The 51,801-nt window shown below is 42.0% G+C and carries 42 protein-coding genes and 3 pseudogenes (1 of these 45 cut by a window edge); 22 read left to right on the top strand and 23 right to left on the bottom strand.

Annotated elements, in window-relative coordinates; genetic code table 11:
• Positions 1 to 276: 276 nt before the first annotated feature.
• Together QO189_RS11745 and QO189_RS11740 are read right to left on the bottom strand one after the other, a co-directional pair.
• On the bottom strand, positions 277 to 2,448 hold the full coding sequence (locus QO189_RS11745; protein ID WP_371532845.1) for a protein-disulfide reductase DsbD domain-containing protein: 2,172 nt from the start codon (positions 2,446 to 2,448) through the stop codon (positions 277 to 279).
• 113 nt (positions 2,449 to 2,561) lie between these two features.
• Positions 2,562 to 3,443 carry an IS982 family transposase gene (locus tag QO189_RS11740; RefSeq protein ID WP_371532844.1) on the bottom strand — a complete coding sequence of 294 codons (882 nt, stop codon included), beginning with the start codon at positions 3,441 to 3,443 and terminating at the stop codon, positions 2,562 to 2,564.
• A gap of 218 nt (positions 3,444 to 3,661) precedes the next feature.
• On the opposite strand from QO189_RS11740, the pseudogene QO189_RS11735 reads away from it, so the two are divergent.
• Positions 3,662 to 4,886: pseudogene (locus QO189_RS11735) on the top strand (IS3 family transposase).
• A 140-nt stretch (positions 4,887 to 5,026) separates the two neighbouring features.
• Here QO189_RS11735 and lnt read toward each other — a convergent pair.
• Positions 5,027 to 6,595 carry an apolipoprotein N-acyltransferase gene (lnt, locus tag QO189_RS11730; RefSeq protein WP_371532843.1) on the bottom strand — a complete coding sequence of 523 codons (1,569 nt, stop codon included), beginning with the start codon at positions 6,593 to 6,595 and terminating at the stop codon, positions 5,027 to 5,029.
• A gap of 239 nt (positions 6,596 to 6,834) precedes the next feature.
• On the opposite strand from lnt, the gene QO189_RS11725 reads away from it, so the two are divergent.
• Positions 6,835 to 7,479, top strand: a complete 645-nt coding sequence (locus QO189_RS11725; RefSeq protein WP_082787298.1) for a DUF411 domain-containing protein — start codon at positions 6,835 to 6,837, stop codon at positions 7,477 to 7,479.
• A gap of 796 nt (positions 7,480 to 8,275) precedes the next feature.
• Positions 8,276 to 8,998 (top strand): CHAP domain-containing protein, encoded by a 723-nt coding sequence (locus tag QO189_RS11720; RefSeq protein ID WP_201620403.1) that lies wholly within the window; start codon positions 8,276 to 8,278, stop codon positions 8,996 to 8,998.
• A 146-nt stretch (positions 8,999 to 9,144) separates the two neighbouring features.
• Here the strand turns inward: QO189_RS11720 and cadR are convergent, their stop codons facing one another.
• On the bottom strand, positions 9,145 to 9,555 hold the full coding sequence (cadR, locus tag QO189_RS11715; RefSeq protein ID WP_007394845.1) for a Cd(II)/Pb(II)-responsive transcriptional regulator: 411 nt from the start codon (positions 9,553 to 9,555) through the stop codon (positions 9,145 to 9,147).
• Between the two features lie 142 nt (positions 9,556 to 9,697).
• Here cadR and QO189_RS11710 point away from each other — a divergent pair, with 142 nt between their 5' ends.
• The 8 genes from QO189_RS11710 to QO189_RS11675 all read left to right on the top strand — a co-directional run bounded on the left by QO189_RS11710 (position 9,698) and on the right by QO189_RS11675 (position 19,306).
• On the top strand, positions 9,698 to 11,899 hold the full coding sequence (locus QO189_RS11710) for a heavy metal translocating P-type ATPase (RefSeq protein ID WP_102083145.1): 2,202 nt from the start codon (positions 9,698 to 9,700) through the stop codon (positions 11,897 to 11,899).
• Between the two features lie 121 nt (positions 11,900 to 12,020).
• Positions 12,021 to 14,069 (top strand): heme lyase CcmF/NrfE family subunit, encoded by a 2,049-nt coding sequence (locus tag QO189_RS11705; protein WP_114701930.1) that lies wholly within the window; start codon positions 12,021 to 12,023, stop codon positions 14,067 to 14,069.
• Complete coding sequence (locus QO189_RS11700; protein WP_114701929.1) at positions 14,070 to 14,732, top strand: DsbE family thiol:disulfide interchange protein; 663 nt, start codon at positions 14,070 to 14,072, stop codon at positions 14,730 to 14,732. It abuts the gene before it with no gap.
• A gap of 83 nt (positions 14,733 to 14,815) precedes the next feature.
• The gene (locus tag QO189_RS11695) at positions 14,816 to 15,298 is read left to right on the top strand and encodes a cytochrome c-type biogenesis protein (protein ID WP_371532842.1); all 483 of its coding nucleotides are present in this window, start codon (positions 14,816 to 14,818) and stop codon (positions 15,296 to 15,298) included.
• Entirely contained in the window at positions 15,295 to 16,575 is a 1,281-nt protein-coding gene (ccmI, locus tag QO189_RS11690) for a c-type cytochrome biogenesis protein CcmI (protein WP_371532841.1), read from the top strand. Before QO189_RS11695 ends, ccmI begins: the two co-directional genes overlap by 4 nt.
• Positions 16,576 to 16,716: 141 nt before the next feature.
• On the top strand, positions 16,717 to 17,424 hold the full coding sequence (gene lspA / locus QO189_RS11685; protein ID WP_075107731.1) for a signal peptidase II: 708 nt from the start codon (positions 16,717 to 16,719) through the stop codon (positions 17,422 to 17,424).
• 468 nt (positions 17,425 to 17,892) lie between these two features.
• The gene (locus QO189_RS11680; protein WP_077452021.1) at positions 17,893 to 18,186 is read left to right on the top strand and encodes a DUF3817 domain-containing protein; all 294 of its coding nucleotides are present in this window, start codon (positions 17,893 to 17,895) and stop codon (positions 18,184 to 18,186) included.
• A 529-nt stretch (positions 18,187 to 18,715) separates the two neighbouring features.
• Complete coding sequence (locus tag QO189_RS11675; protein ID WP_371532840.1) at positions 18,716 to 19,306, top strand: recombinase family protein; 591 nt, start codon at positions 18,716 to 18,718, stop codon at positions 19,304 to 19,306.
• A 76-nt stretch (positions 19,307 to 19,382) separates the two neighbouring features.
• Here QO189_RS11675 and QO189_RS11670 read toward each other — a convergent pair whose 3' ends face one another.
• Positions 19,383 to 19,631: an antitoxin VbhA family protein gene (locus tag QO189_RS11670; protein WP_371532839.1), complete on the bottom strand. Its 249-nt coding sequence runs from the start codon at positions 19,629 to 19,631 to the stop codon at positions 19,383 to 19,385.
• Between the two features lie 128 nt (positions 19,632 to 19,759).
• On the bottom strand, positions 19,760 to 21,052 hold the full coding sequence (locus tag QO189_RS11665) for a hypothetical protein (RefSeq protein ID WP_371532838.1): 1,293 nt from the start codon (positions 21,050 to 21,052) through the stop codon (positions 19,760 to 19,762).
• An 84-nt stretch (positions 21,053 to 21,136) separates the two neighbouring features.
• Between QO189_RS11665 and QO189_RS11660 the strand changes: the two genes are divergently transcribed.
• The 4 genes from QO189_RS11660 (at position 21,137) to QO189_RS11645 (ending at position 24,461) form a co-directional block, all read left to right on the top strand.
• Positions 21,137 to 21,346, top strand: coding sequence for a helix-turn-helix domain-containing protein (locus tag QO189_RS11660; protein ID WP_371532837.1), 210 nt, complete (start codon positions 21,137 to 21,139; stop codon positions 21,344 to 21,346).
• Positions 21,347 to 21,674: 328 nt separating this feature from the next.
• On the top strand, positions 21,675 to 22,154 hold the full coding sequence (locus QO189_RS11655) for a hypothetical protein (RefSeq protein WP_371532836.1): 480 nt from the start codon (positions 21,675 to 21,677) through the stop codon (positions 22,152 to 22,154).
• Positions 22,151 to 23,395 (top strand): ImmA/IrrE family metallo-endopeptidase, encoded by a 1,245-nt coding sequence (locus QO189_RS11650; protein WP_371532835.1) that lies wholly within the window; start codon positions 22,151 to 22,153, stop codon positions 23,393 to 23,395. Before QO189_RS11655 ends, QO189_RS11650 begins: the two co-directional genes overlap by 4 nt.
• Positions 23,382 to 24,461 (top strand): beta family protein, encoded by a 1,080-nt coding sequence (locus QO189_RS11645; RefSeq protein ID WP_371532834.1) that lies wholly within the window; start codon positions 23,382 to 23,384, stop codon positions 24,459 to 24,461. The genes QO189_RS11650 and QO189_RS11645 overlap by 14 nt, the downstream gene beginning before the upstream one ends.
• Here QO189_RS11645 and QO189_RS11640 read toward each other — a convergent pair.
• A complete protein-coding gene (locus tag QO189_RS11640; protein WP_371532833.1) occupies positions 24,400 to 25,020 on the bottom strand; it encodes a sce7726 family protein in 621 nt (206 codons plus the stop codon). The two genes, QO189_RS11645 and QO189_RS11640, sit on opposite strands and share 62 nt — an antisense overlap.
• A 414-nt stretch (positions 25,021 to 25,434) precedes the next feature.
• Here QO189_RS11640 and hsdR point away from each other — a divergent pair, with 414 nt between their 5' ends.
• The 5 genes and pseudogenes from hsdR to QO189_RS11615 all read left to right on the top strand — a co-directional run bounded on the left by hsdR (position 25,435) and on the right by QO189_RS11615 (position 32,660).
• On the top strand, positions 25,435 to 27,867 hold the full coding sequence (hsdR, locus tag QO189_RS11635; RefSeq protein WP_371532851.1) for an EcoAI/FtnUII family type I restriction enzme subunit R: 2,433 nt from the start codon (positions 25,435 to 25,437) through the stop codon (positions 27,865 to 27,867).
• Positions 27,868 to 27,957: 90 nt separating this feature from the next.
• Positions 27,958 to 29,379 (top strand): annotated as a pseudogene (locus tag QO189_RS11630) (N-6 DNA methylase); the annotation flags it as partial.
• Positions 29,380 to 29,660: 281 nt separating this feature from the next.
• Positions 29,661 to 31,487: a restriction endonuclease subunit S gene (locus QO189_RS11625; RefSeq protein ID WP_371532832.1), complete on the top strand. Its 1,827-nt coding sequence runs from the start codon at positions 29,661 to 29,663 to the stop codon at positions 31,485 to 31,487.
• A 218-nt stretch (positions 31,488 to 31,705) separates the two neighbouring features.
• Positions 31,706 to 31,990 (top strand): annotated as a pseudogene (thyA, locus tag QO189_RS11620) (thymidylate synthase); the annotation flags it as partial.
• A gap of 79 nt (positions 31,991 to 32,069) precedes the next feature.
• Entirely contained in the window at positions 32,070 to 32,660 is a 591-nt protein-coding gene (locus QO189_RS11615; protein ID WP_371532831.1) for a dihydrofolate reductase, read from the top strand.
• 104 nt (positions 32,661 to 32,764) lie between these two features.
• Here the strand turns inward: QO189_RS11615 and uvrC are convergent, their stop codons facing one another.
• Both uvrC and QO189_RS11605 read right to left on the bottom strand, forming a co-directional pair.
• Positions 32,765 to 34,609 (bottom strand): excinuclease ABC subunit UvrC, encoded by a 1,845-nt coding sequence (gene uvrC, locus QO189_RS11610; protein ID WP_371532830.1) that lies wholly within the window; start codon positions 34,607 to 34,609, stop codon positions 32,765 to 32,767.
• A 152-nt stretch (positions 34,610 to 34,761) separates the two neighbouring features.
• Positions 34,762 to 36,288, bottom strand: a complete 1,527-nt coding sequence (locus QO189_RS11605) for a DUF3360 family protein (RefSeq protein WP_371532829.1) — start codon at positions 36,286 to 36,288, stop codon at positions 34,762 to 34,764.
• 511 nt (positions 36,289 to 36,799) lie between these two features.
• On the opposite strand from QO189_RS11605, the gene QO189_RS11600 reads away from it, so the two are divergent.
• A complete protein-coding gene (locus QO189_RS11600) occupies positions 36,800 to 37,357 on the top strand; it encodes a DUF4442 domain-containing protein (RefSeq protein ID WP_201601563.1) in 558 nt (185 codons plus the stop codon).
• A gap of 254 nt (positions 37,358 to 37,611) precedes the next feature.
• On the opposite strand, the gene rplS is transcribed toward QO189_RS11600, so the two are convergent.
• The 4 genes from rplS to rpsP all read right to left on the bottom strand — a co-directional run bounded on the left by rplS (position 37,612) and on the right by rpsP (position 40,045).
• Complete coding sequence (rplS, locus tag QO189_RS11595) at positions 37,612 to 38,031, bottom strand: 50S ribosomal protein L19 (RefSeq protein WP_102093129.1); 420 nt, start codon at positions 38,029 to 38,031, stop codon at positions 37,612 to 37,614.
• Positions 38,032 to 38,236: 205 nt separating this feature from the next.
• Positions 38,237 to 39,001, bottom strand: a complete 765-nt coding sequence (gene trmD / locus QO189_RS11590; protein WP_371532828.1) for a tRNA (guanosine(37)-N1)-methyltransferase TrmD — start codon at positions 38,999 to 39,001, stop codon at positions 38,237 to 38,239.
• A 76-nt stretch (positions 39,002 to 39,077) separates the two neighbouring features.
• Positions 39,078 to 39,611 carry a ribosome maturation factor RimM gene (gene rimM, locus QO189_RS11585; RefSeq protein ID WP_371532826.1) on the bottom strand — a complete coding sequence of 178 codons (534 nt, stop codon included), beginning with the start codon at positions 39,609 to 39,611 and terminating at the stop codon, positions 39,078 to 39,080.
• A gap of 164 nt (positions 39,612 to 39,775) precedes the next feature.
• Complete coding sequence (gene rpsP / locus QO189_RS11580) at positions 39,776 to 40,045, bottom strand: 30S ribosomal protein S16 (RefSeq protein ID WP_021812802.1); 270 nt, start codon at positions 40,043 to 40,045, stop codon at positions 39,776 to 39,778.
• Between the two features lie 437 nt (positions 40,046 to 40,482).
• Here rpsP and QO189_RS11575 point away from each other — a divergent pair, with 437 nt between their 5' ends.
• Positions 40,483 to 41,967, top strand: coding sequence for an ATP-binding protein (locus QO189_RS11575; protein WP_371532825.1), 1,485 nt, complete (start codon positions 40,483 to 40,485; stop codon positions 41,965 to 41,967).
• 33 nt (positions 41,968 to 42,000) lie between these two features.
• Here QO189_RS11575 and QO189_RS11570 read toward each other — a convergent pair whose 3' ends face one another.
• The 10 genes from QO189_RS11570 to atpE form a co-directional block, all read right to left on the bottom strand.
• Positions 42,001 to 42,180, bottom strand: coding sequence for a hypothetical protein (locus tag QO189_RS11570; RefSeq protein WP_238038631.1), 180 nt, complete (start codon positions 42,178 to 42,180; stop codon positions 42,001 to 42,003).
• 132 nt (positions 42,181 to 42,312) lie between these two features.
• Complete coding sequence (locus QO189_RS11565; protein ID WP_201601548.1) at positions 42,313 to 44,001, bottom strand: ATP-binding protein; 1,689 nt, start codon at positions 43,999 to 44,001, stop codon at positions 42,313 to 42,315.
• A 315-nt stretch (positions 44,002 to 44,316) separates the two neighbouring features.
• Positions 44,317 to 45,033 (bottom strand): response regulator, encoded by a 717-nt coding sequence (locus QO189_RS11560; RefSeq protein ID WP_058023509.1) that lies wholly within the window; start codon positions 45,031 to 45,033, stop codon positions 44,317 to 44,319.
• A gap of 621 nt (positions 45,034 to 45,654) precedes the next feature.
• Complete coding sequence (locus QO189_RS11555) at positions 45,655 to 46,071, bottom strand: F0F1 ATP synthase subunit epsilon (RefSeq protein ID WP_201601543.1); 417 nt, start codon at positions 46,069 to 46,071, stop codon at positions 45,655 to 45,657.
• A gap of 114 nt (positions 46,072 to 46,185) precedes the next feature.
• A complete protein-coding gene (gene atpD / locus QO189_RS11550) occupies positions 46,186 to 47,619 on the bottom strand; it encodes a F0F1 ATP synthase subunit beta (RefSeq protein WP_201601540.1) in 1,434 nt (477 codons plus the stop codon).
• A gap of 38 nt (positions 47,620 to 47,657) precedes the next feature.
• A complete protein-coding gene (atpG, locus tag QO189_RS11545; protein ID WP_371532823.1) occupies positions 47,658 to 48,539 on the bottom strand; it encodes a F0F1 ATP synthase subunit gamma in 882 nt (293 codons plus the stop codon).
• Between the two features lie 209 nt (positions 48,540 to 48,748).
• Positions 48,749 to 50,293, bottom strand: coding sequence for a F0F1 ATP synthase subunit alpha (gene atpA / locus QO189_RS11540; RefSeq protein ID WP_371532822.1), 1,545 nt, complete (start codon positions 50,291 to 50,293; stop codon positions 48,749 to 48,751).
• A 93-nt stretch (positions 50,294 to 50,386) separates the two neighbouring features.
• A complete protein-coding gene (locus QO189_RS11535; RefSeq protein WP_371532821.1) occupies positions 50,387 to 51,010 on the bottom strand; it encodes a F0F1 ATP synthase subunit delta in 624 nt (207 codons plus the stop codon).
• 13 nt (positions 51,011 to 51,023) lie between these two features.
• Complete coding sequence (locus tag QO189_RS11530; RefSeq protein WP_058023503.1) at positions 51,024 to 51,494, bottom strand: F0F1 ATP synthase subunit B; 471 nt, start codon at positions 51,492 to 51,494, stop codon at positions 51,024 to 51,026.
• Positions 51,495 to 51,611: 117 nt separating this feature from the next.
• Positions 51,612 to 51,801, bottom strand: partial view of a F0F1 ATP synthase subunit C gene (gene atpE, locus QO189_RS11525; protein ID WP_010197960.1) — the 3' portion only. Its footprint extends 59 nt past the window's final position; the window shows 190 of its 249 coding nt (coding positions 60-249); the start codon falls outside the window, past its right edge — the gene reads right to left on this strand; it ends in the stop codon at positions 51,612 to 51,614.

Here is a 51,801-nt window from a genome sequence, read left to right as displayed (position 1 = left end):
AACGGATGAGTCGTTTGCTGCTAATATCTATTTAGCAGCGACGATTATCCATTTACGGTAATTGTCAACACACCCTAGCGTTATTGCGAGCAAATACTGATGTAAATAATAAGGTAAGTAGCAAAGTAAGTAGTAATAAATAATGCTAAACCAAGGATTTAGCGTCTATGTTAAAAAGGCTATTTAGTAAGATTGAAAAAGCCAACGTCCTACTATCACAGGAAGTTGGCTTTTTAATGGGTAGAAATGATGTGGAATTTATCTACATTTAAACGATTAATTTAGCGCGGTTAAGGTTTGCTCAAACGCTGCGCGCCCGATTTCACCCACTTGTTGATTGACCAATTGACCGTCTTGATAATACAGCAATGCTGGCGGACCAAACAATTTATAACGCGCTAAGATTGCTTTTGAATCCGCTGTAGTCTCTGTGATATCAAGTTTGACCAATTGCCAATCTTGCATTTGCGCAGGACGATTATGAAATAAGTTTTTATCCATAATCCGGCATGCAATACACCATTCGGCGGTGATAAAGACCAGAACTTTAGGATTGGCGGCGACAATAGTGTCTAGCTCAGCCAGCGTCGTGACCGTCTTATCGGTTGCATTACTGGTGGCTGGTTGACCAGCAGTTGTCTGCAGCACCGGAACCGCAGTTAGGGAGGCAAGCGGATGTAAACTATCATCATTACCCAATGCGGCGCCGACGATTAAACACGTCGCCCAAATACCAGCGATTAAGCCTAGCGCTTGGGTCAGCATCCGACCTTTGCCTAGCCAGCTCCACGCCCACATCGCCACGACCATAAACCACAGCGCCCAAACCATCAGCATCACAGGCGAGATAAAGACGCGTTCAATTAATAACAATGCCACGGCAAAAAGCAACAAAGCAAAGCCCTGCTTGACCCAATTCATCCACTCGCCTGCTTTTGGCATGATTTTACCTTGGGTCGCGCCGATTAAAATAAGCGGCGCTGATAAACCAAAACCGAGCATAAATAAAGCCGCAAAGCCAAGTAATGGACTTCCAATCGTTGATACAGCAAGCAGCGCCCCAAATAAGGGTGCCGAAACACAAGGCGATACCACGAGCGCCGATAAGAATCCCGCAATTAAACTGCCGCCCGTACTACCAAGCTTGCTATCCCCCGCTTGGCTTAGACCCTGCATTTTACTACTGATAAATCTCGGCAGACGAATGCTAAATACGCCCAACATATAAAGGGCTAATAAGACAAAAACGATGGCAAACCCAATTAAAATAATCGGATTTTGTAGCCAACCGATAATGCCTAACGATTCGCCAAATACCGCAATGACCGCGCCTAAAATACCATAAGCGATGGCAACACCAATAGCGTAGCTGGTGGTCAAAATAACACCGCGTTTTACCGTTGGATTGTCTTCACGCGCGACGATATTGGCAACAATCGGTAGCATCGGTAACACGCATGGCGTCAATGCCAAGACCAACCCTGCCAAGAACAATAACACCAATGCCAACCACGGATGCGAAGCTAAGCCAAAAGGGTCACTATTAATGGCGTTATCAACGACAACGGTATTGTTTGTTGCAGCAGCATTATTTATGACAGCGTCATTGTTCGCTGCTTCACTTGTGACATTATCGCCTACCACTTCTTCATCGGCTCCAGAGATGGTATTGATTGCACCAAGCTCTGCATCTAACGCTTCGTCATCTAACAATGCATAATCAATCACCTCGTCATCTGGCATAGTTTGCTCTGTAGCAATACTATCGATATCTGTCCCATCTGTAGAGGCTTGCGCAGTTTCTACATTGCTGTTATTGCTCGCAGAATCTGTAGCAGTGCTACTTGAACTATTGGCTGCCGATTGTGACGCAGCAGCAATATTGACCGTGGTTTTTATTTTCTCCGGTGGATAACAAAGTCCTGCTTTGGCACAGCCTTGCCAACCTATCGTTACAGCGGCATTATTTATCGCCTTGCCATTACTATTGCTCAAAATGGTAGTAGCAACCATATTGGCTTGGTCAAAGACCAATACTTGACCAAAGGTCGGATCATCTATGGAGATAGGCTTTTGGCTAAAGCTAAAAGGTGCGGCACTCACGCCAGCAGGCAACGTTAGCTTAATTTGGTCTTTATAAACATAGTGCTCAGGCGTAATGTCAAAGTTAATGGCTAAGCGCGTGCCATTATTGACAGGTTTACTACTGCTACTGACCTGAAACGCTTCATCAACAGGCAAAAATTTCGGTTGGGTCGCGCTTTTATCACTGCTAAATAAATCGCCCAATCCTGCCGCTTGCGATGCCACTGGCACGGCCGTCAGCCCAGTCGCTGCTAGCCCTGTCAATAATGAACCCGCGCTGAAAGCGAACGCCAACAGATAAGATTTTTTCGACGATTTATTTTGCGTTAATGACGGAGACTTTTCTGCGCTCTTAAGGGACATGAAGGGCTACCTATTATTTCCAATATTCGAATTGACCAATTCACTGTCTGTATGGACTTGTCTATTTACAACCCCAGTTCGGGATAAGCCACATTGTAACTCATTGACACTATTTACAATGTTGCTACCTGTCCCTGCTGAGGCATATTTTTGATGGTGGGTTTATAGGGAAACCAGCAATAAGCAATTAAACCTGACAGCAAGTTTGTGATAAACCCCGTGACACTACGATGGCGTGAGTGTTCGATTTGGCACAAGTTTTTAAGCTCCCCAAACACCGTTTCAACCAAAGAGCGATGATTGAGTAGTACCTCATCCATAGGCTCAAGTAATTGGGGTTTCATATGACGCCGAAGTTTAGTGATCAACGTAGTATCACTGTGTTTTGTGAGCCACTCGTTTAGGGCTTTACTGATATAGCCTCTATCCCCAAACACCTTGCCAAACACAGACGTTGCCATATCCTTAACAGGCACTCTGTCATCCGTATTACCCGCAGTGACTTTAACAGATACAAGCTCGCCCTTATGATTGATAATGGCGTGTAGCTTAAAGCCATAGAACCAGCCCATGCTGCTTTTGCCTCGGGTTGCAAGTCCCTTAAAGACTTTATGACGGTAGATACGTTTGTTATGACAAACTGCTATCTTGGTTGAATCAATATAGCTGATACCCGTACAGTCGCCCATCATGCTTTGCAAGTAGCTGCACAGTGGCATGATACTGCGCGGCACAAGCTCTATAAATCGCGAGTAGCTCGGCAGATTTGGAAACTCCTGTTTCATCATGCCAAGCATGTGATGGTAGTAAAAAGACTTAAACTGTCGATACCGCAGTTGATGAAACAGTACCAAGATGGTCATAATCTCTGCTACACTTATCTGGCATGCTCTTAGCCGTTGACGGCCCGTTGCGATTAAATGAGCGTCAAACTCAGGTTTGAATTGCTGATAAAAGTCGTCAATATGGCAGTATAGTTCGGTTAGGTTGTCCATGTAAGAAGTCCTTTTTGCTTAAGTGGTCTTGGTAAACTTACTTTAGCAACTTTGGACTTCTTTTTTTATCTTTTTTTTGAGGCCTTATCCCGAACTGGGGTTATATTATATACAACATACTACAATATACTATTAAGGGATACAAAATCATGGTGAGCTATGCTGAAGAAACCGTAGAGATAAACTTGGTAAACTAAGCGTATTGACAGGAGTTTACCATGACCAAGAAAGTAAGAACCTACAGTGACGAATTTAAAGCTGAAGCCGTCAAGAAGATAGCGGATAACAACGGCAATATTTCAGCGACCGCAAAGCAACTTGGCATCGCCATGCAAACGCTATCCAACTGGCAGAACAAAGCTAATCAAGGCAAGCTTGTAGGAACAAAGCAGTATGACCCTGAACTTATGAGTGCGCTTGAAGAGGTAAAACGCCTAAAGCGACAGCTTAAAGTTGCCGAAGAGGAACGCGAAATACTAAATGAGGAGGGATAAAGCGAAGCACTGCTTCGCCCCGACGTAAGGGGAGAGCTATGCTCGAGTTGGCGACGGCGTACTTCGCGAGAAACAGTTAGTCAGGTACGCCTTTATCAAAGACAACCAGTTCCTCTTTCGCATCACCACTATGTGCCGTGTGTTAAGGGTTAAGCCATCAAGCTATTACGACTGGCTAAGTCGTGATCTCAGCGAGCAACAGATACATCGCAACCAGTCTGAATTACTGGTTAAAGCGGCTCACAATGAAACGAAAGAACGTTATGGCGCAGATCGACTGCATGCTCATCTAAGCGAGCAAGGCCATAACATTAGCCTGTATATGGTAAGAAGCATCAAAGAGCAACACGGCATTAAATGTCGTAGTCATAAGCGCTTTAAAGTCACCACCGACTCCAATCACAACAAGCTGGTCTATCCAAACGTACTGGATCAGAAGTTTGATGCTAAGCGCCCTAACGAGTCGTGGGTCAGCGACATCACCTATATCTGGACGAATGAGGGTTGGCTGTACTTAGCAGGGGTCAAAGACTTATACACCAAAGAGCTTGTCGGTTACGCTATTAACAAGCGTATGACCGCAGATTTAGTTTGCAAAGCACTAAATATGGCCATCAAGAATAAACGTCCAAGCAAAGGGCTAATCGTTCATTCAGACAGAGGCAGTCAGTATTGCAGTCACGCCTACCACAAGACCATTAAGCAGCATCAATTTATAGGCTCAATGAGCGGCAAAGGCAACTGTTTCGATAACGCTCCGATAGAAAGCTTCTGGGGCACATTAAAGAATGAGCTGGTATATCATCAAGACTATAAAACAAGGTTCACAGCCATCAATGATATTATCAGTTATATCGAGCTGTACTACAATCAGACGAGGATTCAAAAGGGTTTGGGCTATCAATCGCCAAGACAGGTGTGGTTTGATTATTATCGTCAAGCTGCGTAATTAAAATCTCCCAAGTTTATGTATACGGATTTGACGGCAGGGGTCAATAGTTTAAAACTTTTATATTTACGTGCGTTAGGACGTTACCTAGAAAAAATAAAAAACTTACACTGATTAAATTATTATGATTAAGTTTACTATTACCCTCGTCTTCTAAGTGTGGTTAGACCTTTGCCAAAATAGCTTAGTAGTAATAACAAGGTTATTATTATCAAGATAGGATAATTTCCCATAAGCATAAAGGGCGTGTTACCAACCCGTGCCTGTATCTCACCACGTAGTACAGTACGCTCAAACTGCGGTGCGCGTTTTACAATACGACCTTTATGGTTAATGATAGCGGTAACACCAGTATTGGTCGCTCGAATAAACCAGCGCCCGTTCTCAAGCGCGCGCATTTGTACCATTTGCAAATGTTGCAATGGTCCTGCTGAAGTGCCAAACCAGGCATCGTTAGAGACGGTCAACAAAAAGTCAGTATCGATGGCATTTTTACGCGTGGTATCTGGATAAGCTACCTCATAACAGATAGCCGTCCCTATATTGTGTTCACGCACCTTTAGCGGTGACTGCTGATCACTACCACGACTATAGCTCTTAATATCCTGACTACCGGCCAAACTTGGGAAAATATCGAGCACGCCTTCAAATGGAATATACTCTCCAAAAGGCACTAGACGCTGCTTCTTGTATAGGCCTTCCGCTTCTACACCTCGAGCAATCACGCTATTGTAAAATGGGGGATACTTATCCGTACTGGCATTGAATGCCGCTTTATCCTTATAAGGGATACCAGTTATCCATGTCGTATTGGTCGCATTGGCCATTTCTATCATTTCACTAATAAAGCCCGCAGCCTCATCCTGAAACATCGGAATAGATGATTCAGGCCACACCACCACATCACGTCCCCACTCAGTGCGCGTTAACTTCGCATAAATCTTTAGCGTTTCTACTTGATATTGCGTCAGCCACTTTATATCTTGTGAAATATTACCTTGAATCAATGACACTGACAGATCAGGTGTGCCCTTAGGTTTTGTCCATTGCGGATTGACCAGCCATAATGATGTGCTAATGGCTAATAACAGTACAGAAACGACGGCATAACTACTGCGTCGAAGCAGTAGCTCTACTAAACTTGCAGCCAATAGTATGGCAACAAAAGAGACGGCAAAAACACCAGCAACGGGTGCTAAGGACGATAACCAATACTCTTCAGTAAATGCATAACCAACAAACAGCCACGGAAAGCCTGTGAATAACCAAGTTTTTAACCATTCTTGTAGCACCCAAAGAGCAGCAAATGAAAAGGGTTGTTTGCCTACCATACGGTTAAAGACTAGTGCTAAAAATCCATGAAACAGTCCCATACCGAGACCCATCAATCCAATCATAATCAATGCGAGCCACGTTGGAGTATCGCTATAATCATGGATGGCAGTATAGAGCCAAAAGCCGCCGACGCACCATAGCCCCATACCGTAAGCTTCACCGATAATAAAAGCGCGACGACCACTCATATTTGGTACCAACAGCGCATATAAAATCGCTGGTGATACTATTGCTAGCGGCCAAAACCCATAAGGCGCTAGCGAAAATAAAAAAATAGCTCCTGCAAGCCATGCTGCTACTAGCGTAAGCGATAGCGGTAATTGATTTAAGTGAGTACTCAAACGCTTTTGTAGATTAATAGTAGACAAACGCATCGCAAATTATCCAAAATTATGAGCCTTGAATTTTTAATCAAAATCCAAAACTCGGATAGACCTGTTAATACTACAGGCAGCATTTCAAAATGAAAACTGCTTATGATACCAGTCCGCACTGCTCAATGGATAAATTTACGTACTCCGTTTGATGGGTTATTATGCTACATTACCAAACGATATGAAGTGTTACTTGACCTTCTATAGCTCACAATATCTACAGTACATGAGAGAGCACTATGACCCCCTTAAAAATAAAATCCAGTCTTATATTCAATCGTTATCTGTCTAAGGGGTTGCGTAGTACGTTAGTATTACTTGCCGCCTCATCACTATTTGCTTGTAGCCAACCGAGTAGTGGCGTATCTGATGCAAGCACAACATCGGCATCAACTGAAGATGTAGTGACTGTTCCGAAGACAGCTGAACCAAACGTTATAAATACTCCTATGATGACATCAGTAAGTAAACCAGACCTACTAAAAAACGTCTCAGCCACTGTCTATAAAGATGCCAATTGCGGCTGCTGTAAAGAATGGATAAGTCATGCAGAAGATAATGGTCTAAGTGCAACCGCGCAAGATGTTGCGGACTTAGCCGTATTTAAAGAGCGCTACAGCGTTCCAAATGAAATGCGTTCTTGCCATACTGTAGTCACTACTGATGGTTACGTCTTTGAAGGTCATGTACCCGCTAAATATATGGCGCAGTTTTTAGAAAATCCGCCAGTACAAGCTATGGGTCTTGCCGTACCTGGCATGCCTGTTGGTAGCCCGGGTATGGAGTATCAAAATAAATTCATGCCCTATCAGGTTATGCAACTCAATAAAGACGGGACGACCCAAGTTTATGCTGATATTGAATCGGTAGAGCAGCAATTATAGTGTGTTAGCAGTTAAGAATACTTTGATTATAGTGTTAGCGTTAAAAGCGAATGAAGCAAGTATAAGACTGTTCTATTGCTTATAAAATGATTCTTCATCAAAAAATTCATTAGCTATTGCGACTTTAAAATTAAAAATAACTTTGAATTTGTAACTTTTGATGACAATGTAAGCGGATTTATCGGTTATTAACCCTTAAAATAGATAAATAACTAAGGGTTAATACAAGAATATACAGGATGTATCGAAACAATTACGTAATATTACATAAGCCAGTAGGGAATTAACATCTATATCAATATTATAAATTATTATATTATCTTAATAATTAGTTAGACCCTATATAGGGTAATTACTTCATCTAATAGAAAAACGTCTGAGGGTTAAATCTAAATTATAGATTTAACCCTCAGACGTTTTTTTGCTTATAAAACAGTAGAAATTGTGGTCAATCTAGTCAGCTATATTCTGTACATGTTACACAAACTTACATTGTAAAATGTGGGATATTAGCAATTTTTTCGACATCAAAAAAGTATTTTTGGGGTTTTTAAGGGGGATGACAGGCTAAACAGCCTATGCTAAAGTCGGCTTTGTGTTTTGGTCAGCAGCTTGATTTGTAACAGCTTCGTAAGACTTCAATGAGCTGTGATCGCCAATAATCATTTTTTATATGAATAATATGCAGCAGAAGTATCAGTCACTATGACATATATATACTTGAGTTATTGAGATTTAATTGACTGCGCTGTTGTTGATAACAGACGATTTTGAATTAACCGTAGGTATTAGATTTATGAAACAGGCTTTATTGATTTTGTCAGTACTGGGTATGGGCATAGCACAAACGAGTGGTGCTGCTATCACAATCTCTCAAACAAATAATACCATCACCAATACTTCTGTGGCATCAAACTACGGTTCATCAAAAAACATCTATAGCACCAAAAGTGGTGCTTATGTTTCTAATAATGATGAAATTAGTCAAGCAATTAGCAACCTAAGTGCGCAGGCCAAGCAAAAAGAGAATCAGCTTTCATCATTAAACAGCCGCTTATACGCTGAAAAACAACAGCAGCAAGTCAATAAGGTTCCTGACAGCAATTCAGCCCCCGCTATCGCTGCTGCTCGCGCCTCAAAAGTGGCTTTATCTGGCAGCTCTGGATATTGTGCCCGTTACGTACGTAAAGCACTACAATCAGCTGGTTATGAATTTACACCCAATCCTTCAGCCTATCAGTACGCCACTCGTGGCACGCTTGAGAAAGCAGGTTTCAGCAAAATCAGTAATGATATGCCAACCCAAGTAGGTGATGTTATTGTCTATGATCGCTCATCAAAGCGCCCGCATGGCCATATCCAAATATTTGATGGCGAAAATTGGATTTCTGATTTCCGTCAGAACAGCATCAGCCCATACAGTGGTGTCTATGCTTATACGACATGGCGCGATTCAAAATACGTGGATGACGCATCCGCATCAGATCGTAATATCTACCTTGCTATGAATGATAAATAAGACTTTCTAAGTCAGCACAACATAGTTGTTATTTCCTCCAACCCAGTAGTGATCTTAATATCATTGCTGGGTTTTTTGTGCTTAACATCAGGGCGTATTTAACCTTTCATGATTTGATCCGTCAGAAATGAACACTACTGATATCATTACTCATGACAGGAGTTATCGACAAGCGCGTTTAAAATGCCACATGATGACGCTGGTGCACTACTTGCACATTTCTGGCGCAAAACGGTCAAGTGATGCTTTAAGTGCATCAGTTCTTCCATTCGTATTTCCACAGCATGAATGTGCTCATCTAGCAAGTTATTCACATCGCCGCAGTCCTTGTCAGGCGACTCCCAGTATTCAAGTAAGATTCGCACATCATCTAAAGCCATATCGAGCGTACGGCAATGTAGGATAAATTGTAGACGCTCAATGTGCTCTTCATTATATAAACGATAATTCCCTTCGCTACGAAAAGGCTCGGGTAATAAACGCTCTTTTTCATAATAGCGAATGGTTTCTACTGTGGCACCTGTGCGTTTAGCGAGCTCACCAATTTTGATTGTCATAACAACCTCTATGATTTAAATAATTAAAGTGGCTGTAAAGACTAGCGCTAGAGAAATTAAAATTACGAAACTGTAGATAAATAACCTTGACTCTAAAGCCACTATAGGGTTCATAATATCATTATTCAAAGGGTAAATTATTATGAAATATCATATTGAAGGTATGGACTGTGCCAGTTGCATCGGCAAGATTGAAACAGCTTTGAAACGTATGCCTGGGGTTTCTGATGTTCAGCTGAATTTCGCTACAGAAACGCTAGAGCTAAATTTAGCCCCTGGTGCGCCGACTCAGGCTAGTGATATCGAAAAAACAATCAAAAGCCTAGGGTTCGGCATCTCTGCCAATACTGGTCAACAAACTGTATCGGCTATTGATATTGACAGCGACAATCAGATGGCTCCGCAGGATAAGCAATGGTGGCAAACTCAAAAAGGCAAACAGGTTGTTGGCCTCGGTATTTTGATGGGCAGCGCTTATGCACTGTCACTACTGTTGCCCGCTTATGGGATATGGGTGTTTGCCATCGCTGTGATTGTAGGCGTTTTTCCATTTGCGCGCAAAGCCTTAGCACTGGCTAAAACAGGTTCATTCTTTTCAATTGAAACGCTGATGTCCGTCGCCGTGCTTGGCGCACTTATCATTGGTGAAGCTGAAGAGGCCGCAGCGGTTGTCTTTTTGTTCTCAATCGGTGAACTGTTTGAGAGTATCGCTGCTGATCGCGCTCGCGCTGGCATCAGAGCCTTATCATCGCTGGTTCCGAAAAGTGCAATTTTACTTGATGCTCAAGGTGGGCAGCGTAACGTTCCAGCGACTTCATTACAAGTGAATGACCTTGTGCTGGTGCGTCCTGGAGATAGGGTATCTGCTGATGGTTCCATTGTTCAAGGTGCGTCCAGCCTTGATGATTCGCCCGTGACGGGAGAGTCTGTTCCTGTTGCCAAGACGATGGGTGACAATGTATTTGCAGGGTCAATTAACATCGATGGTGTGCTCCAAGTGCGCGTAGAAAAGACAGCCGCCGATAACACCATTTCGCGCATTATTGAGCTGGTAGAGCAAGCCCAAGCCTCCAAAGCACCCACTGCCCGTTTTATTGAGAAATTCAGTCGCTATTACACACCGGCAGTGATGGCTATTGCCGCACTAATTATTATCATTCCACCGTTAGCCATGGGTGGAGATTGGTCGACTTGGTTGTATCGCGGTCTAGCACTGTTGCTGATTGCCTGTCCCTGTGCTCTTGTACTATCAACACCCGCTGCCATCGCCTCTGGTCTTGCTGTTGGTGCGCGCCGTGGCTTGCTGATCAAAGGCGGTAGTGCTTTAGAAACTATCGGCCAAGTGAAGACGGTCGCTTTTGACAAGACAGGCACTTTAACTGAAGGCAAACCACGCGTGACCGATGTTGTTGCCTTTACACAAGAGGACTCAAGTATTCAAGGTCAGAATTCTCAAGGTCAAGATGAGATATTGGCACTTTTTGCCAGTGTGGAGACTGGTTCTAGTCACCCACTTGCTGAAGCCATTGTCAGCCATGCTGAAGCCGCTAAAGTTGTTATACCTGTGGCTTCCAAAGCTTCTGCTACTGCGGGTAAAGCGGTACACGCAACTGTCGCGGAGCGCGCGCTAGCTATCGGTTCGCCTGTTTACGCAGCCGATGAGGCATTGATTTCATCCACACAACAGGCGCAAATTGAGGCGCTGCAAAATGAGGGTAAGACCGTCTCTGTTCTTTTCGATGAGCAAAACCGTGAAGTGCTTGGATTAATCGCGCTAAGAGACGAATTACGAGACGACGCTCATGAAGGTGTGGCTCAGCTCAAAGCGATGGGTGTGCGCTCCGTCATGCTAACAGGCGACAACCGCTTAACCGCTCAAGCACTTGCCAGTAATTTAGACGTGGAATGGGAAGCTGAGCTGTTGCCTGAGGACAAACTGCGCCTGCTTAACGAGATGAAGAACAACCGCAAAATAGCGATGGTTGGTGATGGTATTAACGATGCGCCAGCGCTAGCAACTGCCGATGTTGGCATCGCGATGGGTGGTGGTACCGATGTGGCCATTGAGACGGCCGATATCGCATTATTAAAAAGTCGTGTTACGGATATGGCTCATCTCATCGCACTTTCACGTGCCACCATGCGCAACATTCATCAGAACGTCATTTTCGCTTTGGGTCTCAAAGGCGTCTTTCTGATCACGACCGTATTCGGCATTACTGGACTATGGATTGCGGTTCTAGCTGATGCTGGAGCAACAGTGCTCGTTACTCTTAATGCGTTACGTTTACTGCGCTTTAAGGGAGCGCCTCCACTGGTAAATCCGCCTAAAGTAGTTAAATAAAACCCTTCGAAATCAATTAAAAACTAGAGATAGCAGCAGATTTCGGGGGTGGGTTCTAATAATAAAAATTCCACCGCCACAGTAAACTGCAACCGCATTAGAGTAAATAAGGTTAGACCGTATGTTGATTACAGAATTGGGCTATTTTGCCTTGCTTACCGCTTTTGTATTGGCGTTATTGCAGGTAATTCTACCAACTATTGGTGTTATTCATAACCAAGTTGCTTGGCAACGACTAGCCCCTAGCTTAGCTTGGGCACAGTTTGCCGCCATGATAACGTCATTTGGCGCTTTGATAGCAGGTTTTTATTATAATGATTTTAGCCTCAGTTACGTCGCGCAGCATTCCAATACGCTGTTGCCTTGGTACTATAAGTTATCGGCGACATGGGGCGGACACGAGGGCTCTTTGCTGCTATGGATGACCATCATGGCCACATGGTGTGCACTGGTATCATACTTTAGTCGCGGCTTGCCGTTATCAATGCGTGCGCGGGTATTAGTTATTTTGGCCGGTGTACAGTTAATGATGCTAACGATGCTGATATTTACCTCGTCACCGTTTGAGCGTACCTTACCCAATCTAGCGGTCGATGGCGCTGATTTAAATCCTGTCCTACAAGATTTCGGTCTGATTATTCATCCGCCCATGTTATATATGGGCTATGTGGGTATGGTAGTACCTTTTGCATTTTGTATGGCGGCATTGTGGGAAGGGCGTTTAGATGCTGCTTGGACACGCTGGTCACGTCCATGGGCGCTCGCGGCTTGGGGGTTTTTGACCATTGGTATTGCACTGGGCTCGTGGTGGGCCTACTACGAGCTTGGCTGGGGCGGTTGGTGGTTTTGGGATCCGGTAGAGAATGCCTCGTTTATGCCTTGGCTTGTCGGCTTAGCATTGCTGCATTCATTAGCAGTCACTGAAAAGCGCGGGGTGTTTAAAGCATGGACCATTATGCTGGCTATTTTCGCCTTTGCCTTAAGCTTGCTTGGCACGTTCCTGGTACGCTCTGGAGTCCTTACCTCAGTGCATTCGTTTGCCGCTGATCCGACGCGTGGTTTGGTTATCTTAGCTATTCTTGGCATTATCATCGGTAGTGGTCTATTAATGTTTGCCGTTCGAGGTTGGCGTTTAACCGTTGAAAGTCAATATCAGCTGATTTCACGTGAGTCCTTTTTAGTGATCAACAACGCCATCATTTTGATTGCAACCTTAGTGGTGCTGCTCGGCACCCTTTACCCTATTATCGCTGATGCCTTTGGTTTAGGACAAGTGTCCGTTGGCCCTCCTTATTTTAATGCATTATTTGTACCTTTAACGTGGCTGTTATTAATAGCTATGGGTATGGGCTCAAATATTCGCTGGAAAAAAGACACCCGTCCACTACTGGGTATAGGCATGGTCATCGCCGTTAGTAGCTTAGTATTAGCTGCCATTATTACTTACTTTGTTAATCCATCGTCTATGCTTAATATTGGTGTGACTTTAGCCGTTAGCTTTTGGGCACTGCTATGGATGGCAGTTGATTTTAAAGATAAAACTAAGAATGCGCCTAATCTTTTTAACGGTTTGCGGCAGTTGCGTCTGAGCTATTGGGGTCAACAGACTGCTCATATTGGCGTATTGGTTGCTGTCATTGGCATAGCCTTTACTAGTAGCCTGAGTATTGAGCGTGACGTAGCAATGGGTATTGGCGATACAGTCAATGTTCAAGGTTACGATTTTGAAGTAACTGAATTTTTTGAAATAAAGGGTAGTAACTTTGATGCAACGCAAGCGCAAGTCGTGGTATCCAAAGACGGTCGTGAAGTGGCGAAACTGACTCCAGAAAAGCGTACTTATATTATCAGCACGATGCCAACGACTGAAGCCGCTATTGACCCCAGTCTTATGCGCGATGTTTATGTCGCACTGGGCGAACCTATTGCCGATGGTAGTAACCAATGGGCATTAAGGATTTATGTAAAACCATTAATTCGCTGGATTTGGTTAGGGGCAATTATCATGGCTCTAGGTGGATTAATTAGTATGCTTGATAAACGATACCGCATCAAAAAAGTTAAAGCTCCGTTGCTAGTTACTGGTAGTTTGGCTACTGATGGAGTCAATGAGGTAGCTATTGAGCAGGCAATCTCAGCATCGACGATGTCGACACTAAAGGAGAAATAAATGACTATGTCGAATAACACTCCTGAGCAAAAAGATAGCCAAAACAGTAAGCAGCGTAACCCAAAGGCAATGAAAAAAAAGCAGATGAAGCTATGGTTCTTAATTCCGCTTATCCTCTTTTTTGGTTTGGTAGTTATATTGTACATGCGCTTAGGTAAACCAACAGACATTGTGACCAATACCGCTCTTGAGCGTCCGGTTCCTGCCTTTGAGCTGCCGTTATTAGCAGATACTACCCGTACTATCACCAATAATAATTTGCCAGATAAGCCGTTTTTACTTAATGTTTGGGGCTCGTGGTGCCCAACTTGCATTATTGAGCATCCGTTTTTAATGCAACTAGAAGAGCGCGGCATTGATATCGTTGGTGTGAATTATAAGGATGAGATTGGTAATGCGCTCAGTTACTTAAACCAAGGCGGTGATCCATTTTCTATGTCTATTCAGGATTCATTGGGTCAGTTTGCTCTAGACTTAGGCATAACTGGTGCGCCCGAAACCTTTGTTGTGGATGGAGATGGCATCATTCGTCAGCATATTGTTGGTGAGATTAATGAAGCCAATTGGCAACAGCGTGTTAAGCCGTGCCTGACCGTACTTAATGAGGCTAATAAGAACAACGATAGTCCTGATCTCATTCAGGTTGAGGAGATGTGCAAATGAACGTTACTCGAATAAGAGCTCCTCAAATAAAACTCAATATAATTTTAAAACTAGCAAGCTTAATACTAGCGTGTCTGCTTAACATGACGGCAAACGCAGCTATTGACGTATACGATTTTGATTCACCACAGCAAGAAGCTCAGTATCGTGGATTAATAGAAGAGTTTCGCTGTCCAAAATGCCAAAATCAAAACCTTGCAGCCTCTGATGCACCGATTGCACAGGATCTAAAGCAAAAAGTCTATGATTTAATTAAAGATAGACGTAGTGATGCTGAAATACGCGCCTATATGCAAGAGCGCTACGGTGACTTTATTAGCTACAAGCCGCCTATGCGACCATCGACATGGATCCTATGGTTTTTTCCACCACTATTATTGCTCGTCTTAATTGTTGGTTGGTTTTGGCAAAGTAAACGCCGCCAAGTTGTCGCCCGTGGCCAAAACGGCGTTACAGTGAACAGTACTGCTGCCTTGACCTCTGCGGAAAAGGCTGAGCTTGATCGTCTATTATCGCAAGCTGAGAATGTCGACCACGATATTACTAGCATAGAGGACAAAAAATGACTCTATTTTCTACTTTTGGCTTATTTGTAGCTCTAAGCTTGCTGATTGCTCTTATATTTGCGCTAATTGCTATTATGCCATGGCTACGAGCACCGCGTTTGCAGTCCAAACCAATAGACAATCAACTGCTAGATATTAATGTTGCAGTATTTCGCGAACGTTTAGCTGAGCTACAAACAGATAAAGACAGCGGTACTATTAATAATAGCCATTATCAAAATCAAAAGCTGGAACTGGAGCGTCAGCTATTAGATGCGCAGCGTCAGATAACACCTATGGTCACCCCTGATGTCAAAAGCAGTTTAATTGTCGCAGCTTGGATCCCAATATTGGCTGCAATGGCGTATTTACTAATAGGTAATCGTACGCCCGTGTTTGATTTGTGGACAGCTGAGGACAAAGTAGGACAAGTGGCTGATGACCTATTGACGGCTAAGATTGATAAGCCACCTGTATGGGCAATCGAAAACGGCCAGCAGCTTATCAGCGCGATGCAGACCAACGTTTATCGTCATGCCGATGATCCTGATCGCTGGATGCGTTTGTCAGAGCTGTTTTTATCGCTTGAAGCTACCGACTCAGCGATTGAAGCTTTGTCACGCGCTTACCGTCTGTCACCAGACAATGAAGAGATTGCGACCACTTATGCGCAGATTAGCTTTTTTGCCAATAAAGGTCAGCTTGATGCCAGTAGCCGCCGTGTATTACAAGATGTCCTTGCCAAAAATCCACAGCATGAAGGTGCGCAGATGCTAATGGCAATGGGTGAGGCACGTGGTAGTAACTTTGCCCAAGCGCAAGGTTGGATTAAACGCTTACAAGGCAGCATTGTGGCCAAACCAGGTGATCATACTAAAGCTTTAGCAAGCTTAGATGAGTTAAGCAACTACGTTAGCACGCAAGAAAAGCAAGCGCTAGAAGGTATTGACGTGACAGTGAAAATTAACGCTAATTTATTACCGTTAGTGAAAGCTGATGATGTGTTGTTTGTAGCGATACGTGATGTGAAAGGGGGCCCTCCGTTTGCCGCCAAACGTTTACCCATTAGTATTATCAAGCAAGGTGAGGCTAGTATCCGCTTAAGCAATCTTGATGCGATGATGCCAGATCGCACGTTAAATTCAGCTCGTAGTGACAAAACTCAGTTAGCAGTCGTTGCTCGTATTAGTCATAGCGGTAATGCCATAGCAGAATCAGGCGACTTATCGGGTAATCCTATAATGATTAGCGTTGAACAGACTCAGGTTAATGTTGAAATCAATCAACAGATTCCCTAATAAAAAATTATTACCGTAAGTTTCATAATACCAGAGCGGTAAGTGGAGCCGTTTATGAAAGTGGCGCGATTAATAATCGTATACCAAAAACATATACGTTTAACATTGTTCATTGTATAAACATAGATAAAGGAAACAACTATGACTGAATCTACCGACAGATTAGATAGTACTAAATTGAATAGCGTTGAATCGGCTAGTACTAATATTGCTGACAAGAAGGTACCTATAGCTGTGAGTAGTACTCATCAATCGATTGACTCTAAAACCATAAATCATACGCCTAAAGCTATGTACGTGACTTCAGGCAACTCAATAACACCTAAAGATAAGTTGGACAAAATGCCAAAAATGGTTGCCAATGGCAGTCGCGCTTTTATCTGGTATTTGTTGGCGATAATGGTATTAATACTTGATCAATGGACTAAGTGGTTGGCCCAAACCACATTAGCGTTCAATGACCCCGTACCGGTCATTGAACCATTTCTCAACTGGACACTCGCTTATAACTATGGGGCAGCATTTAGCTTTTTAGCCAACGCTGGCGGTTGGCAGAAATGGTTTTTCTCAGGCTTAGCTTTTGTAATGGCTATCTTTTTAACGGTTTATTTAATCAAAGCGCCACGTGCAGCCAAGCTATTATCTATGGGGTTGGCCTTAATGCTTGGTGGTGCGATTGGCAACTTAATCGATCGTTTAAGAATTGGTAAAGTGGTTGACTTTATCCATGTGCATTATGCTGATGTCTGGAATTATCCTCTTTTCAATGTTGCAGATATAGGTGTCTGTGTCGGTGTCGCATTGATTATAATTGACATGATATTTTTAGAAAGTAAGCGTAATAAATAAGCACATTGATGCCGATTATCACAAACAAAATGAACTAGCGTCGTATTCACTCTATACGGAAAAATACTTTTTATACTAAAAATACTTTTTATACTTGAGTATGTTTATAAAATGTGAACTGGAAGGTAATGTATGACTGGTATAGGTACTCACTCATTTTAGGTCTTAAAACTCAATACTTAAAAGCTCTGCGTAGAGCCATTATTATAGAGACATTGAATAATCCATAAATTCTTTATTGATAATAACAAAAGGAAAATACAGTGTCACAGACTCAGCCAACTATTGAAAAAATTCACAGCCTTAGAAAAAAAACAAGAGACAGCGTTAAAAAGTCTTACCCTTATATAGTCGATACACTCTAAAAATGTCATAGCACTACTGGGATGAATTTTGCGCAGCCTCTGGGAACGCAGCACGCAAGTAAAATTTATACCAGTAGCGCGTTTAAATCCATAACATTTTTACATTCAGCTGACTATAGGCTATCTAGAAGGCACCTCTTTCTTATTATTGCTCTTCATCGCCATGCCACTAAAATATATGATGGACATTCCAGAAGGTGTGAAATACATCGGTATGGCACACGGTATGTTGTTTATTACCTATATCATAATACTTATAGGCTCAGCTATCAAAATGAAAATGCCTCTTTGGGCAATACCTGCGGGCGTACTCGGCTCACTCTTACCTTTTGGCCCATTTATATTCGATCATTTACTAAAAAAGAACTTGCAGGAAAATGTAAGTAAAGAAGCCTAGAACAAGCTCTGCTATAAATGCCACAAACGTATCTTATTACTCAAGATTATTTTTCCTAACTAAATCACAAGCCGCCATCACTCATCGTGGCGACAAATGAATAACATTGAGCAGAAATTAATCACAATAAAACTTTAATTCAGACCCAGTATGAATAGTCTCACACTCCAGTTACTTTTCGAACTTATCTTACATACTATCGACAAACCCGTTTTGTTTAAAAGCTAAACAGGTTTTGTCATCCGCGATGGCTTTCCTGTTATCGTAGGGTATACCCCAAGGGAACCAACCATTTAACCCTTCAAACCTATTAACAGACTACTCAAAATAGACTGTTAATATGGAACTATCTATAACAGGCTTTTGAATTATGGGACTAGTTGCTGTTCTTTTTTTCTATCATTAGCCTATACCTTAACAGTAAAATAATTAAATGATAATAAATCTATCATTAGAGTTGTTTTCACTATTAAACGATAGTATTATCATTAAACAATAATATTTAAGTCTAAAAGATATGTTGATACCCATGACAGTCAGAATATATGTGAGAGCTAGCACAAAAGACCAAGATGCTAAGAGAGCCTTGTCTGACTTGATTGGCGTTAGTAAAAATTATGCTGACAGTCATGTTGATTACATTGAAAACTATAGTGGTACTAAGTTAGATAGACCAGAACTTACTAAGTTACTTGATGATGCTAATCAAGGAGATATCTTGCTTGTTGAGAGCGTAGATAGATTAAGCAGATTGTCTCAAGATGATTTTGCAATTCTAAAGCAACGCATTAAAGATAAAGGCTTAAGGTTAGTTGTAGCTGACCTGCCTACTACGCATACAATCAATACTGGTATGAGTGGAGAGATATTGGCTGTAATCAACAATATGCTAATTGACTTGTTAGCAACAATGGCTAAATTGGATAATGACAAGCGTAGAGAGCGCATTAAGCAAGGATTAGCTAATAGTGGTTATAAACCTACAGGCAAAAAAGCTAATATACAGAAGCACAAACGCATTAAAGAATTAGCAAGTCAAAACAATATGAAAAAAGATGAAATAGCTAAGGCCTGTGATGTTGGAGTGGCTACAGTTTATCGTGTACTAAAAGATACGTAATACGTCAGGTAATGAACTTAAATAATTATGCTTTGCTGAATTACTATGTCTAAAAATAAAACAGTAGTCATAAGCGTTAATTATCTCCAAGCGCTACCTTGGTATAGTGAGCGTGTAGTAGCGCTTTTACTTCCTTGCTAGTTGCAATTTTACCTTCCTCAAAGTCTTGAAAGATATGCTGAGTATCTGGGTTAACAGGAATATTATCGACTGCAAAGCTGCCCAAAGTATCAAAGTTAATGCGGCGGCGCTTTTCTATCTCTTGTCGACTAACAAGAATAGGTCGATCGTCAACAATCGGTGTTTTAGATTTAGAATCTTCCATACTAGCTCCTATCAGTAGTAATGAAATTGTTCAGCAAGTCAGATAGTCTTCTATCTAGACAACCTTTCTCTCATTGCTATGTCTTATTCGGCTGATTTAATTGTATTAATGATTTAGACATCGGTAAATCATGATTGTTTAACCTCAAGAGCTATTGTGACTGAATAATTCGTACTTCTAGCATCTCCTAGAGTTGCGTAACTTACTTGCTCTAAAGTTTTTTGGGACCTATATGGGCTGAATAGCTCATCAAGAGTATGGTGAAAACCACCATCATCTACTCCAAATACATAATCAAAAAATATTTTGGCCATTGCAGACTGAGGGTGGCTAGCATCGCGAAAAGATTTATTGTGACTCCAACTACCACTGTATATTTTATTGAATACTCTCTCTATATTACCAGAAACAGAATTTGAAGCATGTCTTCGAGTAATACCTGGTTTTTGCACGTATGCAGCAGCATTTTCAACAGACTTCCAAATTACATAATGCATAGTTGATACAGAGCATTCAGCTAAACATGATCTGAGAATGCTAATTAGCTTATCGCCAATAGGCGGTGCTAGATAGTTCAGTCTTGACCTAGTAATCAGGTAGCTTAAACACTCTCCTAGCTGTAACTTTTCACACCAGTTCTTAAATTGATCATTCGCTACTAGAGCACTGGTATTTTTCTGAGATTTAGCGTTTATCAAGATTTTAGTAAGATTCTCAATACTATAAGCAAACTCAAAGATCGCTTGATAGAAATCTATCTCTAGCTCTTTTTCTTCGTTGATAGTTACGTATTCGTAGCTATTTTCAGGAGCGAGTATGAGCAGATTTCGGTTAAAAAGATGCTGTAGTATTTCTTCATCTGATTTAGAGAACGGTGATAAAGGTAATGATAAATTGTCACGTAGAGAGACTGTATTCCTTATATTATCTGCCCCTAGGCTCTCTACAGTCGCTGCAAGTAGAAGCTTATCCACATCGTTAAGCTCAGTGATTGAAGGAATACTGCTTAATTGAATGCCTCTGCATTGATTGATGTACTCTAGAGCGGTCTGTCTTCTCTCTTCTTCTAAATGCTTTTGTTTAAGACGATACTCTAAGTACTCTTGATCCATCCTTTTTTCAAGCGCCTCCCTGCAATCATCACACCGCCATCTAATAGTATCTAATCGAGTTAGCTGTGAACGAGTATAGCAAATCTTAGTTGTACCACAGTCTATGCATTGACAGTCCAGTACGACAAGATGAGCATTTATTTTAACGATACTAGGTATATCCTGATGCTTAACATCAAACTCTTGACCTATCTCTTTACAGGTATATATAAAACCACTTCGTTTGTCGCTCTCACGTAGCCAGTACCTCTCACAGATCAGCTTATTAGTTTCTGTTATATCTGGCTGATACTCTAGTTTAGTTTTCACGCCCACCTCTCAATACCGACTATATCCCGTGGATATTATAGCTTACCACTGTGAGTATTGCTATCTTTAGCAGTGGTTAGTGAGATGACGACAGACGAACGTATGATTGCCTTTGGAAAGCGTGTCCGTGAAGTACGCAAAAGCAAAGGGATATCCCAAGAAAAATTGGCGGAGATGGCAGGTATTGATCGTAGCTATATGGGTAATATAGAACGTGGAGAAAAGAATATTACGCTGAAAAAGGCTTATGAGATATGTGATGCGTTGGAGATTGAGATACAAAACTTAGTCTAAAATACCTATTATTGTTTTAGATCATTCGCCTTACCTTGCCATTAACGGCAAATTAAAAAAAGCGCTCACCTTCTACAGCTAAAGACCTAGCTGTAGAAGGTATACCCTATAGAATACAGACAGAAAATATCACTTGTATTTGTATTAAAAACGATTTTTATAGTCTGGGTACAGGCTGAATTTCTACAACAAGGATAGATGGAGAAGAATCTACCTAAACTGCTCCATGATATGGAATGTACTAAATTTATTTTAGACTTACTATAAAAGGAAACAATATTCTAATATTTGCTATAATCAATTTATCAATAATTAAATACTAAAAATTATGTTACCTACTTTTCAAACACTGAGTGGAGCGCCATGGCGCATTTTGCCTCCAGGTGAGCATCTTGCTACCTTACAAGAAGTCAAAGAGCTTTTAGCGTTTAACAATCATAGGCTTGATTTGTTTAATGGTCTTGTATCTGCCGCTAGTTTACTTGCTCAATCAGGATGCAAATATTTATATCTTGATGGAAGTTATGTGACAGAGAAGGATATACCTAGTGATTTTGATGCTTGTTGGGGCATGGAGGGAGTTGATTTTAGTTCACTTGATCCTATTCTTAAGAATATGCGTGAGGGTACAGGCGCACAAAAAGTACGTTTTGGTGGAGAACTCTATCCCAATTCTACAGAAAGTTTGTCTGGCAAACTATTTAAAGATTTCTTTAAAAATGAGAAGCATACTAATCAAGAAAAAGGAATTATTGTAATAGATCTTCAAGCTGAGTGTCGTTTTTCCTCTCAGGAGTATAGAAAATGATTTTAAACTCTTTTGAATTTAAACTAATAGAACAAAAAATTAAAAAAATAGAAGAAACAATCTTGGAAGTGAAGAGGAGTTCTTCAATGGATTCTTTTCTACTACAAATAGAGATAGACTCTCTAAATGCGTTTTTAAACAAGTTGGTTAAGGAAAGGGATTTTTATTTAAAAACAATCCAAGACTTTAGAGGCGAAGTTCTCGAAAATGATGTCTTACTACTATATCCAGAGAATTTACTTTACATTAGAATAGCAAATCAAGTGTCTCAAGAAGAGATAGCTGATTTTTTAGAAGTAAGTATTGAGGAAATAAAAAGACAAGAGGAGTATCTGTATAAAAAATTAGATCCTATTTTATTATCAAAAATAAATAAATTTGTGACAGAAAAAGTCACAAGTAATTTAAATACTAACACCTCAGGTATTAATTGGGAAAATTTTCCAATTAAAGAGATGTTGAAGCGCCAGTGGTTACCATCGCAAGTCACTGATCTAGCAAGTATTATTAAAGTACAGTTTGAAGAAATCTTTGGTAATAGTGGCTATGAATTAGCATTACATAGGAAATTCAATTTTAACGGTAACTCTCCTAATATCTACTCATTACTAGCGTGGCAAATTCAAGTTCTTAGTAAAGCAAAAGAAATAACAAAGCAGAGCCAAGTCCCTAGTTTTGACAATGACTTAGCATGGCTGAATCAGCTGGTCAGAATTTCTACAAGCCCAACAGGTCCCCTAGAAGCACAAGAGTTTCTTTTATCCAAAGGAATAATACTAATTGTAGTACCTCATTTACCACTTACATATCTCGATGGTGCGGCGATGCTTTTACCTAATACCGCAATCCCCGTTATAGGCCTTACATTGAGACATGATCGCTTAGATAATTTTTGGTTTGTTCTATTCCATGAATTAGGGCACATTTTTCTTCATCTGAATGAAGAACGTAACATTATATTTGATGAAGAAATGGATATAGTTACGGATCAAATAGAGATTGAAGCTGATAAATTTGCTCTAGAAAATTTAATCTCGTTGGAACAGTGGAATATGTGTATATCTAGATTCTATCAAGATGAAGAAAAATTAAATGAAGATGCTAGAAATTTAAAGATTCATCCTAGTATAATTGCCGGAAGAATAAGAAAAGAAAACGATGATTATAGAGTGTTTAATGAACAAATAGGATCAAAACAAGTGCGTAAACTATTTTGGGATAATGAATATGATTCTGAGTAACAGCTATGTTCCATTCCTAAAGTGGCGACAAAGTGAATTCCAAGCATTGTTTAAACTCGAAGATGAAATTAAAGATTTCATTATTCCTTATATAATACTGCCACCAATCGAATATGATTTTGCAGAGAGAAGGTTAAAGAAAACCATTGAAGAGCATATTGAGCCTATGGCAAAGCGGATTTATGATAAATGGGGTTCTAGGCTTGCCCTTTTAGACTTTCATGACAGTCTTGAAGGAAAAGTTATGGATAATGGGGAAAGCGTTGTAGAGTATGTACATAACGAAGCTCTAGCTCTGGGGTGTGAGTTAGTTCCCGTTGTTTCTTTTGAAAAGTCTAACTGGTATTTAGTAGAGGTTAAAAAAATTACTAGCGCTCAAAAGTGTGGTATTGCTTTGAGAGTTTTTTTAGAAGATCTAGACAGGCAGACTATAAATAATGAAATTGATTATTTACTAGAAATGTTCGATTTGGGTATAAGTAATATTGATTTAATTATTGATTTAGGAACCCCTGATAATTTTGAGCCCTATGCTTTATTTTCCCATATAATTTTCACGAAAATTAATAGCATTAATAATATAAAAGACTATCGCTCTTTCGTCATAGTCGCTAATTCATTAGATTTAATGCAAATTAAACAACCAGGGGGAGTATTTACTCGTCATGAGTGGATGCTATATCCCTACCTTGCCAGTAAATTCAAAGAAACCCCTCCAACTTTCGGCGATTACACAACTGATAATATAGAGTTTCTGCCTCAAATAGATATGAGAAAGATTAATCCATCAGCAAAACTGATCTATACACTACCTCAGCATTGGCATGTATTGAAGGCTAAAGCATTTAGAGGAAATACCGCTCAAATGATTAATCTTTGTTCTAATATTATTAGCTTACCAGATTATAAAGGTATCGCTTTTTGCGATGGAGATAAACGAATTTATGATACTGCTAAAGGAATAGAAAATTGTGGAAACCTAGGAACATGGAAGCAAGTTGCAATTAACCATCATATGACAAAGGTTGTCCATCAACTCTCCAGTTACCACGCTTCAATAATTTAGTTTTAATTTCCAAAGATAGTTGTTTGATAGTCATGAACATACTCAACTGCTTATACAAATCTTTTCTAGATTTGTGCTCAAGCTTTTCTGTAACGCCATGTTGATAAAGTAATTCAATGACCTCTGCCTTCCATAAGATGTGAGCTAAACTGAAAAAATCTACGTGTGGATTAAGTTTAGCTCGCCTGATTGAACGGAAACTTACTCCACCTCTAGGACCTTTGATTGCTAGAATAAGCCCACACCATTTAGGAATTGATTTCATTACGTCTTTGTAATGATTTTCAGCTACAACAAAAGTCACCTTTTGAAGGCTTTTTGAATACTGTAATAACTGATTTGGCAGTCTTAGCAGATTATCTTTAGAACTCTTGATTTCATATCCATGGATATAGCTAGAAAACAAGGCTATATCTACTCGATTTCTACCATGTTCTAAAGATAGCTCATCAATTAATAAGTAATCACCTTTAATAGAATATTGCTTTTGCAATTTGCTATGCAAAGCATGACGTATATCTTGCTCATTTGTTGCATTCATTCTTTTTAACGTATCCAAACCTGACCTATAGTGCAAGTATTTACTATAAAGTGATAAGCATCCGTATGCTTTTTTACATAGCTCCGTAAAGCGCTATCGAGTAGTTCGATATAAATTATATTCTAACTGTTTTAGGTTTTAAATTCTGTTTCCAGATGTTTATATTAGTAGTAGTACCAGGCTGGCAAAAAATAGGAACTTCCCTTGTGATCATTGCTAATGCTAAGTATGAGCTATTTAAGAAAGTCTACTCAATCGGTCATACTCTATTTAGCTAAGATTTTTGCAGTTTGGTCTGTAGATCATAATTATATCAAATACGCTGGAGTGCTGTATGGTTGAGAGCCCATCAGGCTATAAATATTAAACATATGTTAAAGTATAAGTTACCCCCAACACTAGCTAGATAGGAAGCATACTGCCATGGCTGGTATCAACAAATTAGAGTTATCTGAAACAGATATTATCAGCAAGTTTATTCTACCTGCTATTAAAAGCTCAGGCTGGGATGACATGACCCAAATTCGCGAAGAGGTGAAGCTTCGTGATGGGAAGGTTATTGTCCGTGGTCAAATGGCAGTGCGTAAGACGATCAAATCTGCTGATATTGTTCTATATCACAAGCCTAATCTGCCACTTGCGGTTATCGAAGCCAAAGCAAACAAACACTTTATTGGTAAAGGGATGCAGCAAGCGCTTGATTATGCTGGGCTGCTCGAAGTGCCGTTTGTGTTTTCATCCAATGGTGATGGCTTTATTTTTCATGATAAAACCAGTACCACTACCCTCGAAACAGAGATTTCACTAGAGGATTTTCCGACACCAGCTGAGCTATGGGATAAGTACTGCCAGTGGAAAGGCTATACGCAAGCTCAAATGCCTATTATCACTCAAGACTATCATGATGATGGCAGTGGTAAATCACCGCGCTACTATCAGCTACAAGCCATTAATAAGACCATAGAAGCCATCTCTCGTGGACAGGATCGCATCCTACTCGTAATGGCAACAGGGACAGGTAAAACCTACACCGCCTTTCAAATCATCTGGCGTCTGTGGAAGGCTAGAGAAAAGAAACGCATTTTGTTTTTAGCAGATCGTAATATTTTGGTCGATCAAACTCGGGTAAATGATTTTCAGCCTTTCGGCACTGCGATGACCAAAATAGAAGGCCGTACCGTTGATCCAGCCTTCGAGATTCATCTTGGTCTATATCAAGCGCTAACAGGCCCAGAAGAGCATCAGAAAGCCTTTAAACATGTTGCGCCAGACTTTTTTGACCTGATTGTCATTGATGAGTGCCACCGAGGCAGTGCTGCGGAAGACAGTGCTTGGCGTGAGATATTGGAATACTTTCATAGCGCGACACAAGTAGGCTTAACAGCGACCCCTAAAGAGACTAAAGAAGTCTCTAACTCTTATTATTTTGGGGATCCTCTTTATACTTATACCTTAAAACAAGGCATTGAAGATGGATTTTTAGCGCCCTATAAAGTAGTTCGAATTGATATCGATGTCGATCTACATGGTTGGCGTCCAACCAAAGGACAGACAGATAAGCGTAATGAGTTGATTGAAGATCGTATCTATAACCAAAAAGATTTTGATCGCACTTTAGTGATTGATGAGCGTACTGAATTGGTGGCTCAGACCATCACTAGCTACCTTCAGCGTACTGACCCAATGGCCAAGACCATTGTATTCTGTAATGACATTGATCATGCAGAGCGAATGCGCCGTGCTTTGATTAACTGCAATCCAGAGCAGGTCAAAAAGAACGAAAAGTATGTCATGAAAATCACGGGTGATGATGAGTTAGGCAAAGCGCAGCTTGATAACTTCATCAATCCAAAGAAACCTTATCCAGTGATAGCGACAACGTCGGAGCTGATGACGACTGGTGTCGATGCCCAAACCTGTAAGCTAATCGTCTTAGATCAAAACATCAAATCGATGACCAAGTTTAAGCAAATTATTGGCCGTGGGACTCGTATCAATGATAAATATGGCAAATTATGGTTTACGATTCTCGACTTCAAAAAAGCAACTGAGCTATTTGCCGATGAGCGCTTCGATGGTACTCCTGAGCGTGTTATGAAAATGACACCATCACAGGTCAATGGAGGCAGTGATGAGCTAGATAAGATGGTAGATGGTGAATCAGGGGCCGAATTAGAGGAGACTTATGATACTAAAACGTCTCACAACAACGAAGGTGACAATGACTCCGATATGGGCGGCAGTGACGTTGATACAGGTGACGACCTTGGCGGCAGTGAGCCAGCGAAAAAATACTATGTGAAAGGTGTAGCTGTAAAAGTAACGGCACAGCGTATCCAATATTATGATACTGATGGTAAGCTAGTCACCGAGTCTTTTCAGGACTATACTCGCAAAACTTTCACTAAGCAGTTCGCTAGTTTGGACGAGTTTACCAAGCGTTGGAACGATACTGAGCGTAAACAAACCATCATTGATGAGCTGGCAAATGCTGGTATTATTTGGGAAGCACTACAGGAAGAGGTCGGTTCAGACATGGACCCCTTCGACCTAATTTGCCATGTGGTATATGACCAGCCACCCTTGACGCGTCGTGAACGTGCGAATGAAGTTAAGAAGCGCAATTACTTTACCAAGTATTCAGACACTGCTCAAAAAGTACTAAATGCCTTGCTCGATAAGTATGCTGATGCGGGTGTAGAAGAGATCGAAAGCCTAAACGTGCTTAAAGTAAAACCACTTGATCAATTAGGTAGTCCGATGGAAATTGTCAGAGAAAGCTTCGGTAGTAAACAAGATTATCAGCAAGCCATTAGTGATCTTGAAAGTGAAATCTATTGGGCACCGCCACCCAAACAAGCTTAAGCAACTAGAAAAAATTAGCTACAATCCATATATCTAAGCCTCTTATTGAGGCTTGTTTTATTCATACTGTTTATTGAAAAGAGAAACTACATGTCAATCAGTTCAGTTATCAAGTCTATTCAAGATATCATGCGTCAAGATGCTGGTGTCGATGGTGATGCCCAACGTTTAAGCCAATTGTCATGGTTATTGTTTCTCAAGATATTTGATGCACAAGAAGAAGCGCTTGAGTTCGAACAAGAAAACTATAAGAGCCCCATCCCTGAGCAATACCTTTGGCGTAATTGGGCAGCTGATCCCGAAGGCATCACTGGTGATGAGTTACTAGAGTTCGTAAATGATGAAATATTCGTTGAGCTAAAAAACCTGACAGCGCCAGTAGATACCAATCCGCGTGGCTTTGTGGTGCGTCAGGGTTTGAGCGATGCCTACAACTATATGAAGAACGGCACGTTGCTACGCCAAGTAATAAACAAGCTCAACGAAGTGGACTTTAACCGCTCAGATGAGCGTCATTTGTTTGGTGATATTTATGAGCAGCTACTGCGTGATTTACAGAGTGCGGGCAATGCAGGTGAATTTTATACCCCTCGCGCTGTGACACGCTTCATCGTTGATCGTGTGGATCCAAAGCTCGGTGAGCGCGTCATGGATCCAGCTTGTGGTACAGGTGGGTTTTTAGCCTGTGCGTTCGATCATGTCAAAAACAACTATGTTGAAACTGCTGAAGATCATCAAGCGCTACAGCAGCAGATTTTGGGGTTTGAAAAGAAACAACTGCCGCATTTGCTCTGTACGACCAATATGATGCTGCATGGTATCGAAGTACCCGTACAGATACGCCACGATAACACCCTAAACAAGCCGCTATCGAGCTGGGACAGTGATATTGATGTCATCGTAACCAACCCACCTTTTGGCGGCACTGAAGAGCACGGTATCGAAAAGAACTTCCCTGCTGAGTTCCAAACACGCGAAACGGCTGATTTGTTTTTACAATTAATCATTGAGGTCTTGAAAGATAAAGGCCGCGCTGCCGTCGTATTACCTGATGGCACCTTGTTTGGTGAAGGAGTAAAAACCAAGCTAAAGAAAATGCTGACAGAAGAATGTAATCTGCATACCATCGTGCGCTTACCAAACGGTGTGTTTAACCCTTATACGGGTATTAAGACCAATATTCTCTTCTTTACCAAAGGTCAGCCAACCAAAGATATTTGGTTTTATGAGCATCCTTATCCTGAAGGCGTCAAAAACTACAGCAAAACCAAACCAATGAAGTTTGAAGAGTTTCAAACCGAGATTGATTGGTGGGGCAATGAATCTGACGGCTTCGCCAGTCGTGTTGAAAATGATCACGCTTGGAAAGTTGACTTCAGCAGTAAGCGTAAAACAGCTGAAAAAGACGCAAAGCCACACTGGGACAAAGCAACAGTACTCTTAGGTGAAGTCAGTGCTTTAGAGCCTAATCTTAAAGTGTTACGTGCAGAACTAAAAGCTGCCAGCGATGAGTTAAAGCCTGATAACCTAAAAAAAGTTGAAGCGCTAGAAACTAAAATCAATAATCTGCGCCGTGATGCTAACAATAGCCAACAGGCTGGCGATAGTATATTCAATGCTATATTTAATTTTGATATAAAAAATCCGTTTGTTGATCAAGTCATTGATTATGACCCTAATAAATTACTCGCTGACTATGCCAAACAACAACAGAGTATCGATACTTTACGCAGCCAATTAAAAGATGTACTGGGCGCTGCGCTGTCTGCTAACACGACAGAGGACAAGTAGCTATGAATGTAAAAACGAGCTTAGAGGTGGGTAAAGACGCAAACAAACCAGAGCAGTTGATCACTGAACATATCGATATCTGGACTAGCGCTATACTGGCTAAATCGACTAGTGGGCGTGGCAGTAGCAAAAAGTATGAGCTATACGGCATTAGCAAATTACGTGAGCTGATTTTGGAGTTAGCAGTACGTGGCAAGCTAGTGCCGCAGGATGCTAATGATGAGTCTGCCTCTGTTTTGTTAGAAAAAATAGCGGCTGAAAAAGCTCAGTTGATTAAAGATAAGAAGATTAAGAAGATTAAGAAGACTAAAGCAGATGGTAAAGTTAATGAAGATGAAAAACCTTTTGATCTTCCTCGTGAGTGGCAGTGGACTCGACTTAACTTTATAACAGAGATAAACCCACGTAATACGAATGTTGATGATAAAACTAAAGCATCATTTGTTCCAATGACTCTAATCACTACATCATACGATGGAGTACATGATTCTGAATCAAGGCCTTGGAGTGAAATAAAGAAAGGCTATACCCATTTTGCTAATGGCGATATTGCTATTGCGAAAATTACACCTTGTTTTGAAAATAGTAAAGCTGCTATTTTTCGTAATTTAGAAAATGGTATTGGCGCAGGGACAACAGAACTCCATGTTGCGCGTCCTTTTGGAGAGCAAGTTGAAAGAAATTTTCTTCTTTTATATTTTAAATCACCTAACTTCTTAACTATGGGTCAAAAGCTTATGACTGGCTCTGCTGGACATAAAAGAGTCCCAAGAAGTTTTTTTGAAAGCAATCCTATTCCACTTCCACCGCTTGCAGAACAAAAACGCATCGTCGCTAAAGTCGATGAACTCATGCTGTTATGTGATCAGCTAGAGCAGCAAACCGAAGCCAGTATCGAGGCTCACGCTACGCTTGTGGAAGTGTTATTAGCCACGTTGACAGATAGTACTGGCGCTGATGAGCTGGCACAAAACTGGGCGAGAATTGCTGAGCATTTCGACAGCCTGTTCACTACTGAGCAAAGCATCGAAGCTCTAAAGCAAACTGTGCTGCAATTGGCGGTAATGGGTAAGTTAGTTCCGCAAAATCCAGATGAAGAACCTGCTTCGGTGTTGTTAGAGAAATTACGTAAAGAGCGCTCGGAGTGGCTTCAAAAAACAAAAGAGGAAAATCCAGAATCTAAAACGATGTTGAAGAAATTGAAAAAACTGTCAGATGCTTCTGCACCTTTCGGAATTCCATCTACATGGAAAACAGCACACCTTATAGATTTATGTACCTACTTAGTTGACTGTCATAATAAAACAGCACCATATGTTGATAGTGGTATTCCAATAATCAGAACCTCGAATATTAGAGAGAGAGAGTTTTGTATGACTGGTATGAAGTATATTTCTGAGGAAACTTACGAATATTGGTCGAGAAGGTGCCCTCCAAAACCCGAAGACATAATTTTCACAAGAGAAGCACCGATGGGTGAAGCTGCTATCATCCCTAAAGGAAGTGTTTGGTGTTTGGGGCAAAGAACAATGCTGATAAGACCATATCACAAGTATGTTTCGAACCAGTATTTACTTCTAGCATTAACAGAGCCACATTTGTTAGAAAGAGCTTCAGAACATGCAATTGGCTCCACCGTTAAACATTTAAGAGTTGGTGACGTTGAAAATTTAAACATTCCTTTACCACCTCTAAGTGAACAACATCGTATCGTTGCTAAAGTCGATGAATTAATGGCTATTTACGATCAGCTAAAAGAGAAGCTAAAGCAATCTCAAAAGACGCAAGTTCAGCTTACTAATGCGTTGGTTGATCGTGCCTTAGGGTGAGTTTTAGTATTGGGCTAAGTGTTTTATATGTCTTGATAAGATATAATGTCTCTTATCAAGACACTCTACTCGGTAAATCGAATAATGTTGATGTTGCTGGTAAGGACAACTGACCGTTTACACAGACCGTATTGTGCAGAATTAAAAATGCACAGTCGGAATGTAGCGCTCTACATTAGAAAATAAAACGACTTGTGCATAAATTAGGGGTTGTAAATTTCCTAGGTGTGCCATTTAACATTGCCAGCTATGCGTTATTGACGCATATGGTTGCGCAGGTTTGCGGCTTAGAGGTCGGTGAATTTGTTTGGACAGGTGGTGATTGCCATATTTACCAAAACCACCGTGAGCAAGCTGAGCTACAACTAACACGCTCGCTATATACGCCGCCAACATTGACACTGAACCCAGAGGTTAAAGATATTTTTGCCTTTGAATACGACGATATTAGCGTCAATAACTATGAGTCTCATCCGACGATCAAAGCCAAAGTTGCCGTTTAAAGTACGTCTCATGCACGACAATAAATAAGACTGTGAGTTAAAATACAGACGTTTAAAAATATAATAGAAAGGACACATTATGAGCTATGCCCACACCGAAGTTGCCCAAATCGCCGCCATAAGTAGCAATCGCTGTATCGGTAAGAACAATGAGCTGCCGTGGCATATCTCACAAGACCTGCAGCACTTTAAACAATTGACCACACGTGACCCGCAGAATACGGCCTCGAGTAGCGATATGCAGGGTATTGTCATCATGGGTCGCAAGACGTTTGAATCAATGGGTAGTAAGCCCTTACCAAAGCGTGTGAACTTCATTGTCTCCACTCAGATGGACTACGCAAAGCAAAAAAGATTGGTAGGACACGCCCATGCGCATGTGGTTCACAACTTAGATGACGCCCTGACGCATGCCGCAAGTTTGGCACATGGACTACATTTAGATACTATTTGGGTGATCGGCGGTGAGCGTATATTCAATGATGCCATGATGTACACGGATCGCATTGAGCTGACGCACGTAGACACCGACATTACCGATGGCGATGCTTTTTATCCTAAGCTACCTGCGCGCTATAAAGTAGCTGATGAGTCTGAGCAGATGCATGACGAAAAAAGTGATTTAAGCTTTAAATTTGTGACTTATAAAGTAGAGAAAACTGACTCATAGTATTTGATTGACTCAAAAAAGGGCTGCCGCAAATAAATTAAATTATCTGCGGTAGCCCCTTTTTTTGGACGTTATCAAGTTAATGGTGGAAATAATAGATCAAGCTATTCATGCAGCACTTTATAAACCGTCTTCGCCAGTACGGGCCCAATCCCTTGCACACCGGCTAGCTCCTGCTGTGACGCGCCAAGCAGTTGCTGCATACCTCCAAAGTGATTGAGCAAGTCGCGGCGGCGCTTTTCACCTAGACCGGGTATGACCTCAAGCACCGATGATGAACGACGCTTATCGCGTTTTTTACGGTGCGCGGTAATCGCAAAACGATGCGCCTCATCACGAATGTGCATCAGTAAATGTAGCGCCTTGCTATCCATTGGTAAATCAAGCGGCTCATGATCTAAAAAGTGCAAGACTTCGAGTCCCGCCTTACGCCCTTCTCCTTTAGCAACGCCAATGAGCAAGGTATCACCAAGAATGCCCAATTCAACCAGTACTTCTTTTGCCATACTAAGCTGACCCTTACCGCCATCAATCAATAGTAAATCAGGTAACGGCTGCTTTTTATACCGCCTTGTCAGCACTTGTTTCATCGCTGCATAGTCATCGCCGCCTTGGATATCATGAATCGCATATTGACGGTAGTCACGCCTGCGCGCGCCGCCTTGATCAAAGACGACGCAACTACCAATGGTCGCCTCGCCCATGGTATGAGAGATATCAAAACACTCGATACGATCAATGGTGCGATCAGTCACCTCAGCCAGTACGTCTTTTAGCGCGCCAAAGCGTGCATGCAGCTCTAAATAATCGCCCAATTTGGTTTTTAGCGCATTACTGGTATTCAGCGTTGCCAAGTCCAGCCACTCTGAGCGATGCTCACGCACATTGGTTTTGATGACCACTTTATTGCCAAAATGCGTTGCTAATGCTTCGCTTACTGCTACCTGATCAGGAATCTCATGGCTTAATATAATCTCTGCTGGCAGATCATCCGTCACCTGAAAATAAAACGAGGTAATAAAAGCTGATAGGTTATCTGCTAGCGGCTCGCTACTGTCCACATCAGGGAAATAGTTTTTGCCGCCTAACACGCGACCACCGCGTACGGTTAGCACGTTGACACAAGTCATGCCCGCTTGACTGGCAATGGCTATCACATCTGCCTCACCTTGCACCGTATAGACGGCCTGCTTTGCTTGCACTTCGCGTAGCATCGAAAGCTGATCACGATAAAGGACGGCTTTTTCAAAATCTAGTGCTTCAGCCGCGCCTTCCATCTTCTCAATCAGCGTACTATGAATATCGCTAGAATCACCCTTCAAAAACCGAATGGTATTATTAACGTCCTCTTTATACTCTTCTGGTGATACCAATCCGACACAGGGCGCACGGCAACGCTTAATCTGATATTCCAGACAAGGACGCTGACGCTGCTTAAAAAAGGTGTTGGTACATTGGCGCATTTGAAACATTTTTTGCATCAACACCAGCGTTTCTTTTGCTGCATGGGCGGATGGAAAGGGGCCAAAGAAACGGCCTTTTTGATGGTTGCCTTTGCCGCGGCCATACGCCAAACGTGGATAAGGCTTATCCGCTGAGATAAACACGTATAAATATGACTTATCATCACGCAGCAAGACGTTATAAGGCGGGCGATACTCTTTAATCAAGTTCTGCTCGAGCAACAGCGCTTCGGTCTCACTACGCGTGATAATCGTCTCAATATTATGAATCCGTGCTACTAGCGCCCGCGTCTTTGGATGATCAATCGTCTTGGCAAAATAGCTATTCACGCGGCTCTTTAGCGACTTGGCTTTACCAACGTATAAAATATCGCCGTTTTTGCCCAGCATCTTATATACCCCTGGCAAATTAGGCAGGTTCTTGATCAGATGCTTAAGACGGGCTTTTTTATCATCGACAGGACTCGATTCTGAGACAGTAACCATAGAATGTATTGCTCTTAAAAATCTTAGTAATACTGCTAGTTATGGGGCAGGAATCGTGGTTTTGCAAGCTGATTATTGCCTCAATAGCACGCATAAAAAAGCCAGCTTTATGCTGACTTCGTTTGTTCAGTTATATGCTAATCATCAATGGCCTAATGACGGAAGTTTGCCATCAACGCTGGAATACCCGGCAACATGCCAACGATAGCCATGACACCAGTCAGTACCACAAACATAATACCCGGTATGATCCAGCGGCTCATTTTAGTCAAACTAGCACTGCGCTCTTTTGAGCCAATCAAGCCCAAATTATCAAGCAATAGCGTGAGTGACCAACCAAAAGCTGGATTCACCAAGGCAGAAGCAAACACCACAATAGCAGCAGACTGCGTGGTTTTACCTTCGCGCGTCATCTCCATGCCAGCCTCTAAGAGTGGGATAAACACCCCAACGATCAATGCCACGCACATCACTGGTTGCCAGATAGCCAAATCCATTGGATAGCCCCAGACACCTGCGATAATACAGAACAAGGCCGTCAATAAAGCACCGGCAGGAATCGGACGCTTAGCAATCGCTGCAGGAACAATATACGTTCCCCAAGATGACGCAAAGTTGGCACCGCCCAATACGGAGCCCACTACCTGACGGAATGACGCGCTGGTCATCGTGTCATCGATGTCCATAAGCACTTTTTCAGTACGCTTAGGATAGCTGATTTTTTGGAATACCTGATGCCCTAAGAAATCTGGTGACCACATTGCCACAGCTAAAATAGCAAACGGCAATACCACAATGAAGCTTTCAATCGTCGGTAGCCCTAACATCCAACCTGTGTTCTCACCCCACCAATACATCGGGTTCATATGCGGTAGACCTGGTGCTGTTTTGAACGCAAAAGGTGCGCCCAATGCAAAAGCAAGACCACCACCTAACACGCAGCTGAGCGGAACCGCAAGCCAACGTTTTTGCCAATGTTCAAGTAATGCATATAGCAGGATAGTCGCTAAAATAATAAAGAAAGCAATGTGCGACATGCCGATCCCTTCTGCCCAAGCAAAAAGGTTCTTAACCTGTGACGTCGTACCAATAAAGCCCAAGTAAATCAACAGGCCACCACATACGCCTTTGCTGGTCAAATTGGCCAGTAAGCTCCCCCCTTTACTAATAGCGAGCAGCAGACCAAAAGCCCCAATCAGTAGGCCAAAAGCCATCGGATGACCACCTGCAGTAACAACAATGGGAATCAATGGAATAAGTGGCCCATGAGTACCAGCTAAGTTGGCCGTCGGTAGTAGAAATCCAGAAAACAAGACAATAAAGAACGAGACAATCAACAGCTCATAACGGACGTTTTCTAAAACAAACGCATCACCTAGGCCGAGTGGTCCTGCAAAGGTTGCCGCAATCGCGCCCACCATGACCACTTTACCGATGGTTGCTGCCATCGCTGGGATGGTATCTTCATACTCAAAACGATAATCACGGAATGGTAAATTGGGACGCCAGCGTTTTGGCTGCATGATTTGCAATTCATGATTTAGATAAGCGTCACGACTATCAAAGCTTGAGCTTGGCTTATGCAAATCTATGTAGCTGCCTTGCAATTCGCTATCTTGATTTTCTGGATTTGATTCCGGCGTGTTAGACCTTAAAGATGAGGTCTGAATGTTACTCATCACATTTCCTTGTGTTGATTGCATTTTTAATTGGCTAACGATTTTAATTTGATATTCGCTAAATGACCGGTCGGTCACAATAAGCGGAAAACCATTGTATGTTAAGGGATAAGAAAATGCGAATTTAAGGTGAATTAAAGAGACTATGTGTATCGTTATAATATATAAATTAAAGTTTTCATTGGATACAGGAATGAACTTAATAGGAAACTAATAGGAAAAAACAGCGCCAATTTGGACGTAAAATTAAATCAAAGGCCAGTTTACTTAAGAATGACTTACATCTGAATATTTTTTATCATATAACTAAATACTAAAGATAGTTATAATAAATACTAAATATTGCTTTGCGATAGCTATAAAGACTATGCTCAGTTACGCTTTAAAACTAGCGAGCGCAGTCATTTTTAACTATGATAAATGTCTTTGTCGTTTATCATCTAATAGCAAACACTAAAAAACAGCGCTACCCATATCACTGAAAAATCAACAAAAGCAACAGGATAGATTTATGAGTGTACTACCCAGCAATTTTGAGACTTTGAAGCGTCGAGCCAAGCAAAGTATCATGCCGCTACTGACCCCGCACCTACTAAAGCTGCGACTCAATACTTACGCACCCTATATCGGCGCAGGCATCAAAATCGACCACATCAGCCTCGATCAGGGATTGTGTGTGGTCAGCATGGGACTGACCACTCTCAACAAAAATATCGTCGGTACTCAATTCGGTGGTAGCTTGTATTCTATGGTTGATCCCTTCTATATGCTCATGCTGATGCATCAATTGGGTAGCAACTATGTGGTCTGGGACAAAAGCTCAAATATCGATTTTATCGCACCGGGAAATAGCAGAGTCACAGCACGAATGAAAATACCTAGCACTGAGGTGATTACCATTCAAGAGTTGGCAAAAGACGGTGAACCTGTGTTTCGTGAATATAAAGTCGATATCGTAGACGACCAGCAAAAACTCATTGCTACCGTCACCAAAACCTTGTATATCAGACTACGCAAATACAGCAAATCTAAAGAGCAAGCTAGCCGAATTGAAACGCCCCATACCTGAATAGTTTTCGACTATTCGCAAAAAGTAGCACCTATCATCTGTTAATATCCAGCTAATCACCCCGCAAGCCTAAATTGATAAGCGTTCACATACAAAAACCCCAATCCAGCATTCGCATAGATTGGGGTTTTGTCTTTTTTGGTATGGCCCGCTTATTTATAAATAAACCTATGAATAAGGGCTTGTATCTACTATTACCTTGTTTTGAGTCAATTCTAAAACCATACAATCAACTCAAAACGGCAAACTTGTACTTAGATACCAGGTGCAGTATCAACTGCATCAGGTACGCCAGCGTCAGTCTTTTTCTGAGCTGGACGTGGCGCAAGTTTTTCGCGGATACGTGCTGATTTACCAGAACGCTCACGTAAGTAGTACAGTTTCGCACGGCGAACAGCACCACGACGTTTCACTTCAATGCTATCGATGATTGGTGAGTGCAATTGGAATGCACGCTCAACGCCAACGCCGCTTGAGATTTTACGTACGGTAAACGCTGAGTTTAAACCGCGGTTACGCTTAGCAATTACAACGCCTTCAAAAGCCTGTAAACGCTCACGCTCACCTTCACGTACTTTTACTTGTACCACAACGGTATCGCCGGGTGCAAAGTTTGGGCGCTCGATCAATTGAGCGTTTTCGATGACCTGAACCAATGGATGCTTGTTGCTCATGAGAGTTATCTCCTCACATTAGATAATAGAGGCTTTACGCATATCACCTGTTTGTAATAATTAATCGTATCTCTTTATAGTGAGATACAACATAAATGGGTTATAACCAACGGCCACTATGCGATGACTCGTTTTATTATTGCTCAAAATTCCGTTTCTTAACTGTTTATCAAGCTTAATGACGATAAAATCAGGTATCAACAACCTACTTTTTATCTGCTTTTGCTAGTGCTTTAAGCCACTTCGCTTGCTCTACCGTCGGAGTAAACGCTTGCCACAAATCCGGACGACGCGCTTGCGTACGACTGACTTGCTGACTAAAGCGCCACTTAGCGATATTGGCATGGTGACCCGAAAGTAACACTTCAGGAACCGCCATACCCGCAAACTCATGCGGCTTGGTATAGTGTGGACAATCAAGCAAGCCATCGACAAACGAGTCTTGCTCTGCTGACTTATCATCACCCATGATATCGGGTAGACGACGTATCACACTATCCATCAGCACCATTGCTGGTAGCTCACCACCAGTCAACACGTAATCACCTAGTGATACTTCCATATCGACATATTGTGACAGCAGGCGCTCGTCGATGCCTTCATAACGACCGCATAATAAAATCATGCCGTCATAATCAGTCATACTGACGACGCTACTCTCACTAAGCGTTTGCCCTTGCGGTGACATATAAATCACCGGACAATGCTCACTATCGACACGGCAACCGTATTGCTTGGCATGCAAGCGTGCATCTTCAATGGCTTTTGACAATGGCTCAGCCATCATCACCATCCCAGGACCGCCACCATACGGGCGCTCGTCAATACGGCGATAGTTATCAGTGGTATAATCACGTGGATTAATGCATTCAATCGTAACTTGCTCCTGAGTCACTGCCCGTCCCGTGATTCCAAACTCACGAATCGTAGCAAACATCTCAGGAAAAATACTAATTACGGCAAAATACATCTGATGTCTACTTGCATTGAGGCTAAAACAATCGGTGTGACTATCAATAACATTTGACTAAGAGCCAGAATTGATATCAATAATCACTCTGCCATGCCACAAGTACTGTTTTTTCAGTCATATCGACCTCTATCACAGTTTGCTTATGCCATGGAATTAGGCGCTCTTCATTATCCAAACTGTCTGAATTGGCTGCCACGCGCATGATGTCATGGGCACCAGTTTCAAACATTTCAGTGATATTGCCTAGATACTCGTTCTGCTCGTTCATCACGCGCAGACCGACCAAATCCGACCAATAATATTCGTCTTCAGCTGTTTCCGGCAAGACGTTTTGTTCGACCCAAACGGTAACACCGTTCATGGTCTCAGCAACATTGCGATCAGGAATCTGCTCAAATTGAGCCACAATTCCTGTGCCTTGCTCACGCCAAGCTTTCACAGTCAAAGGTTTCATGCCAGTAGCAGTTTTCATCCACCACGGCTTCATATTGAATATCGCTGTACGATCATCTGTATCACTAAACACCCAAAGCCAACCTTTGATGCCATAAGGCTTCTTAAGTTGACCGATTTTCATAAGGGCACTAGCGTTTAGAGTGGATGACATAGCAGCTAACCTAACAATGATTAAAACAGCAATTGCAAAAACAATTGTGTCAAAAGCGATAAACAGTTAATGGCGCACCCTGGTCAGACCAGTTACGCTATGTATTCTAAGTCTACTGAGTCGTCTTGTAGTCATACTACAAGTGGCTCAATAACAACGAAAACTTAAGCAGTTGCTTCAGTTTGTGCTGCAGACTTGTTGTAAGCTTTTGCTAATGAAGCAACGCGATCTGAAGGTTGTGCACCTTTTGCGATCCACGCATTGTACGCTTCCATGTTTAGGCGTACTGCTTCTTCAGACTCTTTAGCGAGTGGGTTAAAAAAGCCGATGTTTTCAATATAGCGACCGTCACGCGCGCGGCGTTGATCAGCAACAACTACTTGATAAAATGGGCGTTTCTTGGCACCGCCCCGTGCTAAACGAATAACAACCATGTGAATTCTCTCTTTCGCAGGTATACCAAAAAGGGCATAATTATATCACAGTCTTTATTTGTTGAAAACATAAACTGTGCATATTTAATTATTTATTAACAATAGCTTAAATACCAGTCTATGTAAAACATAATCGAGCATAACCATGCGTTTTATACAATTATTAAAGACTCTCTATCCTAATCAGTTACTAAAATATACCGCGCTTTAGGTTTGATATTATTAAAATATTGGAGAGGTACATAACGAACTGCCTAAATAAATAGCCTCACAGTACGGTTCATTGATTATGCTATTCTATGGTGTGTTGAAGTAGACTGGCACACCCTAATCTCAGCCACCATGTTTAGAAATAACCCGCTCCTTCTCAAAAATACAATCGCGGCTTAACTCAAAACCAAATTTAATCAGACATTTTCTTAATCTGCTGGATTTATATGATTACTCCAAACTCAAAGCCCCGTCGCAAAGGTTGGCTACCACGTTCTTATTCTAATACTTGGCTGACAACCTTGATGGTCGCTTTTATTGTTCTCATCAGTGTGAGTTTGTCGATTTTATTCTTTTGGCGCAGTCTGTACCTACCAGAACTCAAAAACCATGCGCGTTATTTGACAAGCGAGCTGCGATTAATTAATAGTGTGAATAAAGACTGGCAATATCGTCCTGATATCCGCCAATGGGTTTATCAACATTCTCATGTCGTGGTGGTGAACAATCCCAGTGACTTTCCAGAGGTGGCTGACAAAGCATTTGTGAGCTTCTTTACTGATGTACTTCAGTATGAGATTGGTGCACAGCTGGGTCGACCTGTCGAAGTTTATTTCAAGTTCAAACCAACACCGCAGCTTTGGGTACAAGACAGTCGCGATGACAGCTTCTGGATTCGTGAGCCAGTGGTTTACTACTCGCAGTACAGCCCAACATTGCTCATATTGTTTTTGATTGGATTGCCTATCTTATCGCTGCTGACCATTATTTTGTTAGCTAGGCAATTGAACCGTCCTTTACGTTATTTACAACGTGCAGCGACTAACTATATTCGTCTGGGTCATGCGACCACGCTACCAACGCAAAAAGGCCCTACCGAAATACGTCAAGTAAACATGGCTTTCAACCGTCTATTTACAACGTTAAATCAAGCACAAAAAGAGCGAACTATTATGCTCGCTGGTATCTCACATGACCTGCGGACACCATTGACTCGTATGCGTCTGACTGCTGAGATGTTGCCAGATGATTTTTTTCGTGAAGGGCTAATTTACGACATTGAGGATATGGATGCGATTTTGGAGCAGTTCATCTCATTTATGAAAGATGGTTCCGATGAGCCAGTTAGCTTGACCAATTTGGACACGATATTTAATGAGATCATGGTGCAGTTTGCACCCATGAAGTTCGTTTATCAATCAGAATGTCACAAGGTCGTTCCTGTACGCCCCTTATCCATCAAGCGTCTCATCATTAATCTGATCAATAACGCCAATCGTTATGGCAAACCGCCGATTTATCTATCAGCCACGGTGATACCAACATTTATAGAAACGGTTGAAGAAGAAGATAGCGATGTCGTCAGTGAAAACGTTGTCAATAAGGAAGCACAAGAGCAACTGATGATTTGTGTGCGTGACTGCGGTGACGGTGTGGCAGAGGATCAATTGGAGCGTATCATGCAGCCATTTGAGCGTGGGGAGACCGCACGCACTACCCAAGGTAGCGGTCTAGGGCTGGCCATTGTAGATCGCATTGCGCGGTTACACCATGGTACGGTCGAGGCCATTAATCACCCTGATGGTGGGTTGCAAGTATGTGTGCGTATACCCCTACTCTCTAAAGTTGCTGGAGACAGTACTTTGGCTGCTGATGCAGCCGATGACACATCTACAGTCGATAATATTACATCGAATGCAGAAAATCCTTAACACTATCGCTTAGACAAACCCTGCGTGGATAAATTAATCTTTGCTGCCAATGATAGGCGGAATATATTCAGCACTATTGGTAAATGTCAATGGCTGAGTAATCTCTTCTTTGGCTGTCTTTAGCGTTTGGGTTGTTGATGGCTGCTTTAGAAACAAGTAGTAACCGAGCGTGATCGCATTCAATAGTACCAAGCCACCAAATAAATATGGCATCCTTTGCCTCCTATATTGTCAAACTACCCTAGAATAAGCTGCCGCAAACAGGACACCTGATTATCAAAATATTGGTAATCAGGTTCGTTTAATGATGACAAATTTTTTACTTGTCATCATTGTTCAGCATTGTTATTTAGTGTCAAAATCGCGTTCGCTTTTTTCTTGCGTCAATTCGTCAGCAGCCAAAATTTGTGTGAGCGGCTTGATAGGCCATGTCATTACGAATCTTGCGCCGCCAAGATCTCGGCTCTCATCTACCTTCATACTACCATTAAACCAAAAGGCAATGCGCGATACAATAGACAAGCCTAGACCGTAGCCGCCTGATGCTCGTGTACGGCTATCATCCAAGCGCGAAAACGGTATAAATACTTTTTCACGATCAGCCTCAGGAATCCCATGACCGTCATCTTCGACGCTGACAAATGCATTACCCTTTTTGACACCAGCACTAATAATGATCGTGGTCTCGGCATAACGTAAAGCATTACCTGCAAGATTCTGAATCACACGGTGCAGATAGCGTCGATCGGCAATCGCGGTTACTTTCGCATTTGGCAAGTTGGTCACTATTTTAATCGGCTTACCTAGTGCATTGGTCTCACGCTCAATCTGCTGTAGCAGTTCTCTGAGATTTACTGGTTCTAAATCTAATTTTGGCGAACCCTCTTCGAGCTTGGCATAAGTCAAAATCTCATCAATCAAACCATTAAGTGATTCGATATCTTCATCAATATAGTCACGCTGCATAAAGCGTGAATCTTCGTCGTCAGTATCAGCCAGCATATCTACCGCAAATCGAATACGCGCAACTGGCGTACGAAGCTCATGTGATACGGCTCGCGTGAGCTCTCGCTGCGACTCAATCAAACGCTTAATATGTGACGTCATCGCGTTAAAGGTCGCTGATAAACGTGCGATCTCATCTTGACCAATTACCTGTACTTGAATATCAAGGTTGCCCTTACTCACCTCATTAACACCAACTTGAATCAGCTGCAGCTTGCGCTCAAGTGGGAAAATGAGCGCATAAACACCCAAACTGATTAAAAACATACTAATCAGGATCATACTAATAATTAAATTAAGTGGGAACCAGTTAAACAATGGTACAGGGCCTATCAAGACTGCCATGTCATTAATTTCAGACGGAACTACTATCTTGATGGCCGAACTACTGGTACTACTATTAGGGTCTTGTAATGAGATGACCACTTCATCACGGCGTAGGCGTGACATTTGATCTGAATCTAAATCGAGCGTGTTAACAGGTACAAATGCCAGAGGGAAAGAAAATTTCTCCTCAAGTTCAGCCAAGCGCGCGCGTTTATCAGACAAGGTGACTTCATAAGACAAATCGTCCAACAAAAAGACAGCAATTGCTCTGACTTGCTGCTCCGTGACTTCCGATATCCGTGCTGTTAGGACATTCTCATTATCCGGCAGACGATAATAAACATCTGCATACACAGGCTGTTCGACGTAACGAACGACCGTATTATCATTTTTAAAGCGTCGTAGCTCGCTGGCAGTAAAATCTACTTCATCAATAGGTATGATTTTGAAATTTGCACCAAACAAACTACTGGCATCAGACAGCCAGTATTCACGCTCTTCTGCAGTATTTTGGTGAGAGATACCTTCGCTCACCAAATGAAAAGCCCCCATTGCCATGTTTTCACGGTAGGACTGTACACGCTCCTTATTGATAGTACCCATCAATAACTGCGCAAACAATGCTACGCACAAACAGACTATGAGTAGTCCTGCATAGATACGAACAAAAATACTGTGTTTTAAAGAAGAGACTAATGACATACGTGCCGTGACCAACTTAATAAATAAAAACTGCTGACATCATCTAGCATATAATCGCTGCTATGTGATTGATATCGAACACTGTTGAATAGGATTATCAGACGCTAAATAGTATATTTTAATGGATATGCAATGATCATCCAAACAGAATAGACATCTTATGCATTTAGTTCACGTCTATAATAAGTGCTTAATTAAACCACATAACACCGCATTTAAGTTCAAAAATTAGAATTTAGCCACAAAAAAACCAGCAACTAGGCTGGTTTTTTCAAACGGCTATCAATATTCAGTCATTAAATGAGCAAAAATGACTTAGTTACCTTCTTTCACAAACAGATAACCCTTACTACGTACTGTCTTGATACGTTTTGGATTTTCTGGATCATCACCGATTTTTGGACGGATACGTGAGATGCGCACATCGATTGAACGATCTTGTCCATCATATTCAATACCGCGTAGACGCTCAAAAATATCTTCACGAGATAAGATACGGCCTGCGTTAGACGCAAGCAACCATAGTAGATCGTATTCTGCACTGGTGAAATCAACCAATTCGTCACCTAGATTGACTGAACGACCACCGTTATCAATGACCAACTCGCCAAATTCTAGACGCTGTGGCACGTCTTCTGATGGTGCATTTTCTGAACGACGTAGCAAGGCACGAATACGAGCAAGCAATACACGTGGCTGAGCAGGCTTGGCAACATAATCGTCAGCACCCATCTCAAGACCTAATACTTGATCCATATCTTCAGTACGTGCAGTCAACATCAAAATTGGATTTTGATAATGCGGGCGCACTTCACGGCATACGGTCAGACCATCGCTACCAGGAAGCATAACATCAAGTACGACCATGTCTGGTTGCTCATTGACGATACGGCGTATAGCACGGTTACCATCAGTTTCAATTGCTACTTCTAAACCATTTTTGACCAAGTAATCTTGAGTCAACATGGCCAGACGCTCATCATCTTCAACAATCAAGATTCGGGGGGTGTTGTCTTCTTCAGTCGTTGTCATTGTTATATCCTCTAATACATCTAATTTAAAAGCAGTAAAAGTAAGAGCGGTAAAAATTAATAGCACCATAAAGTGGCACAATCGATGTTCGTATAGCTGTTACAAACTTAGCAGCACAGTATACTATTAAACGTATCGCTTCCTATACTATAGCTGATAGTCGTTAACAAAACCTATAAACTACATCGACTAAAACTTTAGTTTACGTCCAAAAATAATGTCATATATTTCCGCATTAGCGAATGGTTTTACTTTTGCAGACTACTTAATATCTAAGTGCATATAAATTATCAAATGAATGATTAAGGTTGCTCAAATACACTCAATCATCGCTGTTTATTTACGATGTTCCATTATCTAATATAACGACATATTACGATTGTCGCCAGTAACTTTTCGGAATATTCTAATATTGTTTCTCTCAATCATAGATGAACGATTTTACTTTAAAGAATAGAGAATTCATTTATTCATACCTCAGAGCTTATCGAGGTCAATCATGATAAAGTGAATCAATCATTAACGAACAGACATAAAAAAACAGTCCATATAATGGACTGTTTTTTTATCATTACTTCTAGCGATAACTCTAAATGATTAGCTAGAACTATCAGTAATGAATTATGCGCGGTTTTTATACTTACGAATAGTCTGTAGTTGTCCTACTGACTCTGCAAGTGAGGCCAAAGCCGCATTGGTTTGTAGTGTATCAGATTGATTGACCAGCATTTGCTCCGCTTTTCTACGTGCTTCAACGATTTTGCTTTCGTCAAGATTGTGCGCACGCATGGCCGTATCAGCCAATACGGTAACCATTTTTGGTTGTACTTCTAATACGCCACCTGAAACATAGATCACTTCTTCTTCGCCGTTTGCTTTTTGCACTCGCATTGCACCCGGTTTTAGCAAAGTAATAAGCGGTGTGTGACCTGGCAATACACCAATCTCGCCTTCGGTACCAGTAGCTATTAACATGCTAATTTCGCCTGAATATAACTCTTCACGAGCACTTACGACGCGACATTGTAACGTTGCCATACTTAACTCCTTACCATAAAAGCGCGATCAAAAAACAGTAAAACTGCGATGCGTTACTGAAGAGTAGATATAAGGTTTATATTATATCTACTCGTTAGCTTATGCGCATACAACTTACGCTGACTTAGACTTCATTTTTTCAGCTTTAGCAACAACTTCATCGATGCTACCAGCCATGTAGAACGCTTGCTCTGGTAGGTCGTCGTATTCACCGGCAATAATTGCTTTAAAGCTAGCAATGGTATCGCGTAGTGGTACGTATTTACCAGGTGCACCAGTGAAGACTTCGGCTACGTGGAATGGCTGAGACAAGAAGCGCTGAATCTTACGAGCACGATAAACAACCAGTTTATCTTCTTCTGATAGCTCATCCATACCCAAGATAGCGATGATGTCTTTAAGCTCTTTATAACGCTGTAGAACTTCCTGAACACCACGAGCAACATTGTAATGCTCTTCGCCGATTACTTGTGGATCTAGCTGACGTGAGGTTGAATCGAGTGGATCAACCGCAGGATAGATACCTTGTGATGCGATATCACGGCTTAGTACAACTGTTGCATCCAAGTGAGCAAACGTTGTAGCAGGTGATGGATCGGTCAAATCATCCGCAGGTACGTATACCGCCTGAACTGACGTAATAGAACCTGACTGAGTTGACGTAATACGCTCTTGTAGTAAGCCCATCTCTTCAGCTAGTGTTGGCTGATAACCAACCGCTGATGGCATACGACCAAGTAGTGCTGATACTTCTGTACCCGCTAGCGTATAACGGTAGATGTTATCAACAAACAATAGCACGTCACGACCTTTGCCAGTAACAGGATCTTTGGTATCACGGAAGTACTCAGCCATGGTCAAACCAGACAGTGCAACACGTAAACGGTTACCCGGTGGCTCATTCATCTGGCCATATACCATTGCAACTTTAGACTTACTGAAGTCTTCAGTGTTTACAACGCCAGCTTCCTGCATTTCGTGATAGAAATCGTTACCTTCACGAGTACGCTCACCAACACCAGCAAATACTGACAAACCTTCATGTTTTAGAGCGATGTTGTTGATCAGCTCCATCATGTTGACGGTTTTACCAACACCAGCACCGCCGAACAGACCAACTTTACCACCTTTAGCAAATGGGCAAAGTAGATCGATAACTTTAATACCAGTCTCTAGTAGCTCAGTGCTGTTTGACTGATCCGCGTAGCTTGGTGCTTCACGGTGGATAGACCATTTATCGTCAGCAACAACAGGACCTTCTTCATCGATAGGACGACCAAGAACATCCATGATGCGACCTAGCGTACCAGTACCAACAGGCACAGAAATAGGTGCACCAGTATTAGTAACAGGTAGGTTACGCTTTAAACCTTCGGTTGAACCCATTGCAATAGTACGTACGATACCATCACCTAGCTGTTGCTGTACTTCTAGGGTAGTTTCGGTACCGTCTACTTGCAAGGCATCAAAAATTTGAGGAACTTCATTACGGTTGAACTCAACGTCAAGAACCGCGCCAATAATCTGTACAATACGACCGCTACTCATTGCGTTCTCCTTGAACTTCTATATATAGGTGTAGTCAATTATGAAACAGCAGCAGCACCGCCAACGATTTCCGAGATTTCTCGGGTAATCGCCGCTTGACGCAGCTTGTTATAAACCAACTGTAAATCGTTAATAAGGTCACCAGCATTATCTGTTGCCGCTTTCATCGCAACCATACGTGAAGACTGCTCAGAGGCAATGTTTTCCATTACCGCTTGATAAACAATCGACTCGATGTAGCGACCAAGCAATTCATCAATCAACGTCTTGATATCAGGCTCGTAGATATAATCCCAGCTAAGTTCTGTCTGTAGACCACTGTCTTCATCACCAAATGACTGCTCTGGTAGAGGAACCAACTGATTGACTGTTGGTTTCTGAGTCATCGCATTGACGAATCGGTTATAGACCACATAGATACGGTCAATATTGCCGTTACTATAGTCTTCAAGCATAGCTTGAACCGGTGCATTCAACTGCTCAAACGTCGGTTTATCGCCATAGTCGGTCACAGCCGATGTGACTTTACCACCAAAGTTTTTGAAGAAACTCACACCTTTGGCACCGATGACTGCAAACTCAGCTTGTACTGACTGATCTTGATAATCTTGGATACTCTTAGATAAAGCTTTGAATAGGTTAATATTCAAACCACCCGCTAGGCCACGGTCAGAGGTAATGACGATATAGCCAACCTTATTGACTGGACGCGATACCATATACGGATGTTTGTAGTCTGATGAGGCATGCACCAAATGTGAAATAACCCGGCGCATACTATCAGCATACGGGCGACCCACTTCCATGCGCTCTTGGGCACGGCGCATTTTACTTGCCGCTACCATTTGCATAGCACGAGTAATTTTCTGGGTGCTTTTAATACTGGTGACTTTGGCACGTATCTCTTTTAAGCTTGCCATAATGATTCCAATATAAGAGGGTTAAAAAGCATTGGCGCATGCAACAATCATTTGATATACAACATCAGTCTTATAGAATAACATTTTATATCTTGTGGCATTACGCGATCTAATACCGGTAATGGTTAAAACAGTGGCGCAAATATCTAGTCAGACAACGCGCCACTTTTCAAACGACAGTCATAACCAAATCGGCTTAACCCGTTAAATTAATAACTGTGATTTTGTTTAAAGGTCTCTAACGCTGACTTTAAACGACCTGCGATATCATCATTGTAGTTCGCAGTGTCATCAATCTCACGCATCAATTCACTTTGCTCATCATGCATATAGCGCAAGTATGCTTCTTCAAAAGAACCAATCTTTTCTACAGGTACGTCAGCCAAGAAACCTTCGTTTGATGCATAGATAACGGCTGCTTGCTCAGAGATTGACATCGGCTGGTATTGCTTCTGCTTCATCAATTCAGTTACGCGCTCACCATGATCAAGCTGTTCGCGAGTTGCGTCATCAAGATCTGATGCAAACTGAGCAAATGCTGCTAGTTCACGATACTGAGCTAGAGCGGTACGAATACCACCAGATAGCTTTTTGATGATCTTAGTCTGAGCGGCCCCGCCCACACGAGATACCGAGATACCAGCGTTGACTGCTGGACGGATACCTGAGGCGAATAAACTAGACTCTAAGAAAATCTGACCATCAGTGATCGAAATCACGTTGGTTGGTACGAATGCAGATACGTCACCAGCTTGTGTTTCAATGATTGGTAATGCGGTTAAAGAACCAGTTTTACCTTTCACTTCACCGTTAGTGAACTTTTCTACGTAATCAGCATTTACGCGTGATGCACGCTCAAGTAGGCGTGAGTGTAAATAGAATACGTCACCAGGATACGCTTCACGACCTGGCGGACGGCGTAATAGTAGTGAAATCTGACGATAAGCAACGGCTTGTTTTGATAAATCATCAAATACAATCAGTGCATCTTCGCCGCGGTCACGGAAGTATTCGCCCATCGTACAACCTGAGTACGGTGCGATGTACTGAAGTGCTGCAGGCTCTGACGCTGAAGCAACCACAACAGTGGTATATTCTAATGCGCCAGTTTGCTCAAGCTTACGTACGACGTTAGCGATAGTCGAACGTTTCTGTCCGATAGCCACGTATACACATTTAATGCCAGAAGCTTTCTGTGCAATGATCGCATCGATAGCCATCGCTGTTTTACCAGTCTGACGGTCACCAATGATAAGCTCACGCTGACCACGACCGATTGGAATCATGGTATCAACGGCTTTATAACCAGTCATTACTGGTTGGTCTACTGACTGACGGTCGATAACGCCTGGAGCGATCTTTTCGACTTTATCAGTCATCTTGGCATTGATCGGACCTTTGCCATCAATAGGATTACCCAAAGCATCAACAACACGGCCTAACAGCTCAGGACCTACTGGTACTTCAAGAATACGACCAGTACAATAGGCTTTTTGACCTTCTTGCAGCTTTAGGTAATCGCCAAGTACTACCGCGCCAACAGAATCACGCTCTAAGTTTAGAGCCATTCCGTAGATTTCGCCTTCAAACTCAATCATTTCGCCGTACATGGCATCTTCAAGACCATGAATCTGCACGATACCGTCAGATACTTTGACAATCGTGCCTTCATTCTTTGCAGTTGCACCCGCATCAAGGTCTTGAATACGCTGCTTAATCAGGTTACTGATTTCCGCTGGATTCAATTGTTGCATTGCCTTGTTTCCTTTAATTTATGATAACCCGCCCACTGACTCAAATGCTCTTGCTATGACGCAGATGATATATGACTGCGTCGATAAATGGCATTAGGCAGTTAGCTGTGTTTTTAACTGTTGTAACTTGCCGCGCATCGAATCATCAATGACTTTATCACCGACTTTGATTGTAGCGCCTGCCAATAAACTTGGATCAACTGATTCGTGAATCACTACACTGGCATTTAGCGAGGTAGCAAGACGCGTTTGTAGCATTTGACGCTGGTCATCAGTCAATGGGTAGGCAGAAGTCACATATGCGTCAAGCTGCTTTAAGCTTATTGCCTTGTGACGGCGATAATGCTCATAAACTTCAGGAAGCAGCGCTAGACGCTCTTGTTGCGCCAACTGCTTAACAAAATTATTGAGCTGGGGTGATACTTTAGGGTAGCTAATACTGTTACCGTAGCGAGAACCTTTGCTCTCGCCTAGTAGCTGTTTAAAAGCAGAGTCGCTATCACCGGCCACTTGTGAGTCATAAAGATCGACCAAAGCAGCTGACTTATGCTCAGCAGAAACAGCTGGATTGTCTAGCCAAGTACTGAACGACTCGTCATTGACAACAGTGCTAGCGACAAGTAAGAAATCTTCCCACTCGTGTACAGCGCCGTTTTCATTGGCATAGTCAAACGCGGCTTTAGCGTACGGTCGTGCTAAGGTTGATAAGTCAGCCATTATATCCTCACAATTACAGCTTCGCCGCCAGTTGGTCTAACATACTGGCATGTTTTTGCACATCGACTTTGTCTTGCAAAATCTTCTCTGCACCAAGTACAGCCAGTTCAGCAACTTGGGCACGTAATGATTCACGCGCTTGATTGATTTCTTGGTCGATAGACGCTTGCGCTTGTTGACGAATGCGCTCGCCTTCCGCTTGGGCTTGCGATTTTGCATCTTCGATGAGCTGATTGGCACTCTTGTTTGCTTGCTCGATTAGAGCGGCAGCCTTGGTCTTTGCAAGATCAAGTTCCTGCTGGACATTTTGCTCCGCGGTCGCCAAATCTGCTTTTGCTTTTTCTGCGGCATTCAGACCTTCAGCAATTTTACGCTGACGCTCATTAATGGCACCGATAAGTGGTGGCCACACGAATTTCATGCAAAAAATCACAAATATTGCAAAAGCAATGGCTTGACCGACGAGGGTAAAATTGATATTCACGTGATCACCTCTTTGTTAATGAAAAATCAGTTTCATTGATCATGTTTGGTAGTCAAATCTTGACTATATTTAATAGAAAACTCTTGAGCACCAAACATGTACAACTGAGCTTTCGGATTAACCTGCTAGAGGGTTAGCGAACAACAATAGCATAGCAATACCAACACCGATCATCGGAATAGCATCCAAAAGACCTGCTACGATGAACATACGAGTTTGCAACTGTGAGCCAAGCTCTGGTTGACGAGCAACGCCTTCTAAGAATTTACCACCTAGAATAGCAAAACCAATACCTGTGCCAAGTGCG

This window comes from Psychrobacter sp. Arc29, from assembly GCF_041431175.1.
Taxonomy (GTDB): Bacteria; Pseudomonadota; Gammaproteobacteria; order Pseudomonadales; family Moraxellaceae; genus Psychrobacter.
Note: the sequence above shows the minus strand (reverse complement) of the source record. Positions and strands in the feature narration are given on the sequence as shown.

Bases quoted from the DNA above. Each gene is read 5' to 3' on its own strand.
- QO189_RS11745 (WP_371532845.1), bottom strand. From the start codon at position 2,448: ATGTCCCTTAAGAGCGCAGAAAAGTCTCCGTCATTAACGCAAAATAAA.
- QO189_RS11740 (WP_371532844.1), bottom strand. From the start codon at position 3,443: ATGGACAACCTAACCGAACTATACTGCCATATTGACGACTTTTATCAG.
- lnt (WP_371532843.1), bottom strand. From the start codon at position 6,595: ATGCGTTTGTCTACTATTAATCTACAAAAGCGTTTGAGTACTCACTTA.
- QO189_RS11725 (WP_082787298.1), top strand. From the start codon at position 6,835: ATGACCCCCTTAAAAATAAAATCCAGTCTTATATTCAATCGTTATCTG.
- QO189_RS11720 (WP_201620403.1), top strand. From the start codon at position 8,276: ATGAAACAGGCTTTATTGATTTTGTCAGTACTGGGTATGGGCATAGCA.
- cadR (WP_007394845.1), bottom strand. From the start codon at position 9,555: ATGACAATCAAAATTGGTGAGCTCGCTAAACGCACAGGTGCCACAGTA.
- QO189_RS11710 (WP_102083145.1), top strand. From the start codon at position 9,698: ATGAAATATCATATTGAAGGTATGGACTGTGCCAGTTGCATCGGCAAG.
- QO189_RS11705 (WP_114701930.1), top strand. From the start codon at position 12,021: ATGTTGATTACAGAATTGGGCTATTTTGCCTTGCTTACCGCTTTTGTA.
- QO189_RS11700 (WP_114701929.1), top strand. From the start codon at position 14,070: ATGACTATGTCGAATAACACTCCTGAGCAAAAAGATAGCCAAAACAGT.
- QO189_RS11695 (WP_371532842.1), top strand. From the start codon at position 14,816: ATGACGGCAAACGCAGCTATTGACGTATACGATTTTGATTCACCACAG.
- ccmI (WP_371532841.1), top strand. From the start codon at position 15,295: ATGACTCTATTTTCTACTTTTGGCTTATTTGTAGCTCTAAGCTTGCTG.
- lspA (WP_075107731.1), top strand. From the start codon at position 16,717: ATGACTGAATCTACCGACAGATTAGATAGTACTAAATTGAATAGCGTT.
- QO189_RS11675 (WP_371532840.1), top strand. From the start codon at position 18,716: ATGACAGTCAGAATATATGTGAGAGCTAGCACAAAAGACCAAGATGCT.
- QO189_RS11670 (WP_371532839.1), bottom strand. From the start codon at position 19,631: ATGGAAGATTCTAAATCTAAAACACCGATTGTTGACGATCGACCTATT.
- QO189_RS11660 (WP_371532837.1), top strand. From the start codon at position 21,137: ATGACGACAGACGAACGTATGATTGCCTTTGGAAAGCGTGTCCGTGAA.
- QO189_RS11655 (WP_371532836.1), top strand. From the start codon at position 21,675: ATGTTACCTACTTTTCAAACACTGAGTGGAGCGCCATGGCGCATTTTG.
- QO189_RS11650 (WP_371532835.1), top strand. From the start codon at position 22,151: ATGATTTTAAACTCTTTTGAATTTAAACTAATAGAACAAAAAATTAAA.
- QO189_RS11645 (WP_371532834.1), top strand. From the start codon at position 23,382: ATGATTCTGAGTAACAGCTATGTTCCATTCCTAAAGTGGCGACAAAGT.
- QO189_RS11625 (WP_371532832.1), top strand. From the start codon at position 29,661: ATGAATGTAAAAACGAGCTTAGAGGTGGGTAAAGACGCAAACAAACCA.
- QO189_RS11615 (WP_371532831.1), top strand. From the start codon at position 32,070: ATGAGCTATGCCCACACCGAAGTTGCCCAAATCGCCGCCATAAGTAGC.
- uvrC (WP_371532830.1), bottom strand. From the start codon at position 34,609: ATGGTTACTGTCTCAGAATCGAGTCCTGTCGATGATAAAAAAGCCCGT.
- QO189_RS11605 (WP_371532829.1), bottom strand. From the start codon at position 36,288: ATGAGTAACATTCAGACCTCATCTTTAAGGTCTAACACGCCGGAATCA.
- QO189_RS11600 (WP_201601563.1), top strand. From the start codon at position 36,800: ATGAGTGTACTACCCAGCAATTTTGAGACTTTGAAGCGTCGAGCCAAG.
- rplS (WP_102093129.1), bottom strand. From the start codon at position 38,031: ATGAGCAACAAGCATCCATTGGTTCAGGTCATCGAAAACGCTCAATTG.
- trmD (WP_371532828.1), bottom strand. From the start codon at position 39,001: ATGTATTTTGCCGTAATTAGTATTTTTCCTGAGATGTTTGCTACGATT.
- rimM (WP_371532826.1), bottom strand. From the start codon at position 39,611: ATGTCATCCACTCTAAACGCTAGTGCCCTTATGAAAATCGGTCAACTT.
- rpsP (WP_021812802.1), bottom strand. From the start codon at position 40,045: ATGGTTGTTATTCGTTTAGCACGGGGCGGTGCCAAGAAACGCCCATTT.
- QO189_RS11575 (WP_371532825.1), top strand. From the start codon at position 40,483: ATGATTACTCCAAACTCAAAGCCCCGTCGCAAAGGTTGGCTACCACGT.
- QO189_RS11570 (WP_238038631.1), bottom strand. From the start codon at position 42,180: ATGCCATATTTATTTGGTGGCTTGGTACTATTGAATGCGATCACGCTC.
- QO189_RS11565 (WP_201601548.1), bottom strand. From the start codon at position 44,001: ATGTCATTAGTCTCTTCTTTAAAACACAGTATTTTTGTTCGTATCTAT.
- QO189_RS11560 (WP_058023509.1), bottom strand. From the start codon at position 45,033: ATGACAACGACTGAAGAAGACAACACCCCCCGAATCTTGATTGTTGAA.
- QO189_RS11555 (WP_201601543.1), bottom strand. From the start codon at position 46,071: ATGGCAACGTTACAATGTCGCGTCGTAAGTGCTCGTGAAGAGTTATAT.
- atpD (WP_201601540.1), bottom strand. From the start codon at position 47,619: ATGAGTAGCGGTCGTATTGTACAGATTATTGGCGCGGTTCTTGACGTT.
- atpG (WP_371532823.1), bottom strand. From the start codon at position 48,539: ATGGCAAGCTTAAAAGAGATACGTGCCAAAGTCACCAGTATTAAAAGC.
- atpA (WP_371532822.1), bottom strand. From the start codon at position 50,293: ATGCAACAATTGAATCCAGCGGAAATCAGTAACCTGATTAAGCAGCGT.
- QO189_RS11535 (WP_371532821.1), bottom strand. From the start codon at position 51,010: ATGGCTGACTTATCAACCTTAGCACGACCGTACGCTAAAGCCGCGTTT.